Here is a 57,671-nt window from a genome sequence, read left to right as displayed (position 1 = left end):
TATAATGAATATATGGTTGAATATGTTAACAACGACAGGGCTCGGGGCAATTATTGGAGGATACACGAATCATTTAGCGATAAAAATGTTATTTCGTCCTCATCGTCCTATTTATATTGGGAAGTTTCAAGTTCCATTTACGCCGGGGTTAATTCCGAAGCGCCGTGATGAGCTTGCTGTTCAATTAGGGAAAATGGTTGTAGATCACTTGTTAACACCAGAAGGAATCGGAAAGAAACTAACGAATGAAGAGTTTCAAAAAAGTTTAATCCACTGGGCGCAGGTGGAAGTGGATAAAGTAATTACGAATGAACAGTCGTTACGAGATATGTTAGAAAAATGGAATATAGCACATGTAGAAGAAGAGGCGACTCAAAAAATCGAACATGTTATTACAGAAAAAACTCATGCATTTTTAGCAGAGTACTATACATATACATGGGAACAAGCCTTACCTCAGTCTGTTCATGAAAAAGTAGAGAATGCGATTCCAAATGTAGCGTCTTTTATTTTGAATAGAGGGATTAGCTTTTTTGAAAGTGAAGAAGGAAAGGCACGTCTTTCAAAAATGATTGATGACTTTTTTGCTTCTCGAGGAACGTTGCTTAACTTAGTTGGTATGTTTTTAGGGAATGTAAGTTTAGTGGATCGTGTGCAGCCGGAAGTTATTAAGTTTTTAGGACAAGATGGAACAGGGCAACTTTTAACTGATGTACTGCAAAAAGAGTGGGAAAAGTTAAAAGGAAGAGACGTAAAAGAATTAGAAACGTTCGTAGAGAAAGAAATGATTGTGAGCTCCATATTGTCAGCGGTTAAAGTAGAGGAAACAGTGAGTAGATTTTTAAATCAGTCTGTTCAGCAAGTATGTGAGCCGGTTCGAGAAACGATCGTTGAAAAAGTGGTCCCTAGCCTGATGCAGAAAGGCTTGAAGTGGGGGACAGAAAACGTCGGAGATATATTGAAAAATCTACACCTTGCGGAAATCGTCCAGCAAGAAGTATCTACATTTTCAACAGAGAGACTAGAAGATCTCGTATTATCCATTACAAAAAATGAGTTAAAAATGATTACATATTTAGGGGCGTTATTAGGAGGAACGATTGGATTTATTCAAGGCTTGTTGCTCTTATTCTTTAAGTAATAAAGGTGGGTACATAGAAAGAAAAGTGAAATTTCTTCACATCTCTTGCATAGTTTGATATGGTAAGAAGAGGTGCGGATAAAAAGCACTTAAAAGGCAGTGCGTACGAAAAGCGCTAGCCTTCTAAAGGAGGAAAAATAAAATGACAAAAAACATTCATGATGTTGCATATGAATTACAAAAAGCAATCGCTGAAAACGAAGATTTCCAAACATTAAAAGCAAGCTACGCAGCAGTACAAGGAGATGCAGCTTCAAAGAACTTATTTGAAGAGTTCCGTACAATGCAACTTGGTTTACAACAAAAAATGATGCAAGGCCAAGAAATCACTGAAGAAGATAACCAAAAAGCACAAGAAGTTGTAACTCGCATTCAACAAGATGCAAAAATCACAAAGTTAATGGAAACTGAGCAACGTTTAAACATCGTTATCACTGACGTTAACAAAATCATCATGAAGCCACTTGAAGAATTATATAGCGCGCAACAAGCGTAATGATAGAAGACGCTCCAGGGATGGGGCGTCTTTTTTTGTTTAGGGAAGTTGATAGTTATATCACAAAAAATCCCTTTCAAAATAGCCATTTTTTAGTGGTTATTTTGAAGGGGATATGTAATACATCTTTTAATTTTCTTTATTGCTGTTAATTGAAGTTTTAATATTTTTTTCGTTCAAAAACTTTTCAATCTCTTTTTGCTTTCGGCCATTAACTTCCTCAAAGCGTTTTGTAAAAGAAAAATCGGTCTTGAATAAGTTACCATCTTGGGCGAGTTTGTCTAATTCTTGATCTAGTTCTACGAAAATAGCCGTAGATGATGACATAAATTCATAGATTTTTTTTGAAGGTTTTTTATAATCATTAGGTAAATTATTATTACTAATAAACTCATGGAAATTCATATCGTTTTGTTTCGCTAAATCGATTAGTTTTTGTAATTTTTCTCGGTCAGATTCAGTAAAATTCTTATCAGAAGTTGTTGAAGCGAGAGGAATGATATTTTCAGATAACTCCCAACTATAATCTATATAATTTTTTATACTTTGTTTCATTTCATCTTCATTAATAGTTTCATTCTTTTTTGAGGAACTAAATATATTTTCTGGGATTTTAATAGTAACATCTTTAATAGATTGTACATCGTCTAATTTATCATCTTGTGCATCGTTTGCTTCATTAGATTGTGCATTGTGTGAACAAGCTGATATAAATAAAAGAGTAAGCAGCATGAGTAGATATAAAGTATATTTCTTCATTTTAATCTCCTTTTTCATTCATTAGTATCTTTGTAAAACGGCTAAATTCCATTTTAAATACTTTACTAAAAGTGAGTATACATGTTTTATCATTTGGTAAGATATTATAGAAATTAGTAAGCCGATGCAAAAAGCTAGGAACACACTATATACATCTGAATAACTGATTTGATGAAACCCTTTAAAAAATCCTAATCCTAGTAATAAGATAGGTGAAATGATTAATAATGGAGTGGCAATTATAAGTGCTAGAAGAATCGGTAATAGAAAGAGTAACAAGAAAAAGGCGATAATGATAAATATAAAGTTCAAAAAACTTAAGCTCATAACAGAAAATATTGCTGTTATAATATTTTTGAGGCTGCGTTTATGATCGGCGTTGCTTATAGCATATGTAACATTAAGTTCTTTAGCGATAGTTTTAGGGTTTCCTAGCTTTTTAGAAATTTCTTCTTCAGACTTCCCATCCTGTTTACCACTGATAAAATGAGTTTCGTACTCCGAGATCATATCTTGTCTTTCTGAATTAGGCATATTCCTTAGAAAAGAATTAAGTTGTTTTAAAAATTCACTTTTGTTCATTTCAATCACTTTCCTTTATAAAATGATTAATCACATCTGAGAATCTTATCTATTTTTTTATAAACAGCACAACCTTTCTGCACTTTTGAAATGGATACATACAGATTCCAATTAATGGTTATTCAATTATTTACAAATATACCATTTACTAGTGTTCTTTGCAAGGTACTGTAATATTGTTAATACCATGAATAGGTGAAAGTCTATTTATATATTTCTAGAGGGGGATATCTATAACAAGAAGCATAATATTGCCCAAGTGGCAAAGTTATGGTTTAAATCACAAAGATTCTAATGAATAAGCTAATCATTTCGAATATCCTACACTGATAAGTATTTTTATTTATTATTTTGTAAAATTCCTGGCAAATTTATGGGTAAAGTGACAATATCAGAATGGTATTTTAAGATAAATAATTGTAAGCGTATTCTTTAGTGGTTGTCAAAATACTGTCAAATTCATCTCATTGGAAAAATAATGTATTTGTAATATAATGATAAACAATACTTCACCACATTAATTAACTAGGTGAAATTAAAATCTTTATTACACACATTATGAAATAAAGGGATGATTAGTTTGAGTACAGGTGTAAAAGCAAACGACGTGAAAACAAAAACAAGAGGAGCAGATCTTGTTGTTGATTGTTTAATTAAACAAGGTGTTACACATGTTTTCGGTATTCCAGGAGCGAAGATTGACTCTGTATTTGATGTACTGCAAGAAAGAGGACCAGAGTTAATTGTTTGTCGTCATGAACAAAACGCAGCATTTATGGCAGCGGCTATTGGTAGATTAACAGGGAAACCGGGTGTATGTCTTGTAACTTCAGGACCAGGGACATCAAATTTAGCGACAGGTCTTGTTACTGCGAATGCGGAGAGTGATCCCGTTGTTGCTTTAGCTGGTGCGGTTCCGCGTACTGATCGATTAAAACGTACGCATCAATCTATGGATAATGCTGCACTATTCGAACCAATCACAAAATATAGCGTAGAAGTAGAGCATCCTGATAATGTGCCAGAAGCACTATCAAATGCATTTCGAAGTGCTACTTCTACAAATCCAGGAGCAACTCTAGTAAGTCTTCCGCAAGATGTTATGACTGCGGAAACGAATGTAGAGTCTATCGGTGCGCTTTCTAAGCCGCAGCTTGGAATCGCTCCCACACAAGATATTACATATGTAGTAGAAAAAATAAAATCAGCGAAATTACCAGTTATTTTACTTGGTATGAGAGCGAGCACAAATGAAGTAACGAAAGCGGTTCGTGAATTAATTGCTGGTACAGAACTTCCTGTTGTAGAAACGTATCAAGCAGCGGGTGCGATTTCACGTGAGTTAGAAGATCATTTCTTCGGCCGCGTTGGATTATTCCGCAATCAACCAGGTGATATTTTACTAGAAGAAGCCGATCTTGTTGTATCTATCGGTTATGATCCAATTGAGTATGATCCAAAGTTCTGGAATAAGCTTGGAGACAGAACAATTATTCATCTTGACGATCACCAAGCAGATATCGACCATGATTATCAACCAGAGCGTGAATTAATTGGTGATATCGCTTTAACTGTAAATAGTATTGCAGAGAAATTACCGAAGCTTGTATTAAAGACGGAATCAGAAGCAGTTTTAGAACGATTGCGTGCGAAATTATCAGAACAAGCGGAAGTTCCAAATCGTGCTTCAGAAGGTGTTACTCATCCATTACAAGTCATTCGTACATTGCGTTCTTTAATTAGTGACGATACAACTGTTACGTGTGACATCGGTTCACATTCTATTTGGATGGCGAGATGTTTCCGTTCTTATGAACCACGTAGACTATTATTTAGTAACGGTATGCAAACGTTAGGTGTTGCGCTACCTTGGGCAATCGCTGCAACGTTAGTAGAACCAGGTAAAAAAGTAGTTTCCGTGTCAGGTGATGGTGGTTTCTTATTCTCTTCGATGGAGTTAGAAACAGCTGTCCGTTTAAATGCGCCGGTTGTACATCTCGTTTGGAGAGACGGTACATATGATATGGTTGCGTTCCAACAAATGATGAAATACGGCAGAACATCAGCTACAGAATTTGGCGATGTTGATTTTGTGAAATATGCGGAAAGTTTCGGTGCAATAGGTCTTCGTGTCAATACACCAGACGAATTAGAAGATGTATTAAAAACGGCATTAGAAGCAGAGGGCCCTGTCATTATTGATATTCCAATCGATTACCGTGACAACATTAAATTAAGCGAAAAATTATTACCAAACCAATTAAATTAACGAGGGGCATGAGTGAGATGAGTGTTGCACAAGTAATTGACATTGATGCAAAAAGAACGAAAACGAACAATGAAGTATATCAAACATCTACAATGCTTGCGTTATTAGATGGTATATACGATGGCGTTATTAACTTTGAAGAATTAAAAGAGCACGGGGATTTCGGCATCGGTACATTTGATCAATTAGATGGTGAAATGATTGCATTTGATAATGATTTTTACCATTTACGCTCAGACGGTTCGGCGGAAAAAGTAGAATCGGAAGAAACAACACCATTTGCGACCGTAACGTTTTTTGAAAAAGAAATGAGTTATACGGTAGAGCGCCCAATGAATCGTGAAGAAGTGGAAGCATTATTACATGAATTAATGCCTAGTAAAAATTTATTTTATGCGATTCGAATGGATGGGACTTTCCGTGAAGTAAGAACGAGAACAGTTCCAAGACAAGAAAAACCGTATACGCCGCTCGTTGAGGTGACGAAATCACAACCGATCTTTTCATTTAAAAATACAGACGGTACGTTGGCTGGATTTTGGACGCCAGATTACGCACAAGGCATCGGTGTAGCGGGGTTCCACTTGCATTATATTGATGATAAAAGAAGCGGGGGCGGACATGTTTTCGACTATGTTGTAGAAAACTGTACGATCCAAATTTGTCAAAAAGCTCATATGCATTTAGCACTTCCGGAAACAGCCGATTTTATGACGGCTGAATTATCAAGAGAAAACTTAGAGAATGATATTGCGACTGCGGAAGGTGCGGAGTAAAAGGAATCTATTAAAATGTACCCTATGGAATAGACACTTAAAAAGGTCTATTCCATAGGGTATTTCTTGTATAATAAGAGGATTTGTCAGATCAAGGAGCCCACTATACAAGCGCTACTTATCAAAAATTAGTCAAAAAGTTAAAGCTCGGACAATCCATGTCAAGAGGAGGGAACTGTTGAGATAACGCCCCACATAAATCGTTTTTGGGTCACCTGAAAGAGGAAGCACATATAGAAACTCGCGAGTCTTTTAGTGAGTTGAAACAAGAGAGTAAGAAATATGTGACGTACTATAATCACTATAGATATCAATAGAATTTAAAAAAGATGACTTCTGTTGAATACAGAAATCGTCTTTTTGATGTTGCCTAACTTTTTTTAAATGTCCTTTACAAAGGGTACAGATTACATTTCATATCGGTAAAAAAGGATTTTTTTATCTCTCGCAATATAAATATCATTCTAAATTCTATTATCTTACATTATCAAGATAATTTTGGTATAATTTAGATAAAATAGGAAAGGAATTAATTAGAATGGTATTTAGTAATCTCTTCTTTTTATGCTTATTTTTACCTGCTGTACTCTTAATTTATTATGCTGTACGCAAAGAACTACAAAATATAGTGTTATTATTTTTTAGTTTAGTATTTTATGCTTGGGGCGAGCCCATTTATGTTTTCCTAATGCTGTTCTCTATCTTTGTTAACTATTGGTTTGGTATCTTGTTAGGGAATAGTCGCTTCACAAATGGTCAAAGGAAAATGTTGTTAACGTTTGCAATTGTAATGAATACCGCTATTTTAGGATATTTTAAATATGCAAACTTCTTAGTGGATAATATTAATTCTATCTTCCATACCAATATTATTCTTGAAAAAATACCTTTACCAATTGGTATTTCATTTTTCACGTTCCATGCAATGAGCTATATTATCGACATTTATAAGAAAAAAGTCGATGCTCAACGAAATATCTTTGATTTAGCTTTATACTTTACTGTGTTTCCACAATTAGTAGCAGGACCAATTGTTCGTTATAATACAATTTCTCACCAATTACACCAGCGAACTGTTGATGCCAAAAAATTCTCTGAAGGTATTCGCCGATTTATTATTGGTTTAGGTAAAAAGGTTTTAATTGCTAACCAATTAGGTGCTATAGCCGATGAGATTTTTGCAATGAATCCTTCTGATATGAGTGTATCATTAGCTTGGATGGGAGCCATTGCCTATACGTTACAAATTTACTTTGATTTTTCTGGATATAGTGACATGGCCATTGGATTAGGAAAGATGTTTGGATTTGATTTTCTAGAAAACTTTAATTATCCATATATTTCAAAATCTATTTCTGAATTTTGGCGTCGTTGGCATATTTCGCTCGGTTCTTGGTTCCGTGATTATGTCTATATTCCTCTTGGAGGAAATCGCGTTACAACTTGGAAAGTTTATCGTAACCTCTTCATCGTATGGGGATTAACCGGTTTTTGGCATGGGGCCAGTTGGACCTTTATGATTTGGGGTATTTATTATGGAATTCTGATTGCACTTGAAAAAGCAGGACTTGAAAACCTACTTCAAAAATTATGGAGTCCTCTCCAACATATTTACGTAATGTTTTTAGTTATTATTGGATGGGTATTTTTCCGTGCAGATAATTTCAGTTATTGCTTTGAGTTTTTAAAATCCATGTTCGGATTTAACGGTCCGTTAACAGATATTAATAGTTATTTCTATATAATGAATTATTGGGGCATTTTCTTATTAGCTATTATTACCGCAGCTCCCGTATTTCCATGGTTACAAAAAATGTTATCAACAAAAAGATTTGCTATTTTATCACCAGTATATTATTTAAGCATTTTGGTCATTGTTTTAGTATTCCTAACAAATGCAACTTATAATCCATTTATTTATTTCCGTTTTTAAAGGAGGTTCACTATGAAGAAAATTCAAAACCTCACTTTAATAATGGGGTTTCTTACAGTTATTTTTGGAATGGGTATTTGGACAGCAAAAGTTATCCTTATAGATAAAAAGACATTTTCTGAATTTGAGAACAGAAATTTAGCAATTAGACCTGCTGTAAATGCTTCCACTATAAAAACTGGAGAATTATTTAAAGGTATCGAAAAACAATTTACAGACCATATTGGTCCTAGAGATTTATTTCTTGAAAGTTATATAAAATTCCAACTGTCTATGAATCGGACATTCGTAAACAGCATTCACGTTACAAACGATCAATTTATTTTCAATAGACCTAATATGGAAAATCATTTAAACGATGTTGATGCTGGGGTTCATGAATTAAATACTTTGAAAAAAGATTTTCCACAAACAGAATTCTATTTTTCTTTAGTTCCTAGTAAACAAACAGCTTTACAATATAAGCTTCCCTCTTACCTAAACCTTGGGTACGAACAAATACTTAGGGATCACCTTGTTAAGAAAATGGCAGAAACGAAATTCCCTATTATTGATGTATTACCAATGTTTAAAGAAAGATTTACTAACAAAGAACTAGAACGAATGTATTTCACTACAGACCATCATTGGAATATGGAAGGTGCCTTTTATGCGTATGAGGATACGATGAATTTTATTAATTCTCATTCAAACAAATATAAAGGACAACCAATAAAGAAAGAGGATTACACCATTAACTGGGAAAAACCGAAAGGGAAGTTTGTTGGCAGCTGGAATAATCAATTGTACCGCTTAATTGATACTTCATCTGTACAAATCCCATATGTCCATTATAATTCGGATGAATCTTGGGACGACTATACAGTTTACTATGGTCCTATTAAAGATGATACTGCTAAGGAATCTATGGCTCAGTTTTACGGAAAAGAAAAAGATGTGCCTGCTCCTGGATATGCTAGTGTTTATCAAACGGATTTCCCTGAAATAAACATCATTAACGAAAAGGCAGAAAACGATTTACACATTGTTATCTTAAAAGATTCTTATGCCGATGCTACATATCCTTTATTTGCACGGAATTTTGCTAAAACAACTTTTATTGATCCTCGTTACACGCAAGGAAAAAGTGTGAAACAGCAACTAGAAGAACAAAAAGCAGACATTGTGTTGTTTATATACAACGATACCAACGTTTATGGTGATATGTATAAATTTCAAAATGTAAAATAAAAACTTATTTTCAACTTTAATCAGTGGGATTTCAATCCCACTGATTAAAGTCTCAATTTAAATCGAAGTGTCGCTAATAAAAGCTCATCTTTCGATTTAAAATACAAATAAAACGCCCCTTTTGATATACTACAAGCTGTGACGATTTCTTGTACTGACGTTGCATTTATACCCGTAGTCGCAAATAACTTCATGGCCATCTCTATAATCAAGCGCTCTTTTTCTTTCCTGTCTTCTCTCCTCTCCTAAACTTAATTTCGCATCTAATGTAAATATAAATTCAATTTAAATTTACATTAGCAAGTAGCAAAACTACTACCTACATAGAAACTCGCGAGTCTGTTACTAAGTTGAAACAAGAGATTAAGAAATATATGACGTACTATAATCACTATAGATATCAATGGAACTTAAAAAAGATGACTTCTGTTGAATACAGAAATCATCTTTTTGATGTTGCCTAACTTTTTTAAAATGTCCTTTACAAAGGGTACAGATTAATGTAAGCTTCCTTTTTTTATTTTGAAACAAATGGATGCCCCTCATAATAAAAACGCCACGGATAATGAACAGCTTCTTCTGCATAGTCGATGTTAACACGAGGTCCTGCTGTTATTTTATATTGTGATGATACGTGTTCTTCTTTGGGGACGAGTTCAATATGTAACGTATTACTTTGGAGTGATACGCCGCGTTCTTCTAAAGTGATTCCGAGTGCGCGGCATAGTTTTCCGGGGCCATTTGTTAAGCTTTTGTATTGTGCTTTCGTAATGTCGGTTTTGTTGTAGCGCGCTAGTTTCATTTCTTCTATTCCGTCTACAGGTTCAAGAGCTCGAATGAGAACGCCTTGCGGGGTACCAATTGGCGCTGTAATGACGTTGAAACAATGGTACATACCGTAAATTAAATATACGTAAGCGTGCCCCGGTGCACCAAACATGACTTCTGTTCGATCTGTCCGTCTGCCGCCATAACTATGTGCGGCCTTATCATCTGGACCTTTATACGCTTCTACTTCTACAATAATTCCGCTCCGCTTTATGCCATCTACAATATGTACAAGTTTATGTCCGAGTAACTTTTGGGCGACTTCTAACGTATCGCCTTCATAAAAAGAAGGTGGTGCTTGCATAGTACTATCTCCTTTGCCAGTTGTATATGTATATAGTAAACCAAATTTTCAGTAGTAATTCTAACTCGTTCTATTTACTGAAATTATTTCATAAATTATGGATAGAGTACAACAGCGAAGAGGGGGAGTGCGACATGATTTATCGCTTACTAGCTCTTAATATAGATGGGACACTACTATACAACAACGGAAAAATCGCAAAAGGGTTACGGGAAACAATTGACTTTGTGAAAAGAAAAGATGTATACGTTACATTGTTTACGAGTCGTAATTTTCAATCCGCTCATAAAATAGCGAAGGCGTTAAAATTAGATTCTATATTAGTTACACATAGTGGTGCTTTCGTTTCAGCATCGTTAGATAAGCCGTTCGCTCAAAGGAGGTTATCTGAAGAGAAAACCTTTAATATTGTGCAAGTATTAGAGCATTTTGATTGTAATATTCGCATTTCGCATGAACGATTTTCAATTGGGAATCGTGAGAGAAATACACCAAACTTAATTGCGCGTACTGTATTATCAAGTGCAGACCCGTTATTTTATCCGGTTCAATTTGTAGATTCTTTAGGAGATGCACTGCGTGATCATCCAGTAGCTGCGCCAAAAATTGACGTTGTCTTTCATAGTAAGGGTGAACAAGAAAGAGGGCTTAACACGCTAAAAAAAGCGTTTAAAGATATATCATATGTCGATTGTGATGAGAAGCGAATAGAAATTCTTCCAGAGAATGTATCGAAGTTACGTGGGTTACAATTGCTTGGTGAACATTTGAACATACCGCTAAATGAAATGGTTGCGATAGGGGATAGTTTAGAAGATCTAGATGTGATTGAAAATGTTGGGCTCGGGGTAGCGATGGGGAATGCTCCTGTAGAATTAAAGCAAGCGGCGGACTGGATTACACGCTCTAATACTGAGAACGGCGTAGAGTATATGATTAAAGAGCATTTCCGTAAACAATTCCCGCTTCCATTTTTAAAGAATCATAAACATACACCGAAACGATGAGAGAAAAACGTAGCTTTTTGGCTACGTTTTTTTTGTCGACCTTATTTGAAAAATTTAAATTCATATTCAAATGAAAAATGAAAGCGTTTTAGGTGGTGAATTGTGTCTGAAATCCAGACAATTCACTTGAATACTTTAGAAAACTGTTGTAGAGTGGATGATGTTGCCAAAACAGTTACACCACATGAAATATTCTTCAGATTAATTTCATAGAGCTCCCATAAGTAAAAGCACTTTCGCATGTTAGTTTAGTTCACGTATTATCTCAAAAATGAATTGTAGTAGTTTCACCAATTAGTTGTAGAGCTTCTTTGTTTTATTTAAATGGATTATTTGTAAATTAGTATGAATAGGTTTTAAGTACATATGAAATGTACTTCTTTTTATAAGTTTTTGAAATTTGAAAAGGGGGAATGAATTTCTTGAAGAAATCATTTAGTCAAAAGGTTAAAAAAATAAGTAGTAGTTTTATGGTCGTATTATTAGTATGTATGAATTTTTTAATCCATTTACCGAACAAAGCAGAGGCAGCTACAACAGAATTAAAAGGTTTAGGTGATGTATCTTATTACAACGCAATCATTTTTGGAGATCATAGTGCAACAAGTGCGGATATTGAGGGTGCGATGGCTGTTCAAAAGAATATGAACGCATCAAGTTATACAGTCGTAGCGGCTGCAACTGGAGCGAGTAACTTAGCTGGAGCAACATGGGTAGATGAAGGGAATCCATCATTATTACTAGGTGGTCAATTTACGAAAGCGGGAACAGGACAGGTAATTATCCAAGATGGAACAGTGGCGATGACAAAAGATGGTGACCCTGAAGGTGCAATGAAATCATCGTATGATCGTATCTCTTATAGAGAGCAAGCAGAGATTGATGCCAAATTTAAAGAGTTTAGAAAAGACGTTGATGGTGTAATTGGGGATGTGAGCCCACTACATACAGATACACCAAAACCTAATATGAGCTTTGGTATCGGAGAAGATGTAAAGAATCCTAATATTTATGTTTCTTCAGGCTTAACAGGAAAGAAAACATTTGATGTAAGAGATGTTTATCTTCCGAACGTAGATAACAAAGACTTTATTGTTATTTATTCAGATGCGGAAGAAGTGAATTTTGGTAGTGGTGCAATTTTGTATGATACAAGAAATACTGGAATGGCAACAGACTTAATTAATACATCTCAAGCATATGATCCTAATTCATCTTTTACTGAGTTAGCTAGTAAAGTAATTTGGGTGTTTCCCAATGCTACTAAAATATCAACTAAAGGTTATGGTGTAGTAGGAAGCGTGTTTGCGCCTAACGCAGTTGTGGAAACAAAAGGTGGTTCTATTAACGGACAAGCCTTTGTTGGTGGATTACACCAAAGAGATGGATTTGAGGTTCATAATTTCAAATTTAACTGGCCGAAATGGAAAAAGCCATCAGTTGAAAAAGGAAATTTACAAATTAAAAAAGTTGATGAAAACGATGAAAATATTGTTTTAAAAGATGCGAAATTTGATGTTATAGATAAAGATAATACTGTTGTGGCTACTGTTACAACAAACGACAAGGGTATTGCGGAAGTTAAAGACTTACCACTTGGTGACTATTTTGTAAAAGAAATAAGTGCACCAGAAGGATATATAAAAGTTGATACACCGGTAAAAGTAACAATTGATAGTACAAACGTAATTGAACTTGTTATGAAGAATACGAAAAAAGTAGAAAATGGCCAATTAAAATTATTGAAGAAGGATAGTGAATCTGGTCAATTGCTACCAGGTGCAAAATTTGATGTTATAGATAAAGATGGGAATGTTGTGGAAACAATTATTACAGACGATAAAGGTGAGGCTTTATCAAAACAACTTCCAGTTGGAACATATACATTAAAAGAAGTTGAAGCGCCAAAAGGTTATGAACTATCATCTAGCTCAGTTCGTGTTAATGTAGTATCTAATGAGGTTGTTACGGTAGAAGCATTAAATAAAAAAATCGATGAAAAAGTAACAGGTCAATTTGAAATCGTAAAAGTAGATGCGAATGATAAAACGAAAGTATTATCAGACGCAGAATTCGAAGTGTATAAAGATGGTAAAAAAATAGATACATTACGAACAGATAAAACAGGTAAAGTAATTTCTCAGAAATTAGAACCAGGAACATACACATTAAAAGAAACGAAAGCACCACAAGGATATACATTATTAAAAGAAGAAATTGAAGTCATTGTGGAAGCGAATAAAGTAGTAGAAGTACAAGTAGAAAATGCGAAAGAATTAGGAAGCTTACAAGTAATCAAAAAGGATGCGGAGAGCGGAAAAGTTCTAGAAGGCGCGGAATTTAGACTAAAAAAACGAAAGCGGTCAAGTAGTTGGAGAAGCGAAAACAACAAATAAAGATGGCGTTGTTACATTCGAAAACGTAGTGCCAGGTAAGTACACGCTAGAAGAAACGAAAGCACCAGAAGGTTATAAAGCAGTAGAAGTAACGGTGGAAGTAAATATCGTAGCGAATGAAGTAGTAAAACAAGAAGTTACGAACGAAAAAGTAACAGGTCAATTTGAAATTGTAAAAGTAGATGCAAACGATAAAACGAAGCGACTATCAGACACAGAATTCGAAGTGTATAAAGATGGTAAAAAAATAGATACATTACGAACAGATAAAACAGGTAAAGTGATCTCTCAGAAATTAGAACCAGGAAAATATACATTAAAAGAAACGAAAGCACCACAAGGATATAAGTTGTTAAAAGAAGAAATTGAAGTCGTTGTGGAAGCGAATAAAGTAGTACAAGTGCAAGTAGAAAATGCGAAAGAACTAGGAAGCTTACAAGTAATCAAAAAGGATGCGGAGAGCGGAAAAGTTCTAGAAGGCGCGGAATTTAGACTAAAAAACGAAAGCGGTCAAGTAGTTGGAGAAGCAAAAACAACAAATAAAGATGGCATTGTTACATTCGAAAACGTAGTGCCAGGTAAGTACACACTAGAAGAAACGAAAGCACCAGAAGGTTATAAAGCAGTAGAAGTAACAGTGGAAGTAAACGTTGTAGCGAACGAAGTAGTAAAACAAGAAGTTACGAACGAAAAAATAACAGGTCAATTTGAAATCGTAAAAGTAGATGCGAATGATAAAACGAAAGTATTATCAGGTGCAGAATTCACAGTATATAAAGATGGTAAAAAGGTAGCGGAACTGAAAACAGATGAGAGTGGAAAAGTGATGTCACCGAAATTACCATTAGGTGAATACACAGTGAAAGAGACGAAAGCACCAGCGGGTTATAAACTTTCTAATAAAGAATGGACAGTAACAATTCAAAACGAGAAAGAAGTAGTAAAAGTAGAGGCAGAAAACGAAAAAATCTTAGGTTCTCTACAAATTATTAAAACGGATGATAAAGATCTAGCGAAACGTTTAGCTGGCGCAGAATTTACATTGAAAGATGCTGAAGGAAATGTTGTAAAAGAAGGAATTACAACAGATGAGTCTGGAACTGTTAAAGTAGACAGACTAGTGCCAGGTGAGTATACGTTAGAAGAAACAAAAGCACCAGAAGGTTATGAGTTAACAAAACAAGTAATTCAAGTAACAGTTGATGGTGAAAAAGTTGTTGATGTAAAAGTAACGAATAGTAAGAGTCTTGGTCAATTTGAAATCGTGAAAATAGATGCAAACGATAAAACGAAGCTACTACCGGACGCAGAGTTTGAAGTGTATAAAGATGGTAAGAAAATAGATACGTTACGAACAGATAAAACAGGTAAAGTAACCTCTAAAAAATTAGAACCAGGAAAATACACATTAAAAGAAACGAAAGCGCCACAAGGATATACATTATTAAAAGAAGAAATTGAAGTCATTGTGGAAGCAAACAAAGTAGTAGAAGTACAAGTAGAAAATGCAAAAGAACTAGGAATCTTACAAGTAATCAAAAAGGATGCAGAGAGTGGAAAAGTTCTAGAAGGCGCGGAATTCAGACTAAAAAACGAAAATGGTCAAGTGGTTGGGAAAGCGAAAACAACGAATAAAGACGGTGTAGTTCAATTCGAAAACGTAGTGCCAGGAAAATACACGCTAGAAGAAACGAAAGCACCAGAAGGCTACAAAGCGGTAGAAGTAACAGTGGAAGTAAACGTTGTAGCGAATGAAGTAGCAAAACAAGAAGTGATGAATGAAAAAGTAAAAGAAAAAATAACAGGTCAACTAGAAATTACAAAGGTAGACGCTAATAATACAGATAAAACATTAGCGGGCGCAGTGTTTGAAATTTGGAAAGATGGAACAAAAATAGACACATTAACAACAAATAAAAATGGTAAAGCGACTTCGAAAAAACTGGAGCCAGGAGATTATATTTTAAAAGAAATTCAAGCACCAGAAGGATACAATTTATCCGATAAAGAAATCAAGTTCACGATTTCTAATCAAAACATCGAAGTTGTAAAACTTCAAATTACAAATGAAAAAGATACAGGTAAAGATCCAGAAAAACCAGGTGAAGGAACAGAAAAACCAGGTGAAGGAACAGAAAAGCCAGGTGAAGGAACAGAAAAGCCAGGTGAAGGAACAGAAAAGCCAGGTGAAGGAACAGAAAAGCCAGGTGAAGGAACAGAAAAACCGGGTGAAGGAACAGAAAAGCCAGGTGAAGAAGTAGGAAAGCCTAACTTACCAGAGAAAGAACAAGGCGGCTCTAATGATCAAGAGCTTCCAGCTACAGGGCATAATACGAATTATCTTCCGTTTATAGGAGTAATTCTTGTACTATTAGGGCTACGTTTAAGATTTATGATTAAAAATAGTTAATAGGATTTATAAAAGGCATAAGAGAAAATGTTTTCTCTTATGCCTTTTGCTTTTATATAGAAAAAATAAGGTAAAAGCTTCTGTATTGACCTGCAAACGCCCTTCAAGTAAACTAAAGAGAGTTTGCAAATGAAAAGGTGATAATGTTGTTAATTTCAATTAAAACGTTACAAGATGATCGTTTTTTACGTCCGCTACAAAATATTGGCGGTTTATTTTTTGAAGAGAGCACGATAGGGTTTGAGCAAGAAGAAGCAAATCTGATCGTTGATATACAGATAGAAGGTAATGTGACAGCATCGGCTCGTTTAACGGATGTTGCAACCGGAAATGTGTATGAAGAAACATTCTCGAAAGATTTATCTGCTTTCACAGAAGAAAAAGAACGTATGAAGCAAGTGAAACATGTTGTTTCTTACGTATATCTTTCTGTGCTTCAACAGCTAACTGGACTTGAACAGAGTTGGGGAATTTTAACTGGGGTACGCCCAACGAAACTTCTTCACAAAATGCTTCAAAATGGTATGTCAAAAGAAGAAGCGCATAAAGAACTTCGTGAAAGTTATTTAATTCATGAAGAGAAAATTGAGCTTCTGCAACGTATCGTAGATTGCCAATTAGCGGTCGTTCCGGATTTATACCGTTTGAAAGAAGAAGTAAGTATTTACATTGGTATTCCGTTTTGTCCTACAAAATGTGCGTACTGTACGTTCCCGGCTTATGCAATTAACGGACGCCAAGGATCTGTTGATTCATTCTTAGGTGGCTTACACTATGAAGTTCGTGAAATTGGTAAGTTTTTAAAAGAAAAAGGTGTTAAAGTTACGACGATTTATTACGGTGGTGGTACACCGACAAGTATTACAGCAGAAGAGATGGATATGCTGTATGAAGAAATGTACGAAGCGTTCCCAGATGTGAAAGATGTGCGTGAAGTAACAGTTGAGGCAGGTCGCCCAGATACGATTACACCAGAAAAGCTAGAAGTGTTAAATAAATGGAATATTGACCGTATTAGTATTAATCCGCAGTCATACCATCAAGAAACATTGAAAGCAATTGGACGTCATCATACTGTAGAAGAAACAATTGAGAAATATCATTTAGCACGTGAAATGGGAATGAACAATATTAATATGGACTTAATTATTGGTCTTCCTGGTGAAGGATTAGAAATCTTTAAGCACACGTTAGATGAAACAGAAAAGTTAATGCCAGAATCGTTAACAGTTCATACGTTATCATTTAAACGTGCTTCTGAAATGACACAAAACAAACGTAAATATAAAGTAGCAGGTCGTGAAGAAATTACTGCGATGATGCATGAGGCAGAAGAGTGGACGAAGAACCACAATTACGTGCCATACTATTTATATCGTCAAAAGAATATTTTAGGTAACTTAGAAAACGTTGGTTATGCAATGCCATCGCAAGAAAGTATCTACAATATTGTTATTATGGAAGAAGTGCAATCTATTATCGGACTTGGTTGCGGGGCATCAAGTAAATTTGTTCACCCACAAACAGGAGCAATTACACACTTTGCGAATCCGAAAGATCCAAAATCATATAACGATGGCTTTGTGAAATATACAGAAGATAAACTGAAAATTTTAGAAGAGCTATTCGCGTAAGGAGAAGAAGGCTGTCCCAATTTTGGGATAGCTTCTTTTTAATATAGGGGGATGTTGCTATCAGCTTTTGTCGATAAATCGATATATTTGAAAAACCGCCTATATAATTGCATTTACTGAGATGTGGATTAAAAACTAATTGCATTTGTAAAACTATGTCGATAATAATCAGAAAAATTAGTCAAATTATTAGAGGACAATGTCTACTTATAGACGAAATGATAGATTTATGAAAGAGAAAAGGGGGAAATTGTTGGCATGTACATGACGATAGGGAGAATTTTTGATTTAGCAGTGGGCAAGTATCCGAATAAAGAGGCGTTAGTAGAACCAGAAAAAAATATTCGCTGGACATATAAACAGTGGGATGAGCAAATAAATAAAACAGCGCAGGCTCTATTGAAAGAAGGAGTAAGAAAGGGAGATTGTGTATCTGTTTATTTATATAACCGTCGTGAATTTGTAAACGTTTACTTAGCTTGTGCGAAAATTGGCGCGATATTTAACCCAATTAATTTCCGCCTAAAAGCAAAAGAATTATCGTATATCCTCCAAGATGCAGCCTCGAAAGTAGTTGTTTTTGAAAAAGAAGTCGAATCAACTGTTGCTATGATTGAACGAGATTTTCCAAATACGTCTTTTTGGTATGTAGAAGACGATACACCTTCCTATGCTAGTTCCTACCATGAAAAAGTAAATGAAGCATCAGCTGAAAAAGTAGATATTGTAGTTGATGAAATGGATTTTTGTTCTATGCTTTATACGAGCGGTACGACTGGTCGTCCGAAAGGCGTACTACATCGTCATCGTGATATGGCTGAGCATAGTATGATTTGTACGTATTTCATAAAATATAACAGGGATAGTGTTGGGCTTGTAGTAGCGCCTTTATATCATTGCGGCGAGTTAAACGCTGGAATAATACCGCGCATTCAAGTTGGTGGCAAGAATGTTATTTTGCATCACTTTGATACGAAAACAGTATTACATACGATTCAAGAAGAGAAGGTTACGACGTTTTTTGCAGCACCGACGATGTGGAATATGTTACTGCAAAAAAATCTAGCCGAGTATGATTTAACTTCGATGAAGATTGGCGTATATGGCGGGGCTGCAATGGCTCCAGCGTTAGTGAAGGAATGTAAAGAACGTCTTTATATTGATCTTGTTCAAATTTACGGAATGACAGAAATGGGACCAGTTGTTGCGTTTCTCGTAGAAGAGGATCAGATTACGAAAGCTGGTTCAGCAGGAACACCATGCTTTAGCCATGAAATTCGAATTGTCAAACCGAACGAAGATGCACCGGCAGAGCCAGATGATACGTTGCCTCCTTATGAAGTAGGGGAAATTATTTTGCGTGGTCCAACTATGATGGCTGGCTATCATAATCGAGAAGAAGCAAATGCAAAATCAATGTATAAAGGATGGTATCATTCTGGTGATTTAGGCTACTTCGATAAAGACGGCTATTTATTCGTTGCAGACCGCGTTGATGATATGGTAATTAGCGGTGGTGTAAATATTTACCCTCGTGAAATTGAAGATTTCCTTCATAGCCATCCTGGCGTATTAGATGTTGCAGTACTTGGTGAGCCAGATGAACTATGGGGAGAACGTGTTGTTGCGGTCGTTGTAAAGAAAGATGAAAATATTACAGAGGCTGATTTAGAAACGTATTGTAAAGAAAGTGATGAATTAGCAGATTATAAACGTCCACGTCATTACTTATTTGTAGATGAACTTCCTCGTAATGCGAGCGGAAAACTGCAAAAGTTTGTGCTGAGAGAGTCGTTACAAGGATCAAATAAATAGGGAGCAGAACAGTCGTTTATACAGATAAGGCTACCTTTCTTAATAAGGAAAGGTAGCCTTATTTTTTGGGAATTATTAGATATGGTAAATAGAGTGATCAAAAAAATAGTATGTACCTTCTATTTATAATTCCTTCCTACAAGGCCATTTAATTGAATAAAGTCGTATTTTTTTGAATTGGACCATTTTGTTGAAAAAGGATATCTCCAATTTTTAACGAATACAGGGTTATAAATAAGCAAAAGTGGTGAGATAAATAGGAAAAAAATTAAATTTCTTTTTGGACAATAAAACGGAAAAATGTATAATTAACAGGCTTCAGAGCGCGGGTTGTGTTTTCGCAGAAGATGAGACCCGGTTACTTATTTCAGAGGCACGAACTCCAGAGGACCTCAAGAAAATGGTAGAAATGCGAGCCGATGGTTTACCACTTGAATATGTTGTTGGATACGCAGAATTCTGTGGGTTGCGGATAGAAGTGGACCAAGGCGTTTTCGTGCCTCGTCAACGTACCGAGTTTCTTGTTCACCAGGCAGAAGCTCTGTCATGTTTTGGTGATATCGTCGTTGATCTGTGTTGCGGGTCAGGTGCTGTGGGTGTAGCACTGGCAGCAGCTTTAGGACAAGTTGAATTGTACTCTGCTGATATTGACCCTGTCGCAGTACGATGTGCAAGCCGCAACGTAACAGATTTCGGTGGCCATGTTTTTGAAGGTGACTTGTATACAGCTCTGCCTCACTCAATTAAAGGCCATGTGAACACCCTAGTTGCGAACGTACCTTATGTTCCTACCAAGGCAATAAAGCTGCTCCCACAAGAGGCTCGCCTACATGAACCGAAGGGGGCGCTTGACGGAGGAGAGGATGGACTTGACATTCAGCGAAGAGTAGCAAAAGAAGCAATTCTCTGGCTAGCACCGGGAGGACATCTTTTAATAGAGACGAGCGAAATGCAGGCAACTCAGACCTTTGAAATCTTTGCTGATGCTGGGCTTACCACGAAAGTGGCTAGAGACGAGGAACTAGACGCCACTGTCGTTATAGGATCGAATTCTGTTTTTTAGCATAAATCAGTATGTAGTCTTATTCACAAATGAAATGATAATTTCCTAGCAATATACAAATAAACAAAAAATCCTTATTCAATTAAAGGGGGCTATTGTTCAATAAACCCTAGATTTTCAAACGACTTTATTGTTATATTTTTGAGTACAGTGAAGTATCTTATATCGAAAATGAAACAACTATATTTTAACCCCGTCCTAAATTTAGAACGGGGTTATGCTTGTTTTAGGTTTTAAAATTTTCGTAGTCTTTTTAGAATAAATTAGTTAAAAACAAAAGACTACATACTATACGTGAAAGAATATAAAACAGAGGGATTATATAAGGGGTTAATTGGCTTTGGAGGAGGACATAGCCCATAGCGGGAGGCGTATCCGCAGATGTGAAGCATCGAGGAACTTAAAAATAAGAATAATCAACTAAACTAAGGATTATAAATTGAATAAAATAATCAGCTGTCTAGAAAACTATTAGACGATACTTAAGTTTTCCCAAAAATAAGGTACTTGAAAAAATAGTAGTCTTCGGTAATAATTTTAAAATGTTAAGGACCTAATTAAAATTTAATATAGTAGCAATTTTTTCGTTTTAATTTGCTGCTAGCGTAGTTGAATCTATTCCATATACTGTAAAAATTATTAGAGGCTTATTAAGTATATCCAAAAATAGCCTACCGGCTTTTTTATGAGGTTATTAAATTGAAATTAAAGTAAAAAAGGCAAGTGTGTTAGAATTTTTCCAACAACTTGCCGAATCCAAGTTTATATTTTCAGGAGAGTGAATTGATAAAATGGAAAAAATATTAATCGTAGAAGACGATGCAACTATTTCAGATCTAATAAAGTTAAATTTAAAAATGGTCGGTTATGAGACTCGGCAAGCTTACGATGGGACACAAGCTTTGGAAATAATTGAAAAAGAGGAATTTGATTTAATACTTTTAGACGTTATGCTTCCCAAATTAGACGGGTTTAGCATAATAGGAAAAATAAAACATAAAGATACGCCTGTAATTTTTTTAACTGCTAAAGCATCTATTGTAGATAAAGTTCAAGGTCTTAAAATGGGAGCCGACGATTATATTGTTAAACCTTTTGAATCCGTAGAGCTTTTAGCAAGGATTGAAGCGGTCTTAAGGCGTTATGGTAAAAAGAAGGATATTTTAAATTTTAAAGATCTAGAAATATATTTAGAACAAATGATTGTAAAAAAACAAGGTAATACTATAGATTTAACCTTAAAAGAATTTGAACTTTTAAATCTTTTTATACGGAATAAGGGGATAGCTTTATCTAGAGAAAAACTTTTAGAACAAGTTTGGGGATATGATTATCTAGGCGAGACTAGAACTGTTGATATGCATATTCAAAAGCTTAGAAAAAAACTTGATTTAGAGGGAGAAATTAAAACTGTATATAAGGTTGGTTACAGATTGGAGGATTAAATGAAGTTTTGGCAAAAGATATTCATATATTCATTATTGATATTTTTGATAACGTTTAATTTTGGTGCTGTTTTTTTAATACAAAATAGCTATAATTTAAACTTAAAAAGAGAGATAGATAGGTCATTAGGTGAGCAGAGTAATGTTTCAGCAGGAATTATTTATTATAGTATGATTTCAGTAAAGGGTAGTGAAACTAACTATAAAGAAATTATTAAAAATTATTTGAAAAAATTCAACTCTAAAGATACTTACTTAGAGGTTTTAGATAAAAATAATAATGAAGTTTTTAGCAACATGTACTTTACCATTTCAGGAGAAAGGGAAGAACTAAAAGAGGCCTCTTCTGATAAAAGGAAATATATTATAAGGGATGTAGGAAATAAAACCTTATTATTTGTAACTAGTTTGGTAAATATACAAGGAGAAGATTTAAAGGTTTCATACATTCATGATATAACATATATTTACCAAGATAAAAGAGAACAATATAGCTTTTTTATTCAATTATCCATGGTGGTATCTATAATTTTAGCTATTAGTATGTATATGTTAAGTAAGTATATTACAAGTCCTATAGATAAGCTAATAAACACTACAAAAATAATATCAAAGGGGAACTATTCAGAGAGAGTAGAAATTAATTCTAAGGACGAAATAGGGGTTTTAGCAGACAACTTTAATGAAATGGCAGATGCTGTTGAGGAAAAAATACATCAGTTAGAAAGTAATGCTGAGGAAAAACAAAGATTTATAGATAATTTAACCCATGAATTTAAAACACCTTTAACTTCTATAATTGGATATGCAGATTTTCTTCGTTCAACTTCATATAATGAAGAAATATTTATAGAAGGGTTAAACCATATATTTAAAGAGGGAAAAAGACTAGAAGAACTATCATGGAAAATGATGAGCTTAATATTGCTTAAAAGAGAAAATTTTAAAATGGAAAAAGAAAACATAAAAAATATATTGGTAGATTTAAGAGATACTTTAAAGCCTAAATTACAGAATAAAAATATAAATTTAATAATAAGTAGTGAAGAGTATCAAATTAGTGTAGAAAAAGATTTAATTAGAAATTTAATTAGTAATTTTATTGATAACTCTATTAAAGCATCAAAAGAGAATAGTAATATATATTTAAATGTTTATAAAAATAAAGAAAGTAAAGTTGTACTTGAAATAAAAGATGAAGGTATAGGGATTTCAGAAGAAGATCTACCTAAAGTTTTTGAAGCCTTTTATATGGTTGATAAATCTAGAACTAGAGCTAACAATGGTGCTGGACTTGGACTTACTATATGTGCTGAAATAGCTAAAATTCATGAAGCTGAATTAAAAATAGAAAGTGAAATAAATAAGGGGACAACTATAAAAATATTATTTAATTAGACTTTACAACTAATTTACAACTAGTAGATAGTTTATATAAATATCCACTATATACTTCAGTTATAGCAAGGAAGTAAAACAAATGAATTAAAACTTGCAATGACAGGAGGAAAAATAGTATGAAAAAATCAACAGGAATAATGGGATTAACGTTAATTGGGATATTAAGTATTGGAAGTGTTACAGCTTTTGCACAATCATCAAATAATACAGTGCCAAAGAATACAGTAATGACTGAGAAGGCTGTTGAACAAGACAGTTACAAAGCAAATGAACTTAAAGACGTAGCACTTAATGCTTTTCAAAAGAATTTTAATGAAACAATAGACACTAAAAACTTATATGAAAGAAACCATGAGTTTTTTGAGGTAGACGGACGCAAATTTTATACGGCAGGATGGTCTAATAAAGATAGTAAATTTGTAAATGGGAATACAGCCATTTACTATAATGCTATAATAGACGCTGAAACTAATAAGATAGTAAATCTAGACTATCGTCCAGGAGAACCTAAAGATCAAAATTATAAGAATTTTTCTTATGACGAAGCTAAAAATTTAGCAACTGACTTTGTTAAAACGAATAACATATTAGATGGTAAAAGCTATGAATTTTCAGAGGCACAAAGTAAAGAAGGAATTGCAGCTAAAGATTCAAAAGAGGCTTGGGAATATAATTTTTATTTTAAATATGATGGAGGAAAAACATGTCTAGTTAATGTAAATAAAGACCTTAAGAAAGTAACTCAATTTGCGTTAGATATTGATGCTGATAAAACGCATGGATAATGATGTATTACGTAAACCCTCGATATACATGATAAAATTCTTAAGTTGTGACGAGATATTCTTATAAGATACACAAAGGACTTACTTTTAACAGTAAGTCCTTTTTAAAAAACTCTACATCACTTACAGTACATTTCTCCCCAAAATATTGAATCTAATTTTGAGAAAAACCTCCATTACTTGTGGTACGGTTCGCCACCCTTGATACTCAACAGTTCCTTAATCCGCCTTTCAGTTCAGTTCAGTTCAGTTCTTCTTTTCACTATAAAAACACCCCTTTAGATAAACAGATCCAAAGGGGCAAAACATCGGAAAGCCATATGAGGGAAAACCTCACGTACGGTTTGATGAGGGGAAGCTGAAACGGAAAAGAGATGGCAGAGCCATCTCTAAAGAAAATATAATCTGTTTCAGTTTTCTGCTCTACTATGTTTTTTACAAATACGTGCTTTAATTTTTTACAAACACAAGCTTTAATTTTTTGCGAAATCGGGTGATTAGCATAATGGCAATCATACCAAAAATAATTTTCCCAATGTGCTGTCCAAGTACTGTGAATATATCTTGTAAGTTTTCGCCTAACCAGTAACCGCAAATTAAGAAGAAAGATACCCAAAATAGGGCGCCTGAATAAATTGTAATTGCAAAACGGCGAAACGGTAAGTTGATAATTCCTGCAAAGTACCCTGTAAAGTGGCGGACACCTGGAACGAAAAAAGCGATAAAGATTAGAAAATATCCGTATTTATCAAACCACATTTTCGTTAAGTCAATTTTTCGTTGTGTTAAAAATACATATTTCCCGTATTTCTGAATGAAAGGCATGCCAAGTTTATTTCCTAAAAAGTATTGGAATGTCATACCTACGCTTGTCCCAATAAAGGATAAAATAATTAAAATCGGTAAACTCAAATCACCTTGATGCGCTAAAAATCCTGCATAGGCTAATGTTGGCTCTCCTGGAAACGGAAAAGCGATATATTCTAACAGCAATCCAATAAGTACTACATAATACCCATATTGCTGAAATAATTCATAAATCCATTCCATGCTGTGCTCTCCTTTTTTATTGTATTACTCATGTGCAATACCCAATGTACACTGATGTTGTTACATATCTTCCTCTTTCCATGTTGAACAGTTCAAACTCTAAATTACACTGTAATAAATTGAAACTTTAATTAGTAGAGCATCATCTACTGGTTTATTAACCCACACCAAACGGTTCACCCGCAATTTGTATGATGGCAGTGAAAGAGTTTGGCTGGAGACCTTGTGCTGGCATTGTTTTTTGATAACCACATTCTCTTCATATTTCTAGATAGGATCGATCATACTTAATATAGCTCTTTACTAATTAGTAAAGAGCATCGAATCGTAAATGTTGCTATTAGAGAAAATCATAGCGGTATAAAAATATATTAAATTGATCTTTCTTTGGTCCAAAATGAATGGCTTTTTCTTGTACACGTTTGAAGTTTTGCTTGTCATAAAATCCATAGTTGCATGCATTATCTGTATATAAATATAAAGATGTTACATCTTCTTTTGTCATATATTGGAACAATGCATTCATTAAAGTTTTCCCAACTCCAAGACCTCTAGATTCTTCGGATACGATGAATAATTGTATACAGCCTTGAAAATGATCTTCTTTTCCTTTAATTAGTTCTTTATATGTTTTTTGAACTTTTATAAATGCTTTTAAAAATTCTCTATTCTCTTTACTAGTCATGAATAGTTTAAGCGTGTTATAGGCAAAGCTAAAAGTATTATGAAATTTCTTTAAACGGTTTTTATCTTTTTCAGAATCGCCTAAAATGACACCGATAATTTTATTATCTTTTTCAGCTACCTTACTAAAGGAACTTCCTAAAATACAACTTTGCAGATAGAAGTTTAATAATGAATTTAAAAATTTTTTATCTGTAATGAATTGATTAAATCCAAATGCCTCGCCAATTAAATGTTTTATAGGCTCATAGTCTTCCTTAACAAGACTTCTATATTTTACTGTGTTCATAATTGTATACTCCCTTTATCAATGTAAATAACTTATTATATAAATAGTAAGGTCTCCTCTAAGGGGAGAGTCAATGGTAGTGAGGGAAAAAATATAAAGGAAGAGATTAAAGTGAAAAAATTATTTTCTATTGGAGAAGTTGCAAAAATAAAGGATATAACGATAAAAGCATTAAGGTACTATCATAAAATGGGGATTCTTATTCCAAAACATATTGATGAATCAACTGGATATAGATATTATTCCATAGATCAATTCATTCACATTGATATTATAAAAAGCTGTAGAGAGTTAAACACCAGTATAGTAGAACTTCAAGAGATTTTTAAGGAATGTAATACGGATAAATTGCTACAATTTTTACAATTAAAGAAAGAAGAAGCGGAAGAAAATATAAAGAAAATGAAAGAAGTAATCGAAACGATTGATTGTTTAAATGCGAAAGTAGGAAGTTCACAGGATATATTAAAGAATGATGAAATATCTATTCAATTCTTTGAACAGCGTTATGTAATTGTAGCCCCTTGTAAAGAAGTGGGGAGTTTACAAGAGTTACTTTATTATTCCGATTTGGAGAAAATCATTCAAAATTATGAAGGGAAAATGTCAATGGAAATGGGGATTCTATACAATGTAAATGAAAAGTGGGATGTAGAACCAAAGTATGTTTTTAATAAGGTGCAAGATAATGTACATATGGAAGAGGAGCAAAATATAAAAATATTACCGGGCGGGAAATATTTAACATTAGCGTATAGTAAAGAGAATGAAGAGGAACGTAGAAATACCATGATTAAATATGTAAAAGAAAACAATATAGAAGTGGAGAGTTTTATTGAAGTGGAGTTAGTTAATGATGTTTTTAATACGGAGTCTTATAGTTGTCAACTTCAAAGTTTTATAGGGGATAGTGAGAATAAGAAGTTTTGATTTCATAATTTGATGTATGATACCCCGTAATTTACGGGGGTATCATACATGGTGGAGAGCTTATTATTTACGTGAAAAACCTTCTTCGTCAAGGTATTCCGCAGCTTCTGGATAAGAGTTGAATGTACCGTCTAAGTTTACGCCAGCGTAAACGTTCCACATGTCATCCTCAGATATAAGAGTAAGAATATGACCATCTTCGTTATGCCATTCTTCTTCTTTCGCAGGTTCTGCAGGAACTACTATTTCTTCTTGTGATAGTAGTTCAATGGATTGCTCAATTACTGAACGTAATTCCTCTGCTGAAAATTCACGGATGTTAATCATACCTTTGTCGTCCGTTTTGTAGCCTTTAATACCGCTTGCGTATACAAATCCGTTTCCGTTTGGATGTAAATGATATACAACGTTCTTTTTATCTAAACGACTTTCTTCAAAGTGAAAGTTTACGCGTTTTAATGATACGTTCTTTCTTTCTAATTCTGGGAAAGATTCAATAATCGATAATTTTTCTTCAAAAGTTAGCATAGTGCCTCCAAGTGTATAGTAAAAGATTTAATTTGTTCATTATAGCATAGTTGTAATTGTTTCCAAAGGTAAGGGAGAAACTTTTCATTGAATACGTTTACTTCACGAGACTGTAAAGAGTTTCTTATAAATACGCTAACGAATGAATCTTTTTGGGTGTACAATGGAACGTGGACTTTATATGAAGGTGGTTATTTATATGATTCAAAAAATAGCAAAGGAATGTTTAGCAGGATTTACTGTTGCGATTGTTGCTTTGCCGCTAGCAATTGCATTTGGTATTGCCGCGACGGGAACGTCTGAAGGGGCACTAGTTGGACTATATGGTGCGATTTTTGCAGGTTTGTTTGCGGCGTTATTTGGCGGCACACCAGGACAAGTAACGGGTCCGACTGGGCCGATTACAGTTATTGCAACAGGTGTTATTGCAACTTACGGATTAGAAGCAAGTTTTATTGCATTTATGATGGCAGGGGTATTTCAAATTTTATTTGGTGTATGTAAGCTTGGCTCTTACGTTCGCTATATTCCGTACTCCGTAGTTTCAGGGTTTATGAATGGGATTGCACTTATCATTATTTTAGGTGAAATGAAGCACGTACAAAATAGTTTTCTACTCGTGTTATTAACGATTATTGTAATGATTGTTTCTGGAAAATGGATTAAGGCGATTCCATCAAGTTTAGTGGCATTAGTAGGTGTTACAGCACTATTGCCGTTATTTTCTTCTATGCTACAAGGACTTACAGTACACTTACCGGTTGTAGGAACTATTTCTTTAAATAAGGTAATTGAAAAGATAGGTACAATTCCGGAGGCGATGCCAGCTCTTCACGTACCGGCTTTAAGCGGATCGGGAATGTTGGAACTTGTATTACCAGCTCTAAGTATTGCTTTACTAGGATCCATTGACTCATTATTAACGTCTGTCGTAATGGATAATGTGACAGGGACACGGCATAAAAGTAATAAAGAGCTAATCGGACAAGGTATTGGTAATATTGCGAGCGGTTTGTTCGGAGGATTAGCAGGAGCAGGGGCGACTGTTAGGTCTATTGTAAATATAAGAAGTGGCGGGAAAACGGCACTTTCAGCTTGTATGCATAGTGTCATATTATTTATTTTCATTATGGGACTCGGTTCGGTGGTACAATATATCCCACTTGCTGTATTATCAGGTATTTTAATTTTAACTGGTATAGGGATGTTTGATTGGGAAAGTATGAGGAAAGTGCACGTAGCCCCAAAGGGTGATGTTATTGTTATGTTCGTGACGATGTTTGTGACAGTGAAATTTGATTTAATGGTTGCTGTTGCGTTTGGTATTATTCTTTCTTTCATTATATATATGGTGAGATGTAAAGAACGGAAAGCTTCTATTATAAAAGAAAAAGAAGCGACGTACACGATTCAGGGATCACTTTCTTTCCTATCAGTAGATCGTATTTTTACTTCTTTACAAGATGTGAAGTCACCGGTTGTTTTACGTATGAAAGATGTACGTTATATGGATGTATCAGGCGCTATGGCGTTATTAAACTTTGTTGAGCAGTCAGATAAAGTAGGAGCGAGTGTGACGCTTGAAAATGTACATCCACATGTTGAAAAGACGATAGTTATGATGGCGAATGATGAGCAAAAAGAGAAACTACAGTTTTTAGAAGTTAAGGCAGTATAATAATAAGAACCTTCACACGAGTTGCGTTGTAGAGTGTGGGGGTTCTTATTATTTAGATATGTGTTACTTATGTGGAGAATCCTTATGTCTGGATTTTATAAATCTGTTGAGCATCAATTAGATCATCTAACTTCAAATTATATTTAGGATTTGAGAAATGGCTACCTTCACAAATTAATTGTGTACGGTTAACGAAATTATAAACTTAAGATGATTGAATAAGTCACATTTCGTCTGTTTTTTCAGACTTCTTAACTTCCTCTTGAAAAGGGGATTTTAAGAATTATTTTACTTAATTTAGCGTGTTGAAAACAATCCTCTTACTGACAAGAGCTACAGTATATTACAGGTTTATCTTGAATAAGTAAAAGTAGTAAATTTAAGGGAAAATAGGATGGAAATAATCTTGCTTTGTACATATTATATTTGGAACGAGAGTATTCAATATATAAGAAATTTGGTATGATAACTAAATGAAATAGAGTGAAGTTTCTCTAGATTAAGCAAGAATACTGACTTGATATTTATTTAAATCATATTTGAAAGAAAAGAGATAGAAGATGAATAAAAAGTTTGTAAAAGGCGCTGCAATTTTAACCATTACAACGTTCCTATCGAAAGTGGTGGGGAGTTTTTTTCAAATTCCATTGCAAAATATAGCGGGAGATGAAGTACTTGGGATTTTTCGCCTCGTTTTTCCTGTATATATGATAGCCTTAACTTTATCAGTAGCGGGGGTTCCGCTAGCAATATCCCAGCTAATTGCTGAACTTCATGAAAAAAATGATCGGGACGGAATTGCTAAATTGTTTACGTCCGCATCTATTATCGGTGTTATATGTGGGATATTCGGATTTTTAATTATTATCATTGGATCGAGCAGTATTGCAAATATGCTTGGTGGACAAGAGACGAGGCTACCATTAATTGTTACTTCATTTGCCTTGTTAATCGCACCATACATGGCAGTGTATCGTGGATATTTCCAAGGATTTGGAGATATGATACCTACGGGCGTATCACAAGTAATTGAGCAGTTGATTCGCGTGTTCTTTATGCTAACGATTGCTTATGTATTTGTATATTTGAATAAAAGTAGTGATATCATAACAGGTGGAGCGATGATTGGTTCTTGCTTTGGCGTTATTACGTCACTTATATATTTACGAGTAAAATATGTGAGAAGCACGTATCGTTATAAGAGTAAAACATATTCGTTACAAGACTTTAAGAAAAACGCGAAAAAAATACTCCGTGTTTCAATTCCCATTGCCATTGGAGCGTTATCTATGCCGGTTTTAAATTTAGTTGATTCCGTAACAATTCCACATGTACTACATGAATCTTCTGCAACTATTCAAGAGCAATTCGGTATATATAGCCGTGGTTTTGCATTTACGCAATTAATTGTTGTACTTGCAAGCGCAATGGTATTTCCATTAATTCCATTATTAACAGCTGCTTTAACAAAAAAAGATATAGCTTTAGCTAAATTGACAGTAAAGCGCACAAATGAGTTTGCGCATGTTTTAACAATGCCGCTAACGATATGGCTTATGGCGCTCGCAGTACCGCTTAATGTTGGATTATTTACAGACACAAAAGGAAGTGGTATGCTAGCCATTTTAATTGGTAGTTCGTATTTCACATCACTTACGGTATTATCAATAGGAATTTTGCAAGGGATTAAGCGTTCAATGCAAGCGGCATGGATTATCATTGGTGCGAGTTTCGTAAAAATTATTTTAAATATAACGCTAGTAAAACAAGTTGGTATAAATGGAGCAGCGTATAGTACTCTAATCATATATATACTGATTTGTATTGCGAATTACATTTATATTAGAAAAGACCTTTCCTATCCAATACATATAGGGAAATTTATAGCGGTGATTGTAGTATCTAGTATTTTAGGGGCAGCATTATACTTTGTGTCTACACTTATCAATGTGACAGATTCTAGACTTTTTGCAATGATATATAGTGCTGTAGCGCTAGGAATAGCTTCCTTGTTATATGGCGTATGTGCGTTGAAATTAAACTGGATATCGAAAGAACAAATTCCGTTTTTACGTAAATAAATTCGATTATTATAGAAAATGAACAGCATTATAAATAAGTATGGTTTGTTATATGTTTTTAAAAGAATTCAATTTGAAGTTATCAAACCTTTCTCGGTAAGGAATTAATAGCAATTTGTTTAATTACAAAAGAGCTGATTGTGAAACGTTGGAGGAGGCTAAGAGTGCGGTTAGTTTTATCAGGATATTATGGTTTTTATAATGTTGGGGACGAAGCAATTTTACAATCAATTATTCAAGCGCTGCAGGAAGAGGATCCTACTCTTGAGCTTGTTGTACTTTCTAATGACCCCGACTATACAAGGGAAATGTACGGTGTAGAGGCGGTAAATCGTTGGGATATAGGAGCGGTTTACCGAGAAATAAAGAAAAGTAATGGTTTAATTAGTGGAGGCGGTAGCCTCTTGCAGGATAAGACGAGTATAAGAAGTATTCTATATTATACAGGTATTATGCGGTTGGCTCTTTTGTTGAAAAAGCCGTATTATATTTATGCCCAAGGAATCGGGCCTATTACGAAGAAGCAAAATCGTTTATTGGTGAAATGGCATATATCAAAGGCTGAGTATATATCAGTGCGTGATGAAGACTCTTTTTTGTACTTAAAAGAAATTGGTATTAAGAAAGACATCGAACTTGTTCCAGATCCAGTATTAGCTTGTATGCCAGAAAAAAAGAAGACCAATTGGCTGCAAAAACATTCTTTACAAGGGAAAATTATTGCGGTTAGTGTACGGTACTGGGATGCAAAAGAAAATTATATGAAGAAGTTAGCAGGCACGCTAAAAAGACTTAAGCAAGAGGGATATCATATTTTATTTGTACCGATGCATGGTCCATTTGATCAAAATGCATCAAGGGAAATCATTAATTTGATGGGAGAAGAAGCACACATGCTCCCTTATAAAATGGATATTCATGAAAAAATCTCTATTTTATCAGAATGCTCCTTGCTAATCGGAATGAGGCTCCATGCTCTTATATTAGCGGCAGTTGCTAATACTCCTATGATTGGTATTTCATATGATCCAAAGATCGATTCGTTTGTACAACAAGTAAACCAACCAAGTATTGGGAGTGTAGATGGAGGCTGGACGCCAGGGACACTATATAGCATGGCAATCAACCAAATAGAACAAAAAGAATATATGCAAGAAACTTTAGGGAAAAGGGTAGAGGAATTACGAGAACAAATTTCAAGAGCATCCAAACATATTATTAGTGACTTACATGCAAAAGAGTCTATAAAAAGAGGGATGTAATCTTAGTTTTAGAGAGGTAGAGGGAAATTTTCTAGTTCTTTCTCCTTTTTGTAGTTGAAGGTACAAGTGAAATAATAACAATGTCGAAACCCATAATAGTTTAATTTATCCCGCATTAACGGGCAGTAAGACTCCCACCTCAAAATTCGGCTGTAAAGCAAAGGAGTTAGGTGGGAGATCAACTGCCCGTAAAAGCCCGATTGGTGAAGGTTAATAATCAGTGGGGGATGAACAAAACCCCCACTGATTAAAGTTTCACTTTATTATTTCCCACAAATAGCGGAATAAATAAGAAGAAGCCTCTTGTAAATTGGTTACAAGAGGCTTCTTTTATTTCTTAAACTTAAACATTTCACCGCTCAAATTCGAATCACTATACACAAACAATACCATGTTAATATTGTTGTCTTTAATGTATTGATATACATCCTTTTCGTGATAGTGACGGAGGTCGAGGATGGATGTGTGTTTAAAGCTTTGTGCTAAGTGAGGCACAATTGCGTTTGCGAATGAATCTTTTAGGACTAAAGCTCGTACATCATTTGGCGCATTGTTATTTTCGATGACGATTTCTGGATAGTCGTTCGTGTAATAACCTGCGTATGATGTTGTATCGTTTTGTTTTTCTACGCCATATAGTTCATCCAATGTGCGATATACAGTGCCGTTTACATCTTTTGCGGTTACGCTTGTAAAGTTGAAACCGTCTTTCGGTGTGTAGTAGCATAGTTTTTCACCAGTCGCATCGATCAGTTGGTATAGCTGGTTGTTAAAGCTTCCGACTAGATGTGTATTTGGAGCGCACGTACGAGTGTAATCTTCTTTTTTTATTTCTTTTCCTTTATATATAGAAGATTGTTGCCCGATTGTGTTCATTATATATTGATAGCCTAAGAAGGCACCATCCATATTCCAGTGATGGTCTGTTTTGAAATACATACTTTGTATTTCTTCATTTGTATAGTTTTGCTTAAAATAATCCATGAGTTTAATTGGCTTTACGTCCGCTGGAAGTTTATTTAGAAAATAATTTAAATTTTCCTGTGCATATGTGTGAATATAAGAAGGTAATTTAAATGATAATGCATTCGTTTTGGACGGTGGTAAAGCAAAGTAAAACTCAATATTTTGTTCTTTTAAAAACTGAGATAAGTCTTTTATAGCTGGCATAGCTTGGTCAATCTCATTATATTTTGTAGTCCAAGCTGGGTTTTTTAGAAGCCATTTATCATCAGTTAGAATAATATCGTTAATGAGAGACTTGCCCATTTTAATTTGGGTAAGTGTATAGTTTTTAATGAGATCATCTCTTCCGATTAATTGATCGTTTGTATATGTCTCAAAGTCTTTAAAGAAGCTGCCTTTTGCGAGGGCTTCTTTTGTAAGAGCTGGTTTTTGAGCGAGCGGACGATTTTCAACGGGCGAAATTGCTCGGTCAGTTTTGAGAAGCGATAATATGCCAAATGAAAAGATAATGGTGAGAAAACCGATAAATAGGACGATGTTCCCCAATTTTTTCATAATAACTTTTCCTTCCTACATAAAGTGAAACTTTAATCAGTGGGGGTTTTGTTCATCCCCCACTGATTATTAGTTGAACCAATCGGGCTTTTACGGGCAGTTGATCCCCACCTAACTTCTTTGTTTTCGCTGAATTTTGAGGTGGGGGTCTTACTGCCCGTTAATGCGGGATAAGTTAAAACCTGAAGTAAATAAATGGATTATACGTCGAATTAATTAAATACATAATCGAAATCATAAATAATGTGAGTAATAATATAGGACGTACAACTTGCATCGTGAACATATACGTTTTGGGCGCAAGTTCTAATATGTTTTTAACACGTTTCAAAATTGGTGTCGCTGCGATAAAGGCAATGATAAATACGATAATGTATTCATGTATATATAGCATTGTGTTGTCATCAATGAAAGATTGTCGCTGCATGCCAAACATCGCTTTTAAATATTGGAACGAGTAAGCGAAATTATCAGCTCGGAAGAAGACCCAACCGATCATAACGATGATTAGTACATATGCGTGTTGCAGCGGTTTCCATAGCTTATTTAATATTTTCTCAAATCCAGCTTTTTCAATCGAGATAATAAAGCCATAATATAAGCCCCAAGCGATAAATGTCCAGCTTGCTCCGTGCCATAAACCGGTTAATCCCCATACGATGAAGAGGTTACGGTAATTTGCTAGTTTTGAAACACGGTTTCCGCCGAGCGGAATGTATATATAGTCGCGGAACCAAGAACCTAGTGTAATGTGCCATCTTCTCCAAAATTCTGAAATGGATTTCGAGATGTACGGATAATTGAAGTTTTTCGGGAAATCAAATCCGAACATTTTTCCAAGTCCAATTGCCATATCAGAGTACCCTGAGAAATCGAAATAGATTTGAAGAGTATAGGCGATAATACCAATCCAAGCCGTTCCAACGCTTATTTCAGACGGTGGTAAGGCGAAGATTTTATCTGCGACAAATCCAACTTGGTTGGCAATTAATATTTTTTTCGCTAATCCTAAAACGAAAATTTGGATACCTTCTGTAAATCGTTCAAAAGAATGAATGCGCGTTTTAATTTGTTCAGCAACGATATTGTAACGAACGATTGGTCCGGCAATGAGCTGCGGGAAAATTGATATATATAACGCTAAGTTAAGTGGATTTTTTTGAACATCTCCATCTTTACGGTATATGTCAATAACATAGGACATCGCTTGGAACGTATAGAATGAAATTCCAATCGGTAGTGGAATAGGTTCCACATGAATAGATAAATGCAAAGTTTGATTCAAAATGTCTGTGAAAAAGGAAATATATTTAAAATAAGAAAGTAATAAAATATTTCCGACCACAGCCATAATTAAAAATGTGACTTTCATATTTTTTCGTTTATCATAATGATGCACGAGTAGGCCGAAGCAGTAGTTTAATAAAATAGAAAAGAGCATTAAGAGGACGAATCGTGGTTCTCCCCATGCATAGAAAATTAAACTAAATGCAAGTAATACGAAATTACGTAGCTCGGCACGCACTATAAAATAGAAAAATAATACGAGGGGTAAAAAGATAAATAAGAAAATAGAACTACTAAATACCAAAGGACTCTCCTCACTTTTTTCAAAAATACATTTCGTGCAAAAAACCGACATTCCTATTATATATTTTTTTATATAAAAGCGCCTTTATTATTTTGGCATATTAATAATTCGATTAAAATGATTACTATATATAATAGAAGAAAAGAGGGACGGAATCCTTTTGACACTCATTATTTGGATAAGATAAGATGAATAAGGTGTGATTTGTTTAGAAGGGAAGAGATGGTGTGTTATTTAACTCGTTTGAGTTTATTTTTTTATTTTTACCGATAGCATTTCTTTTATATTTTCTATTAAATAAATTTGGACATGCTACATTAGCGAAAGCTTGGCTCGTTGCGGCCTCTTTATTTTTCTATAGTTATTGGAATGTGAAATATTTACCGCTTATGTTAGTGTCGCTCATTGTGAACTACTTTATCGGAATGAGACTCGTGAAGCGTAAGAGTAAATTTCTTTTAATAGTAGGGTTAATATTTAATATTGGGATGCTTAGTTATTTCAAGTATTATGATTTCTTCTTACAAAATGTTAATGCATTAATTGGAACTCATTTTACATTATTATCATTAACGTTACCGCTTGCGATTAGTTTCTATACGTTTCAAAAGATAGCATTTTTAGTAGACACGTATCGCGGGGAAACGAAGGCATGTCATTTTCTTGATTACGCATTGTTTGTAACGTTTTTCCCGCAGCTTATTGCAGGGCCTATTGTACATCATGTGCAAATTATGCCACAGTTTGCTGATGATAGTAAAAAGCGTTGGCAATCGAAGTATATCGTTCTTGGGATTTTCGTATTTGCAATTGGTATTTTCAAAAAAGTAGGTATTGCAGATGTATTATCACCCCTTGTACGTGAAGGGTTTGATGTGCAGCAATCATTAACATTCGTCGAAGCGTGGCTTTCGTCGTTAGCGTTTACGTTCCAATTATATTTTGATTTTAGTGGATATAGTGATATGGCAATTGGAATCGCCTTAATGTTCAATATTAAATTACCTCAAAACTTTAATTCACCATATAAAGCAGTGAATATACAAGATTTTTGGCATCGTTGGCATATGACGCTTAGCCAGTTTTTAACGAAGTATGTATATATTTCTCTAGGAGGAAATCGAAAAGGGATTACACGTACATACGTGAATATTATGATTGTATTTTTAATAAGTGGACTTTGGCATGGAGCTGGCTGGACATTTATTTTTTGGGGATTCCTGCACGGCGCGGCTTCTGTTATTCATCGCTTATGGAGTAAAGCGGGAGGGCGCATGCCGGCCTTTGCTGGTTGGCTCGTTACGTTTTTCTTTATTAATATAACGTGGGTATTCTTTAGGGCAACATCTATGCATGATGCGGTGAAAGTGTTAAAAGGAATGTTTGGATTAAATGGATTCGAATTAGCAAATAGCGTATTCCCAGCATTTATAATAGAGAAGTTGCAATTTTTAAAAGAGTACGGTGTTTCATTTACAGAAGGGTACCATGTATCTTTATTAGATCCGAAAATGGTAGCGTACATTTTTGGGGCGTTATGTATTAGTTTCTTCTTGAAAAATTCGATTCAGTTAAAAGATTCATTCCGTCCGAATGTATGGACCGCTTTATTTACTGCAATATTACTCGTATATAGCGTGTTACATTTAACGAGTATTAGTGAGTTTTTATACTTTAATTTCTAGGTGGAGAATATGAAAAACAAACAGTGGCTTATTTTCGTCTTTGTATGTGTTTTTGTTCCTCTTGTAGGTGTTGGGATATTTAATAGCTATATAGATTCACTTTGGTTATTCCCGCATAAAAATAAGTGGAATGATGTTCAGTTTGGGTTTAACGAGAGACAGCAGAAAACGAATTATATAACATACCGTCCGTTTACATATGATGGAGTTATACTTGGAAGTAGTAGAACGACTTTTATTAACGAGAATGACTTCACCGGGTTAAACGCATTTAATTATGCGGTGAGTAGTACAGATCCGCGTGAATATGATGCGTATATTGAATATGCGAAAAAACAAAAAGGCAGTGAATTATCGTCAATTGTACTCGGTTTAGATTTTCTTGGAACGAACAAAAATAGAGAAATCGGCTTTGATAAACCAGAAGTGTATATTAATCAGGCGCAAAGTTTATTGTACCCGATTAAATCGTATGTGAGTATGGACGGGATTACCTATTCAAAGAATACAATTGAAAACTCTATCCATCATAATACGGCTATTGACCGGTACAATCGAGAGAATGTAAAGTCAATGCGTGATTATACGAAAGAAGAACGCGATGCACAAATAGCAGCGCAAGTAGATAAGTTTAGTAGAGAGATTTACGGCGGGAATTATGAGTATCAAAATATGAAAGAAATATTAGGAACAGTAAAGGCTCATAATCCGAATACGAAGTTTTATATTTTTACAACGCCTGTTTCAGAGCCTCTGTTCCGTACGATGATTCAGTCAGGGCGATGGGAAGATTATAAAAGATGGCTTCATGACGCTGTAGCTGTATTTGGAGAAGTTCATCATTTCATGTATCTCAATTCCGTTACAAAGAATTTAGACAATTATATGGATGGGCATCATTTCAGACCGGAAGTCGGGCAGATGATCGCGCATAAAGTTGTGAATGAAGAGGATAGCAATGTCCCGAAAGACTTTGGTATTGTGATTACGAAGGATAATATAGATGAGGTGTTAGAGCAGATTCATGCATCTTTTCAATAGAAAGAATTAGTACTTTGAATACTAGAGGCGGTAAGGGAATGTTAGGACAAAAAAACGCTTAGAGAATTATTTCTCTAAGCGTTTTTTATTCAATTATTCCGCCTTTAAATCAACAATTACGTAAGCGAGTATAACAACGAAGAAAATACTAACGGATGGCGCGGTTAATACGTGCCCGGACATAAAGCCGATTCCAAGTGATAGTATAATGGTGCTAGCTGATAGCATATATTTCACAGTTAATATTTTCTTAAAGTTTGCGATGATGCGCAGTAACAATTTAATACCGAAGTAAAGGAATGGTAGGAAGTAAATAAGAGAACCGATGATTCCGAATGCAAAGAATAGATCATGGAAGTCCATTTCGATTAATTTAATTTTATCCGTATAGTTACCAGCGTAGCCCATTCCGAATAATTTTTGTGATAGTGGTGCGTCTTTATAGTATTGTTTGTATACGTTTAAAAACTTATCACGATCACTGTAAATTAAACTTTTCACTTCAGAGTCTGTTAGCTCACCTTGTGCATGTTTTTTTGCTTCGTCTGGATCTTCTTTAATTACTTTTCCTTCTTTTTTTTCTTTTTCTTCTTGAACTGATTTTTTGTATTCATACATTTGTAAATGGATGCCCATATTTTTTGCGATAGGAGTATACGGTGTAAGTGCAAGTAAGCCTCCTAGTACAATAGCAGCAACAACTGTGTTTACAAGATATGTGAATCCTTTTCCTTCTTTTTTGCGATGAATCATATATTCAATGAATGAGAATAAAAGTGCAATACCAAGTGTAAGAACAATTGCACCGTATCCTACTTTCGTTCCGACCATAATACTTGCATACATCGCGAGTAAAGTTGGAATCCAGTAATAGGCTTTCGAGAAAGAAGTTGTTTTGTGAATCGAATATAAGACAACGATTGGGAACATAATTGCAAAAATAGCACTTAAATCATTTCCAGCAAAGAACCATCCTCTTGAACCGATCTTTGAGTGAGGATAGCTTGGGAAATCTGTACCAGTTTGCATTGCAACAATCAGTGTGATACTTAAAATTAAAGTTGCATATAAGAAATATGTAATGATTTTATGAAACGCGTATTCATTATTTTTTAACTCTTTAAAGACGATGATATATCCGAACAGTAACACAATTGGATATATGCTCTTTAAAATAAATTTCACTTCTTCGCCAAATGAAACTGGAGATTTGACCATCATATTATTTACAAGGCCAATTGCTAGTACGACCCCAAGTAGACATAAATAGAGAATGTACTTTTTCGCTCCATGTTGTTTTCTATGAAGAAGTAGATACCCTAATGCGAGAAGCATAAAGGCGAAACGGACTACGATTCCAATTGTTGCACTCATGTGTAATACATAGATTGAAAAAGATGTTAATAAATCTAAAATTGGTTGAAACACAATGAATAGCAATAGGAAATGCGGGAAGTAGTTATCCGTTTGTTTCAACTTAGTAACCATATGTTCCTCCATTTCTTCATTCCTTTATTTCAATACCCAAGAGATGGGGATAAAAGCCTTATTTACATAGTAAGGCGAATGAATTTCAATATTTGTTTTTGTAACAAACTTAAGAATACACCATTTCATTACAATGGTAAATAGATGAAAAGCATCGATAAACCGACTTTAATTTCTATATTTTTTAACGAAATTGTATGTTTTATACGGAGTTATATACAAATTACGAGAATATTAGACAGAAAATTAAGAAAAAAGAAGGGTTTTTGACATACTTTCTATAATTATAGAAGTATAATCTTTATGTGGAAAAGAGGGGTATATATAATGGAAGTAACAAGTAAAACAGAATCTGTTGTTGTGAAATATGAAGGGCGCGTAGCAACGGTTATGGTCAATCGTCCAGAGGTTTTAAATGCATTAGATGAACCAACGTTAAAAGAGTTGTTACAAAAGTTGAAAGAAGTAGCGGCAAGTTCTGCTCATGTTGTTGTGTTATGCGGAAATGGCCGTGGTTTTTCTGCGGGTGGAGATATTAAATCCATGCTTTCAAGTAATGATGAAAGCAAGTTTGAAGGCATTATGAATACAATTTCTGAAATTGTTGTGACGTTGTATACGATGCCAAAGCTTGTTATTAGTGCGATTCATGGGCCGACTGCAGGACTGGGGCTAAGCATTGCGTTAACAGCTGATTATGTAATGGCCGATAGTTCGTCAGTTATTGCGATGAACTTTATTGGAATCGCTTTAGTTCCAGATGGTGGTGGCCATTTCTTCCTTCAAAAGCGCGTCGGTGAAAATATGACGAAGCAAATTATTTGGGAAGGGAAGAAGTTATCGGCAACAGAAGCATTAGATATCGGTTTAATTGATGAAGTAATCGGTGAGGATTTCCAAACGGCTGTAAAGCAAAAAATTAATGAATGGTTACAAAAACCTATCAAGGCGATGATTCAAACAAAACAAATTTTATGTGAAGTAAATCGCTCTAATTTAGAACAAACGCTGCAACTTGAAAAGCGTGGTCAATATGCGATGAGACAAACAGCGGACCATAAGGAAGGTATTGCTGCTTTTCTAGAAAAACGTTTGCCGGCGTTTAAAGGGGAATAAAGTGAAGAAAGTGCTAACACATTTTAGTATAATTGTGTTAGCACTTTTTTTAGGAGTAATAAATGAAGAAAATTATCGGTGTTATCGCTATTATTTTACTTACATATTATGCTTTGCATAGTACACCATCTCTTGCAGTACGGACTGCATTATTCTTTGAGGGACATCCAATTGTTGCTTTCTCTAGTGAAGTGACGAAAGAACGGGATGTGAAAAAAGAGGCGATTCCTGCTGAGTATGCGACTTTATATAGTGATAAGGAAGAGGAGCCAGAGCATTACTTCTTTCCGACAGTAAGAGCACATGGACCAGGAATTGATATGTTAAGTGCTTGTGTGAAAAAAGATTGGTTTTTCTATAAAGCAGAGCTCGGGTGTTATTAAATAGAGGAGGGTAAGTGATGTCAACTTATAACAAGTTAGTAAGAGATCGTGTCCCAGAGAAAATTTTAATGTCTGGAAAAACATATACAGCGCAAAAATTAACAGGACAAGCTTACATACAAGCGTTAGCGAAAATTGGTACGGAAGAAATTCGTGAATTTGCTTCAATGAAAGAGCGTGAGCATGCGTTAGATTCTCTTGCGGATGCACTTGAAGTTATTATTTCATTAGCGCGTGCAGAAGGTGCAACAATTGAAGATATAGAACGTCTTCGTAAGCAAAAAGAAGAAGAACGAGGCGGCTTTACAAGAGGGATTTATTTGATGGACGTTTCGGAAGAGTAGTTTCATAGAAAAAGCACAGCTTACTTAGTGGGGCTGTGCTTTTTTGCTGCAAGTAGGCTAATGATTAAGAAGATAACTGTTAATGTCCAGCCGATTGTAATAGAAGTAGTAGTGTGGACGACATAAGAAACTTGTAAACAAATTAATGAGGATAAAAACCAAATGAGTGCAATATGTACATGTTTTTTCGTTACGGTCATTTTTGCTAGCTCCTTTTTACGTACTAAACTTAATTTTACTATAATTTAGAAAATTAAACTATATTAGTAGAGGTTTCATAGCAAATTTTGTATACTGAATAGTAGAGAAAATGAGGAGGAAAACGACAATGGCACATCATGCAAAAGAAACGATGGAATTAATTAAAGAGCTTGTCTCTATTCCGAGTCCATCTGGAAACACGACGAAAATTATTAATTTCATTGAAAACTATGTGAATGAGTGGAATGTAGAGACGAAGCGTAATAATAAAGGCGCTCTTATTTTAACGGTAAAAGGGAAGAATGATGAGCAGCATCGTTTATTAACTGCTCATGTTGATACGTTAGGTGCGATGGTGAAAGAAATTAAGCCTGACGGTCGTCTTCGTTTATCTATGATTGGCGGATTTCGCTGGAACTCTGTAGAAGGGGAATATTGCGAAATTGAAACGTCAAGCGGTAAGACGTATACAGGAACAATCTTAATGCATCAAACTTCTGTCCATGTATATAAAGATGCAGGCGAAGCGAAGCGCGATGAGAAAAATATTGAAGTTCGTATTGATGAGCGTGTATTTTCAGCAGATGAAGTACGTGAGTTAGGAATTGAAGTAGGAGACTTCGTTTCATTTGATCCGCGCGTTCAAATTACAGAGAGTGGATACATAAAATCACGTCATTTAGACGATAAAGTAAGTGTAGCAATTTTATTAAAATTAATTAAAAGATTGCAAGATGAGAATGTAACATTGCCATATACAACACATTTCTTAATTTCTAATAATGAAGAAATCGGATACGGTGGAAACTCTAACATTCCAGAGGAAACTGTAGAATATTTAGCAGTTGATATGGGGGCGTTAGGTGATGGACAAGCATCTGATGAATATACAGTATCTATTTGTGCGAAAGATTCTAGTGGTCCATATCATTACGCTTTACGTAAACATTTAGTGGAACTGGCGAAAGCGAATGCTATTGAGTATAAAGTGGATATTTATCCATACTATGGATCAGATGCATCAGCTGCGATTCGCGCTGGATTTGATGTGAAGCATGCGTTAATTGGAGCTGGTATTGACTCTTCTCATGCATTTGAGCGTACGCATGAAAGCTCGATTGCACATACAGAAGCGCTTGTTTATGCATATGTATTATCAGAGATGATAGTAGAATAGTGAGAGGGTGGTTGGTTCTATGAATCAACCACTTTTTTGTGCATAAAAAATAATTTAATTGCATTTTATTGTACAATATTAAGAAAGTAGGTTTACTACAGAATTCTAGTATTATAAAATGATAGAGGTGCGCTAATTTTTTTTGTTTTATTTATCCATAATTTGTATATTAAGATTACGCGTTTTAAACGTTGATTTTCGAGAGGAGTATTATTATTTATGAAGTATCGTGCAGTCGCGGCTGGTATTTTAGCCGCAAGTTTATTATCGTCTCCATTAAGTAGTTTCGCAGCAGAGAAAAAATTTACAGATGTTCCAGATTGGGCGCAAAGTTCAGTAGACTATTTAGTTAGTAAAAATGCGCTTGATGGAAAACCAGATGGAACATTTGCTCCATTTGAAGCGGTAGATAAAGGATCAGCTGCAAAGTTATTGGCGATCGTTCTTGGTTTACCAATTGATCCAAAAGCGAAACCATCTTTTAAAGATTCACAAAATCATTGGGCAGCACCATATATTGCTGCAGTAGAAAAAGCAGGTGTAGTTAGTGGGGATGGTACTGGGAATTTCAATCCATCAAGCCCAATTAACCGTGCATCTATGGCAGCTATGCTTGTACAAGCATATTCATTAGATAAGAAAATTATTGGAGAACTTCCAACACAATTTAAAGATTTGGAAAATCATTGGGGTAAGGAAAAAGCTAATATTTTAGTAGCTTTAGAGATTTCAAAGGGTACAGGAAATGGCTGGAATCCTGACGGTACTGTAAGTCGTGCCGAAGCAGCTCAGTTTATCGCAATGGCAGATAAAAATAAAACAAATACATCGAAAAGAATGTATATGAATAGAAACTTTATTACATATCATCAAGCATCATTATCATCTGGTATTACTGACGTTCAACATCAACCGCAAATGATTGAAGTGAAAGAGCAAAGAGCGGATGGATGGATGAAGATTGCAACAAGTAAAGGTGACAAGTGGACACCTTTAACAGAGAAAACAGATGTTATTAATGAAGAGTTTACTGCGTATGCAGAAGCTTCACATCAGTCTAAAGTGCTAGGTACATATGGTGCACAAAAAGTAACTGTTATTGAAGAGAATGGTAGCTGGATTCGTATCCGTGTGGGCGCTGGTTTCCAATGGGTTGATAAAAATCAATTAAACCCAGCGAAACAAGGTAACTTCTTAGAAGGAAAAGCGATTATTATTGATCCAGGTCATGGTGGAGTTGACTCGGGGAATCCTGGTTATTATGAGAAAGAAAGTCAAACCGTATTAGATGTATCATTACGATTACAGAAAATATTTGAGAAAAAGACACCATTTACTGTGTTATTAACTCGCACAGATGATACACGTCCAGGAACAGATTCAACAGATTCATTGAAAAAGCGAGTAGAGTTTGCTCAACAAAATAACGGTGATATCTTTGTAAGTATCCATGGTAACGGTTCGCAAGGAAAAGATGGACATGGTACAGAAACATTCTATTATGGCGCAGCAACAAGAGCGACGAATCCAAATGTAGACGAAAGTCGTTTATTAGCAGAGAAGATTCAAAAACGTCTTGTGAACGCGTTGGATACAACTGATCGTGGTGTGAAAAACGGTGATTTATACGTAATTAGAGAAAACACAATGCCAGCTGTATTAGCAGAACTAGCATTTGTAGATAATAAAGGTGATGCAGATAAAATAGCTACGCCAGAACAGCGACAACGTGCAGCGGAAGCGGTTTATCAAGGTATTCTAGATTACTACGAAGCAATGGGTAACAATGTATCTTCTTTCCGCTAAGAAATCAAAAGAGATTGCCAATAGGCAGTCTCTTTTATTTATGAAATGAATGATAAAGGTTTCTCTTTATTTCGAGCATATGATATCATTTAATTTTATCCCGCTATTTACGAGCAGTAAGATTCCCACCCAGAAATTAGACGAACACGAGGAAGCTAGGTGGGAGTCGGGCTGCCCGTAAAAGCCCGATTGGTGCGGGCTAATTATCAGTGGGGGATAAGGCTTCCCACTGATAAAAGTTTCACTTTACGTGAAAAAGCATTTGAGTAATTGTGATAATAACAATTTTAAACGATAAAGGATGATAATAGATTGAGTAATCATAGTAAAACACCTGCATGTATATATACGTATGCATTCCGTGAGGATGAGCGTTCTTTATGCTACTTGGAAATGCGCTCATTGTTTGGAATGGAGTCTCACGTTAACATTTTGAAAAGTGATGTCAAAATTGATCCGAGTAGAAGCCCGTTTATTAAAGAACGGATTGAAGTTATGTATGAAGGAGACGACTTGGAGAGCATTTTGAAACAAGTGGAACAAATCGACTTGGCAGGAGCAACGTTCAAAGTTATCTTTGTTAAAATTAATGACCTTGTTGGAGAGAATAAAATTGAATATGGAGAAAGACGTCTCATTGAGCGAGACCTTGGTATGCATATTGAGGGAGAAGCAGACGTTCGTAATCCAGAGCGTGTATTCGGAATTGTTCCCCTTGGAGGACGCTGGTACTTCGGACACTATGTAGAAAGTGATCCGGTTTGGTACCATCACATAAAAAAACCGCATAGTTATTCGACATCACTGAGCACACGTGTTGCTAGAGCTGTTGCAAATATCGCTGTACCAAATCCAGAGGGAGTACGAGCAATTGACCCGTGCTGCGGCATTGGAACGGTAGTAGTAGAAGCACTTTCTATGGGGATTAACATCGTCGGTAGAGATATAAATCCACTTGTGGTTCTTGGAACGAGAAAAAACATCGCACATTTCGGGTTTGAAGGAACAGTAACAAAAGGCCCAATTGAAGAAATTACTGAGAGCTACGACGTTGCAATTATCGACATGCCGTACGACCTATTTACGCACGCAACACCAGAAGATCAACTCTCAATTCTCTCAAGTGCGCGCCGTATCGCAAAAAAAGTAGTCGTTGTAACGATGGAAACAATGGACGACATGATTCATGAAGCCGGATTCGAAATCACAGATCGTGGCGTCGCAAAAAAAGGAACATTCTCGAGACAAATTCTTATTTGTGAATAGGAAAGGTCACCCGATCGTTATATTTAGGGCATAGATGTTAAACTCAATAAAATCAAAGGTAGGAACATATTTGATATGTACAAAATGTTCCTGCCTTTTTATTATGGGGTACCGCCACATATCCATCAACTATTCGGAATGGCTGCATAAGAATAGATTCCATTAGGAATCTATATACCTCTTTCAAATAGATGCAATCATTGCATCAGAACCATGGAGATGTGTGATAACCCACACTAATTAACAACCAGCATCATTTTGCGGGAAATGTCGAAAATATAAGAATTATGTAATTTTTTATTGATTCATGTAATTTTTAATGTTATACTCATAACAACAAAGAAAGAGTACACAAAAACCCTTAGCGATTAAATTTTCTGAATCTTTAGTCTTATTTGTTAGTTTACTCCATTAGATTCATAAGTTTGAGTATTGCTTTTCCACTCTTTCTTTGTTTTACCCTAAAAAAGAAAACAACCTGTTTTTATACAAGTTGTTTTCTTTTTTGTTTTAGGGGTCGCCTTACATGCTCCTCATCGCCAAAATGTTTGTTTAAATTTTTATACAATTTATTTCTCCATTGTATAAGTCAAGAAGAGATAAAAACATTTTTATGGCTAGTATTTAAGCGTTCAAAAAAAAACAAACATAACCAATGAATTACATTAATAAGCCAATTTCCTTAACGTACAGGAAATTGGCTTTATTGGTGGAGGGGATTCTTACCTAAAAGCTAATTATGAAAGTACAGCGTATTTCAGCTGATCTCTAATAATTAAGGATCAGTATTATTTTTTGTGAAAAAAATGTCGAATTTATGAGAATTTTGCATTTTTTTGTCTTGTTATACTTTATATTTAGTGCTAAACTCAAAATACAAAGAAAGAGTAGCTGAAAATATCCTCCTTCAAACAAAAAAGACTGAAAATTCAGTTTAATTTTTGTCTGATTCATATTTACGCTTACTACTCTTTCTTTGTTTTATTTTATATATTATAGCGAGCATTATAAATAGATAGCGAGGTGACTGAGATGTGATTATTTGGTAAAAGTAGAGTGTAAGCATTCTGTTATTCTTATGAAACCTTAATCAATTAATTGCATACTTATTACAAATATTTGTAAAGGAAATTGAGATCGTTGTTTCAACCTAGCAACGAAAAATGTAGTTTCATACAAATAAAGAAGTAAGCAACTACAAGTAATTATGAATCTAGTCATCAAGCTGAGGATTTAATTGAAGACTTGGAATAGCGAGATGTAACCATGAAGTTTACAAGTCATGTAGATTGTGATTAAGATTCTAAATGCATAAGCTGACCCAAATTGGTGAACGTTGCTATTCATTCTTTTACAAAGTATAAGACTATCTAATTACAAATCTGAGAAATGATTTCCAAGAGGTATATGGATAAACAAAATTGTTTGTGATTTTATATTTTTACTGAATGAATCAAGAATTAGGTAGAGATTTAGAACAAGCATTTAGGGATGATGTTTCGGTGTATGTAGAAGGAAGTATAAAATAAGAAGTTTATCTCAAAAGAGGTATTAATTTATGTTTGGTTTCTTTAATTACAAAATCAATTACAAAAGTTACAAAAACTATCTTTGGTATCCAAAAGGTCCTATATTACGGATGAGAGCATGAAAAAAATGCCTATAGGAGGGGGAAAAAGATTCTGGTAAATAAAGTTGTGAATCATTAAAAAGGTGCTATCAAATTTGGACATATTGATGTTATGAATCTGAAAACAATGGAAAATAATATGAATAGACTAATAGCATTGAAATGAAAACATTATTAATCAGAAATTTATGCTCAACATAAGATGGTAGATATGATATAAAATCCCAATATTTTATAGGGGTGATGAAAAAAACGTAACTTCGCCAGTTACAATAATATCAATAATTGTTAAACTTGTAAACATTAAACTTGGTGAATTTAATGTTACATTAGAAAAAATGAAGTTTAATAGAGAACAGAGGGATCGTTTATAGAAATCTGTTTTCAAGTTTTTAAGTGTATAACAATTAAAAGAGAAAAATGCCATCAACCTATTAAGTCATTGTCATTGCATATTCATATTAGGAGCCATCTAATTATAATTGATAGGAGAATGACATGATAAAGAGAGTAACCTCGATTTTTTCGATTTTAATGATTTTTATATTTACTATAGGTCAGAGTTTCACATCCATAATAGCAAGTGCACAAGAATTAAATAAAACAGGACTAGTTGATAGTTTTATATTCGATAAAACGGAACTAGGTGTCGGTGAACAGACGAAAATACGCGTTAATTTTAGTGAAAAACCTGGATTGAAAATAAAAACGGGAGACACATTAGCATTAACGTTGCCCCCGGAATTAAAAGGATTCAAAGGAACGATTCCATTGAATAATGAGCAAGGGCAAAATTTTGGTACTTGTCAAATAAATACAACTAATGTGGTATGTACATTTAGTGATGTAGCTGAGAAACTCCTAAATGTTAGAGGGGATTTCTATTTTCAAGTTGAAGCGACTCAGGATGTAGCGGCGGGAGAAAAGAAAACAATCAATACGGATCTAGGTACAAATTTAGAGGCTCAAAAAGTAACGATTACCGGTCCAAATAATAATGGGGGGAGTAGCCCTGGAACATTTCACTCTAAAGGGGGCAGTATTAAACCTGAAGATACCAATATAGTAAATTGGTGGTTAAATATAAATGGTGCAAAGCAAAATGTAGATACAGATATTGTTTTGACAGATACTTTGGGGCCGGGACAAACACTTAATCAAGATAGTTTCCGTATTGGAGGATTTGCCGCTCCAATGCCACCTCAAGAATTTGAAGCCCAAGGTTATGGAACGGTTACTTTTATCGGTGATAACGCGTTTAAAGTTGTGATTAATAAGGATAAGGCAAGTGGTATTACTTTTGCTTTCTCCTATACATCTACTATAACTGCAAGTGGAAAGAGTCAACCATATTTTGATAATCAATATAAGGTTGATTACAAGATTACGAATGAAAATCCTGTATCAACGTCGGGTAGTGCCAGTGTTAAAAATATAGATCAGGGCGGCGGTGCACAAGGCGATTTACCTCCTAAAGGAACGTTAAGAATCGTGAAGCACATTGCCGGAGATGAGACGAAATTTATACCGAATGTTTCATTTAACTTATATACAGGGTCAGGTCAGCAAATAGGCGGTACGTATATAACGGATGGACAAGGTATGGTGGAGGTCCCGGATTTAGACCCAGGTAATTACTATGTACAGGAGATTGCAGGTCCAAACTATTTGGATTTCGATCCTCAAGTAAAAGTGCCTTTTACAATTGATGCAAATGCTGAAAAAGGCGTAAAGCTTACTATTCCGAATAAAGTGAAAACGACATCTGTTTCAGGAACGAAAACTTGGAATGACAACAATGCAACAGATCGCCCAAGCTCAATCCAAGTAGAGTTACTGCAAAATGGAAATTCAATCAAAACACACGACGTAACAGCAGCGAATAACTGGAACTATACGTTTGCAGATCTACCTGCATATGATAATGATGGCAATGCTTATACGTATACAGTAAAAGAAAAACCAGTAGCAGGATACAAATCGGAAGTAAATGGATACAACATTACGAATACAAAAGATGCAAAAACATCTGTTTCAGGAACGAAAACTTGGAATGACAACAATGCAACAGATCGTCCAAGCTCGATTCAAGTAGACTTATTGCAAAATGGAAACGTAATCCAAACACAAGATGTAACAGCGGCAAACAGTTGGAATTATACATTTGCAGACTTAGCACAATATGATGCGAACGGTGTTGCTTACACGTATACAGTGAAAGAAAAACCGGTAGCGGGATACAAGTCGGAAGTAAATGGCTACAATATTACAAATACAAAAGTAGCGAAAATGACAGTAGAAGGAACGAAGACGTGGAAAGATGGAAATGCAACAGACCGTCCGGAAATGATCAAAGTAGACTTACTACAAAATGGTAATGTAATCGAGACACAGGACGTAACAGCGGCAAATGGTTGGAAATATACATTTACAAATTTAGAATCATATGATGCGAATGGTGTTGCCTATACGTATACAGTGAAGGAACAGCCGATAGCGGGATACAAATCGGAAGTAAACGGTTATGACATCACAAATACAAAAGTAGGCAAAACAACAGTAGAAGGAACAAAAACTTGGAAGGATAACGCATCACTGGATCGTCCAAGCTCAATCAAAGTAGATTTATTACAAAACGGAAACGTAATCCAAACACAAGACGTAACAGAGGCAACCGGTTGGAAATATACATTTGCAGATCTAGCACAATACGATGCAAATGGTGTTGCTTATACGTATACAGTAAAAGAGCAACCGGTAGCGGGATACAAATCGGAAGTGAATGGTTACAACATTACGAATACAAAAGATGCAAAAACATCTGTTTCAGGAACGAAAACTTGGAATGACAACAATGCAACAGATCGTCCAAGCTCAATCCAAGTGGACTTATTGCAAAATGGAAATGTAATCCAAACACAAGATGTAACAGCTGGGACCGGTTGGAATTATACATTTGCAGACTTAGCACAATATGATGCAAATGGTGTTGCCTATACGTACACAGTAAAAGAGCATCCAGTAGCAGGATATAAATCGGAAGTAAATGGCTACAATATTACAAATACAAAAGTGGCGAAATTGACAGTAGAAGGAACAAAGACATGGAAAGACGGAAATGCAACAGACCGTCCAGCAATGATCAAAGTAAACTTACTACAAAACGGTAACGTATTTAAAACACAAGACGTACTAGTAATAATGGGTTGGAAATATATATTTGCAGATTTAGAAGCATACGATGCGAATGGAGTAGCTTATCAGTATGAAGTGAAAGAACAATCAGTAGTGGGATATCAATCTAGCGTAAGCGGTTATGACATTACGAATACAAAAGTAGGCGAAACGAAAGTAGAAGGAACAAAGACTTGGAACGATAACAACGCAACAGATCGCCCAAGCTCAGTTAAAGTAGATTTACTACAAAACGGTAAAGTAATAGATACAAAAGAAGTGACAGCGGCAACAAACTGGAAGTATACTTTTGAAAAAATCCAAACATACGATACAAACGGAGTAGTTTACATCTATACAGTGAAAGAACAACCGGTAGATGGATATAAATCCGAAGTAAAAGGTTATGACATTACAAATACAAAAGTGGGCCAAACAACAGTAGAAGGAACAAAGACGTGGAAGGATAGAAACGCAACAAATCGTCCGGAAATGATCAAGGTTGATTTACTACAAAATGGCAAGGTGATCGCAACAAAAGAAGTGAGCGCAGCTGGTGAATGGAAATATGCGTTTACAGACTTAGCGGCATATGATGCCGAAGGTAATGCGTACAAGTATGAAGTAAAAGAACAACCAGTAGATGGATATAAATCTGAGGTTCATGGTTATGACATTACAAATACAAAAGTAGCACAAACAACAGTAGAAGGAACAAAAGCGTGGAAGGACGGAAATGCAATAGACCGTCCAGCGATGATCAAAGTAGACTTACTACAAAACGGAAACGTGATCAAAACACAAGACGTACTAGCAATGATGGGTTGGAAATATATATTCGCAGATTTAGAAGCATACGATGCGAATGGAGTAGCTTATCAGTATGAAGTGAAAGAACAACCAGTAGTGGGATATCAATCTAGCGTAAGCGGTTATGACATTACGAATACAAAAGTAGGCGAAACGAAAGTAGAAGGAACAAAGACTTGGAACGATAACAACGCAACAGATCGCCCAAGCTCAGTTAAAGTAGATTTACTACAAAACGGTAAAGTAGTAGACACAAAAGAAGTAACAGCGACAACGAACTGGAAGTATACATTTGAAAAACTTCAAGCATACGATGCAAACGGAGTAGCATACAAGTATGAAGTGAAAGAACAACCAGTAGCCGGATATGAATCCAAAGTAAACGGTACTGACATCACAAATACAAAAGTAGGCGAAACAAAAGTAGAAGGAACGAAAACATGGAACGACGATAACGCGAAAGATCGTCCGGAAATGATCAAAGTAGATCTTTTACAAAACGGTAAAGTAGTAGACACAAAAGAAGTAACAACGGCAACAGAATGGAAGTACACATTTGAAAAGCTACAAGCATACGATGAAAATGGAGTAGCGTACAAGTATGAAGTGAAAGAACAGCCAGTAGCAGGATATGAATCCAAAGTAAGTGGTACTGACATCACGAATACAAAAGTAGGCAAAACAACAGTAGAAGGAACGAAGACATGGAACGACGATAACGCGAAAGATCGTCCAGAAATGGTTAAAGTAGACCTTTTACAAAATGGTACAGTGATTGCGACGCAAGAAGTAAGCAAAGTAACAGACTGGAAATACGAATTCAAAGATTTAGCAGCATACGATACAAACGGAGTAGCTTACATCTATACAGTGAAAGAACAACCGGTAGATGGATATAAGTCTGAGGTTCATGGTTATGACATTACAAATACAAAAGTAGGCGAAACAAAAGTAGAAGGAACGAAAACATGGAACGACGATAACGCGAAAGATCGTCCGGAAATAATTAAAGTAGATCTTTTACAAAACGGTAAAGTAGTAGATACAAAAGAAGTAACAGCAGAAACAAACTGGAAGTATACGTTTGAAAAGCTACAAGCATACGATGAAAATGGAGTAGCGTACAAGTATGAAGTGAAAGAACAGCCAGTAGCAGGATATGAATCCAAAGTAAGTGGTACTGACATCACGAATACAAAAGTAGCGAAATTGACAGTAGAAGGAACAAAAACATGGAACGATAACAACGCAACAGATCGTCCAAGCACAATCAAAGTAGATTTACTACAAAACGGTCAAGTAATTGACACGAAAGAAGTAAGTAAAGCAACAAATTGGAAGTACACGTTTGAAAAACTACAAGCTTACGATGCAGAAGGTAAGGCATACAAGTATGAAGTAAAAGAACAACCGGTAGCTGGATATAAATCTGAAGTAAAAGGTTATGACATCACGAATACAAAAGTAGGCCAAACAAAGGTAGAAGGAACGAAGACATGGAAAGATGATAACGCAACGGATCGTCCAGAAATGATCAAAGTAGATCTACTACAAAATGGCAAAGTAATCGCAACACAAGAAGTAAGTAAAGTAAGTGATTGGAAATACGCGTTTACAGATTTAGCAGCATACGATGCAGATGGAAAAGCATACAAGTATGAAGTGAAAGAACAACCGGTGGCTGGATATCAATCTGAGGTTCAAGGTTATGACATCACGAATATAAAAGTCAAGGAAAGTCCAAAAGAACCAAGTGCAGATCCGAAAGATCCAAGTACAGATCCAAAAAAACCAAGCACAGATCCAAACACAAATACAGACAAAAATAGCGAGTCAAAAGTTCTACCTACTAAAGAAAATGCTGAGAAATCAGTATGGCTTCCTAAAACAGGTGGAACATCAATGGATATGATTTCATATATTGCTGGAATGTTGTTGGTGGCTTTAGGTGGATTCGTATTTGCTCGTCAACGAAAGAGATAACAAGACTGGTTATGTTGGTTTGAATTATAGTTTGATCAAACTCTTGCTGCAAATATTGATTTTATAAATAGAGGAAACCCACACATTTTGAAAAAAGTTTGATCAAAATGTGTGGGTTTTAATTTTAGATTCCTTAAGTTTTTATAAAAAAGATTAATCATCTTATTAAGATGATTAATCTTCGGTTTACTTCAAAATCAATTGTTTTTTTATGTTTACTTTCATTCAATACACCATCAGCTAGAAATTTAATACTTGCTCCTATACTTAAATCTAAAGGGGGAAATTTTATAAACTGTATAACTGTACTTCATGATTCTAGGATATATCTAAGAAGTTGAATAAGAGTTTTCTTTTTCGAGAGTAGATATAGGAAGATTTATATTAACTGTTGTTCCTTTACCTACTTCACTTTCAATCAATATCTTTCCTTGGTGCTTCTCAATAATTTTATAACAGATCATTAATCCTAAACCGATACCATTTTCTTTGATACTATAAAATGGTTCTCCTAGGTAAGGTATACGTTCCTGTTCAATTCCACATCCATAATCAGTAAATCGAATGTTTACTTGGTTTTGATCAGGCACATATTCGATTTGAATCAAGATATCCCCTCCCATTGAAGTTGCCTCAATTGCATTTTTTAAGATATTTATAAAAGCTTGCTTTAATTGATTACATTCACAAAGTATGAATGAAGTATCAGATGTAAACTCAGTTTTAATTTGTATGCAATTCATTGTCGCTTGAGGTTCAAGCAACATTACAATTTGCTTCATTAATACATTCAGGTCATTAGTTTTGATTTCTAATGCCTCGGGTTTTGCTAATGTCATAAATTCATTAGTAATACTATCTATACGTTCAATCTCTGATAACACTATATCTATATAGTGCTCAGTGTTCTTATTTTCCATTGATTTTAATAATTGCATGAATCCTTTCATTGCTGTTAAAGGATTTTTAATTTCATGAGCAATTGCAGTGGACAATTGACCTACTACAGCAAGTTTCTCCGATTTTCGTAATAATTCCTCTGTTTTTAGCCGTTCGGTGATGTCTCGAGAGATACTCAAGAAAACTTTTTTGCCATTCAAGTTAAACACACGAACAGAAAATTCAATTGTCAGGGTCTTTCCTTTAGGAAAAACAAATTCATCTTGTAATGTGAAAGCAGTTTGCCCTTCTCTAATTTTTTCTATGATTCTTTGGACCATTGGAGAATCTGGCGGAACGTTACTAGGAAATACCATCGAAAGAAGCTCTTCTCTACTATATCCAAATCTTTCACACGCAACAGGATTTACTTCGATAAAGCGAGTTGGAGATTGATCCTCATTCAGCTCCACTACATATACTGCATCAGTTGCTTGTTCGATGAGTGCACGGTATTTCATTTCATTGTCACTTAATTGCTGGTGTAATTGATGCAGTTCTCTTTCTGCTTGTTTCCTTTCAGAAATGTCTCTACAAATTCCTGATAAAGCAATTACATTACCCCTAAAATCTAGAATAGGTGAAATCGTCAGGCTTACATCAATAAGAGTTTTATCTTTTTTTTGTCTAACAGTTTCTAAACAGGTGATAATTGGGTCTTTCATATTGGTATTTTTAATGTGGTTTATATATTCAAAAGTTTGATCTATTAAAAATTCAGGTACGCAAGGTAATTTTTTTCCTATGGATTCTTTTTCTGACCAACCAAATATCCTCTCATAGGCTTTATTCGCTTGCAACATATGACCATCTAAATCAAATATAGTGATAGCATCTACGTTATGATCAATAAATGATTCTAATCGTTCCTTAGTTACCTTTAACTCATTTTCCGCATTTATTCTCTGCGTTATATCAACAGTAGAACCAACTACTTCAATCACTTTTCCCTCTCTTTTAACAGGCCTAAGAGAGAAAAGTATAATAGTCTCATCATTTGGCCATGGTAGTTCGAAAGTTACTTCCTCGCCATCCCATGCCTGTTGATAATATTTTAATAGTCGAGGAACTAAATGGAGTGAAACAATAGAAGAATCTATAGTAGGTAAACTTTTCCCCACCACTTGCTGAGAGTGAAACCCATGTTGATAAAATAATTGTCCATCACACAGAGTATGAATAAAATTCCCATTCACTTTTTTAAATTTGAAAATACCTCCTTGCAGTTGATGTACGGTATCCTTTAATTCTCGCTTTGATTCTAGTAATGTTTCATTCGTTTTAGCTAAATTTTGTGTTAAGCTATATAAATTTTGATAGGATTCTATAAGAAAAACACCAATCAAGAGTCCGCACGATATAAATAACGTACCTTGGATGTCAAGAAGTATAAGTGGTATAGAAGGAAAAAAGAATCCAAATACCAAATGGATTATAGCTATATAAACAGCTAGATAAAGAAAGATACTTTTAAAAGCATGGATATTTTTGAGATATGTTTGAAATATGGTATATATAGTAGCTATTCCTAAGGCAGCTATCAAGGCAGGTACCCAATCACCGTCAAGGTAAAAGATACGCATAAATAAAATAAACATTAATGTAATCCAGCCGGCTCTACGACCAAAATAAATAAACGACATTATAAGAGGAACCGCTCGAAGGTCATAAAACAATCCCATGTGCTTAAAATTAAAAATCATCAAAATAGCAGCTATGATACCTGCAAATATGCCTCCAAATAACTTGATTGATTTGGAATCCATTTTTCTTATAAATACTTGGATAAAAATAGCTGAACTAACTAAGAAAGCAAAAATAGATAGATTAATGAAGAATCCTGTGAAAAGCATGTCACATTCCCCCTTATTAAATGTATTAGAAAAAAGTACGAGAATTCTACAAATTATACGGTGATTAGACTTTTTATTCGGAAATGGGAGATGAGCAGTGATGAAAATTTAGCTCCTTTTTATCTCTTTTCAACAGAAGCTCCTTTCCTCGGAAATTTGAATATATGAAACACTAATTTCAGGTGGGAAATGAATGTTGGTAGGCGTATATAATGAAGGCATCATGCAAGAAAGCGAGGTACATCCCATGTTGGTAAATAAAGTATAGAAGTTTCGTATCTATCTAAATAAGCGATAAGAAATATTAATTGCTAAAACCATTGGGTGCAGTCGTCTCTTAACCGTAGGAACTACGGGAATAGCTTAATGGATTAGAAACCGATAGTTTTCTGTACTTAGGAATCTCCCACTTCAAACAGCCTATTAGGCCGTTAGGTGGTGAGTAATTCAAAATATTTTCTTCATTAATATAAAAATAACAAATTTGCTATTTTTATATTAATGAAGAAAACAACTTGGATAGGAACAAATTGTTTTCTTCTGAAGGGTACAACAAAGAAAGAGTAGAGAAGCAATACACAAACATGCCAATCAAACGGAGTGGAGGAAAAACGACAAAGACAGAAAAATCAGAAAATTAATTCGGTAAAGGTTTCTCTTTAATCTCTTTCTTTGTGAGTATAAGTTTAACATTAACAACAAGATAAAACAACAAGAAAATACAAGATTCCGATAAATTCGACATTTCCCTAGCTGCTAATTAAATCTGTTTATTTTCATATAGATTATTGGGTTTTGGTACGAATATATGAAGAAGAACATGGATGGTAGTAGCTTCTTGTATTTTTTGCTATGAGGGGGCTCACCACACATCCATCAACTTAAGG

The 57,671-nt window shown here is 34.8% G+C and carries 40 protein-coding genes and 2 pseudogenes (1 of these 42 running past the window's edge); 30 read left to right on the top strand and 12 right to left on the bottom strand.

Features of this window, described 5'->3' with window-relative positions:
• Both VK90_RS13725 and VK90_RS13720 read left to right on the top strand, forming a co-directional pair.
• Nucleotides 1-1,141: the 3' portion of a DUF445 domain-containing protein gene (locus tag VK90_RS13725; RefSeq protein WP_048373529.1), read on the top strand. It extends 5 nt beyond the left edge of the window; the window shows 1,141 of its 1,146 coding nt (coding positions 6-1,146); its start codon lies beyond the left edge, outside the window; the stop codon is at nt 1,139-1,141.
• 142 nt (nt 1,142-1,283) lie between these two features.
• Nucleotides 1,284-1,637, top strand: coding sequence for a YlbF/YmcA family competence regulator (locus tag VK90_RS13720; RefSeq protein WP_002170555.1), 354 nt, complete (start codon nt 1,284-1,286; stop codon nt 1,635-1,637).
• Nucleotides 1,638-1,766: 129 nt separating this feature from the next.
• On the opposite strand, the gene VK90_RS13715 is transcribed toward VK90_RS13720, so the two are convergent.
• Entirely contained in the window at nt 1,767-2,396 is a 630-nt protein-coding gene (locus tag VK90_RS13715; RefSeq protein ID WP_048373527.1) for an NDxxF motif lipoprotein, read from the bottom strand.
• A 21-nt stretch (nt 2,397-2,417) separates the two neighbouring features.
• Nucleotides 2,418-2,978 (bottom strand): HAAS signaling domain-containing protein, encoded by a 561-nt coding sequence (locus VK90_RS13710; protein ID WP_048373526.1) that lies wholly within the window; start codon nt 2,976-2,978, stop codon nt 2,418-2,420.
• 580 nt (nt 2,979-3,558) lie between these two features.
• Between VK90_RS13710 and alsS the strand changes: the two genes are divergently transcribed.
• From alsS to VK90_RS13690, 5 genes and pseudogenes are all read left to right on the top strand, one after another.
• Nucleotides 3,559-5,247, top strand: coding sequence for an acetolactate synthase AlsS (gene alsS / locus VK90_RS13705; protein WP_048373524.1), 1,689 nt, complete (start codon nt 3,559-3,561; stop codon nt 5,245-5,247).
• 17 nt (nt 5,248-5,264) lie between these two features.
• Entirely contained in the window at nt 5,265-6,023 is a 759-nt protein-coding gene (gene alsD / locus VK90_RS13700) for an alpha-acetolactate decarboxylase (RefSeq protein WP_048373522.1), read from the top strand.
• Nucleotides 6,024-6,109: 86 nt separating this feature from the next.
• A pseudogene (locus VK90_RS30715) lies at nt 6,110-6,340 on the top strand (integrase core domain-containing protein); the annotation flags it as partial.
• 221 nt (nt 6,341-6,561) lie between these two features.
• Nucleotides 6,562-7,956 carry an MBOAT family O-acyltransferase gene (locus VK90_RS13695; RefSeq protein WP_048373520.1) on the top strand — a complete coding sequence of 465 codons (1,395 nt, stop codon included), beginning with the start codon at nt 6,562-6,564 and terminating at the stop codon, nt 7,954-7,956.
• 12 nt (nt 7,957-7,968) lie between these two features.
• Nucleotides 7,969-9,186: an alginate O-acetyltransferase AlgX-related protein gene (locus VK90_RS13690; protein ID WP_048373518.1), complete on the top strand. Its 1,218-nt coding sequence runs from the start codon at nt 7,969-7,971 to the stop codon at nt 9,184-9,186.
• A gap of 59 nt (nt 9,187-9,245) precedes the next feature.
• Here VK90_RS13690 and VK90_RS28645 read toward each other — a convergent pair.
• Nucleotides 9,246-9,386 (bottom strand): annotated as a pseudogene (locus VK90_RS28645) (helix-turn-helix domain-containing protein); the annotation flags it as partial.
• Nucleotides 9,387-9,464: 78 nt separating this feature from the next.
• On the opposite strand from VK90_RS28645, the gene VK90_RS28640 reads away from it, so the two are divergent.
• Entirely contained in the window at nt 9,465-9,650 is a 186-nt protein-coding gene (locus tag VK90_RS28640; protein ID WP_427311543.1) for an IS3 family transposase, read from the top strand.
• Nucleotides 9,651-9,703: 53 nt separating this feature from the next.
• On the opposite strand, the gene VK90_RS13685 is transcribed toward VK90_RS28640, so the two are convergent.
• Nucleotides 9,704-10,318, bottom strand: a complete 615-nt coding sequence (locus VK90_RS13685) for a DNA-3-methyladenine glycosylase (protein ID WP_048373517.1) — start codon at nt 10,316-10,318, stop codon at nt 9,704-9,706.
• Between the two features lie 134 nt (nt 10,319-10,452).
• On the opposite strand from VK90_RS13685, the gene VK90_RS13680 reads away from it, so the two are divergent.
• From VK90_RS13680 to VK90_RS13645, 9 genes are all read left to right on the top strand, one after another.
• Nucleotides 10,453-11,325 carry a Cof-type HAD-IIB family hydrolase gene (locus VK90_RS13680; RefSeq protein WP_048373515.1) on the top strand — a complete coding sequence of 291 codons (873 nt, stop codon included), beginning with the start codon at nt 10,453-10,455 and terminating at the stop codon, nt 11,323-11,325.
• Nucleotides 11,326-11,747: 422 nt separating this feature from the next.
• Entirely contained in the window at nt 11,748-13,721 is a 1,974-nt protein-coding gene (locus VK90_RS29880; protein WP_442853652.1) for an MSCRAMM family protein, read from the top strand.
• Between the two features lie 28 nt (nt 13,722-13,749).
• A complete protein-coding gene (locus tag VK90_RS29875; protein ID WP_442853651.1) occupies nt 13,750-16,131 on the top strand; it encodes a SpaA isopeptide-forming pilin-related protein in 2,382 nt (793 codons plus the stop codon).
• Nucleotides 16,132-16,274: 143 nt separating this feature from the next.
• Nucleotides 16,275-17,765, top strand: a complete 1,491-nt coding sequence (locus VK90_RS13670; protein WP_048373513.1) for a coproporphyrinogen III oxidase — start codon at nt 16,275-16,277, stop codon at nt 17,763-17,765.
• A 258-nt stretch (nt 17,766-18,023) separates the two neighbouring features.
• Nucleotides 18,024-19,580 carry a fatty acid--CoA ligase gene (locus VK90_RS13665; RefSeq protein ID WP_048373511.1) on the top strand — a complete coding sequence of 519 codons (1,557 nt, stop codon included), beginning with the start codon at nt 18,024-18,026 and terminating at the stop codon, nt 19,578-19,580.
• A 280-nt stretch (nt 19,581-19,860) separates the two neighbouring features.
• Nucleotides 19,861-20,643, top strand: a complete 783-nt coding sequence (locus VK90_RS13660; RefSeq protein ID WP_048373510.1) for a putative protein N(5)-glutamine methyltransferase — start codon at nt 19,861-19,863, stop codon at nt 20,641-20,643.
• Nucleotides 20,644-21,434: 791 nt separating this feature from the next.
• Nucleotides 21,435-22,088 (top strand): response regulator transcription factor, encoded by a 654-nt coding sequence (locus VK90_RS13655; protein WP_048373508.1) that lies wholly within the window; start codon nt 21,435-21,437, stop codon nt 22,086-22,088.
• Entirely contained in the window at nt 22,089-23,486 is a 1,398-nt protein-coding gene (locus tag VK90_RS13650; RefSeq protein WP_048373506.1) for a sensor histidine kinase, read from the top strand. It abuts the gene before it with no gap.
• Nucleotides 23,487-23,605: 119 nt separating this feature from the next.
• On the top strand, nt 23,606-24,274 hold the full coding sequence (locus VK90_RS13645) for a hypothetical protein (protein WP_048373505.1): 669 nt from the start codon (nt 23,606-23,608) through the stop codon (nt 24,272-24,274).
• 450 nt (nt 24,275-24,724) lie between these two features.
• On the opposite strand, the gene VK90_RS13640 is transcribed toward VK90_RS13645, so the two are convergent.
• Both VK90_RS13640 and VK90_RS13635 read right to left on the bottom strand, forming a co-directional pair.
• The gene (locus VK90_RS13640) at nt 24,725-25,324 is read right to left on the bottom strand and encodes a DedA family protein (protein WP_048373503.1); all 600 of its coding nucleotides are present in this window, start codon (nt 25,322-25,324) and stop codon (nt 24,725-24,727) included.
• A gap of 340 nt (nt 25,325-25,664) precedes the next feature.
• The gene (locus tag VK90_RS13635) at nt 25,665-26,297 is read right to left on the bottom strand and encodes a GNAT family N-acetyltransferase (RefSeq protein ID WP_048373501.1); all 633 of its coding nucleotides are present in this window, start codon (nt 26,295-26,297) and stop codon (nt 25,665-25,667) included.
• A gap of 111 nt (nt 26,298-26,408) precedes the next feature.
• On the opposite strand from VK90_RS13635, the gene VK90_RS13630 reads away from it, so the two are divergent.
• Complete coding sequence (locus VK90_RS13630) at nt 26,409-27,227, top strand: MerR family transcriptional regulator (protein ID WP_048373499.1); 819 nt, start codon at nt 26,409-26,411, stop codon at nt 27,225-27,227.
• 63 nt (nt 27,228-27,290) lie between these two features.
• On the opposite strand, the gene VK90_RS13625 is transcribed toward VK90_RS13630, so the two are convergent.
• On the bottom strand, nt 27,291-27,755 hold the full coding sequence (locus VK90_RS13625; RefSeq protein ID WP_002170575.1) for a hypothetical protein: 465 nt from the start codon (nt 27,753-27,755) through the stop codon (nt 27,291-27,293).
• 199 nt (nt 27,756-27,954) lie between these two features.
• On the opposite strand from VK90_RS13625, the gene VK90_RS13620 reads away from it, so the two are divergent.
• The 3 genes from VK90_RS13620 (at nt 27,955) to csaB (ending at nt 32,776) form a co-directional block, all read left to right on the top strand.
• Nucleotides 27,955-29,433, top strand: a complete 1,479-nt coding sequence (locus VK90_RS13620) for a SulP family inorganic anion transporter (RefSeq protein ID WP_033795474.1) — start codon at nt 27,955-27,957, stop codon at nt 29,431-29,433.
• A gap of 560 nt (nt 29,434-29,993) precedes the next feature.
• Nucleotides 29,994-31,514 (top strand): putative polysaccharide biosynthesis protein, encoded by a 1,521-nt coding sequence (locus VK90_RS13615; RefSeq protein ID WP_048373497.1) that lies wholly within the window; start codon nt 29,994-29,996, stop codon nt 31,512-31,514.
• A 164-nt stretch (nt 31,515-31,678) separates the two neighbouring features.
• Nucleotides 31,679-32,776: a polysaccharide pyruvyl transferase CsaB gene (gene csaB, locus VK90_RS13610; protein WP_048373494.1), complete on the top strand. Its 1,098-nt coding sequence runs from the start codon at nt 31,679-31,681 to the stop codon at nt 32,774-32,776.
• A 330-nt stretch (nt 32,777-33,106) separates the two neighbouring features.
• On the opposite strand, the gene patB1 is transcribed toward csaB, so the two are convergent.
• Nucleotides 33,107-34,297: a secondary cell wall polysaccharide O-acetyltransferase PatB1 gene (patB1, locus tag VK90_RS13605; RefSeq protein ID WP_048373492.1), complete on the bottom strand. Its 1,191-nt coding sequence runs from the start codon at nt 34,295-34,297 to the stop codon at nt 33,107-33,109.
• 175 nt (nt 34,298-34,472) lie between these two features.
• Nucleotides 34,473-35,888: an MBOAT family O-acyltransferase gene (locus tag VK90_RS13600; RefSeq protein WP_048373491.1), complete on the bottom strand. Its 1,416-nt coding sequence runs from the start codon at nt 35,886-35,888 to the stop codon at nt 34,473-34,475.
• A gap of 227 nt (nt 35,889-36,115) precedes the next feature.
• On the opposite strand from VK90_RS13600, the gene VK90_RS13595 reads away from it, so the two are divergent.
• Both VK90_RS13595 and VK90_RS13590 read left to right on the top strand, forming a co-directional pair.
• On the top strand, nt 36,116-37,573 hold the full coding sequence (locus VK90_RS13595) for an MBOAT family O-acyltransferase (protein WP_048373490.1): 1,458 nt from the start codon (nt 36,116-36,118) through the stop codon (nt 37,571-37,573).
• Between the two features lie 9 nt (nt 37,574-37,582).
• Entirely contained in the window at nt 37,583-38,614 is a 1,032-nt protein-coding gene (locus VK90_RS13590) for a hypothetical protein (protein WP_048373488.1), read from the top strand.
• 93 nt (nt 38,615-38,707) lie between these two features.
• Here VK90_RS13590 and VK90_RS13585 read toward each other — a convergent pair whose 3' ends face one another.
• A complete protein-coding gene (locus VK90_RS13585; RefSeq protein ID WP_048373487.1) occupies nt 38,708-40,102 on the bottom strand; it encodes an O-antigen ligase family protein in 1,395 nt (464 codons plus the stop codon).
• 327 nt (nt 40,103-40,429) lie between these two features.
• On the opposite strand from VK90_RS13585, the gene VK90_RS13580 reads away from it, so the two are divergent.
• The 3 genes from VK90_RS13580 (at nt 40,430) to VK90_RS13570 (ending at nt 41,945) form a co-directional block, all read left to right on the top strand.
• Complete coding sequence (locus VK90_RS13580) at nt 40,430-41,218, top strand: enoyl-CoA hydratase (RefSeq protein WP_048373485.1); 789 nt, start codon at nt 40,430-40,432, stop codon at nt 41,216-41,218.
• 62 nt (nt 41,219-41,280) lie between these two features.
• The gene (locus VK90_RS13575; RefSeq protein ID WP_048373483.1) at nt 41,281-41,601 is read left to right on the top strand and encodes a hypothetical protein; all 321 of its coding nucleotides are present in this window, start codon (nt 41,281-41,283) and stop codon (nt 41,599-41,601) included.
• 17 nt (nt 41,602-41,618) lie between these two features.
• Nucleotides 41,619-41,945 (top strand): nucleoside triphosphate pyrophosphohydrolase, encoded by a 327-nt coding sequence (locus VK90_RS13570; RefSeq protein ID WP_016119674.1) that lies wholly within the window; start codon nt 41,619-41,621, stop codon nt 41,943-41,945.
• Nucleotides 41,946-41,965: 20 nt separating this feature from the next.
• Here the strand turns inward: VK90_RS13570 and VK90_RS27675 are convergent, their stop codons facing one another.
• The gene (locus tag VK90_RS27675) at nt 41,966-42,145 is read right to left on the bottom strand and encodes a hypothetical protein (protein ID WP_053081418.1); all 180 of its coding nucleotides are present in this window, start codon (nt 42,143-42,145) and stop codon (nt 41,966-41,968) included.
• Nucleotides 42,146-42,273: 128 nt separating this feature from the next.
• Here VK90_RS27675 and VK90_RS13565 point away from each other — a divergent pair, with 128 nt between their 5' ends.
• The 4 genes from VK90_RS13565 (at nt 42,274) to VK90_RS13550 (ending at nt 53,992) form a co-directional block, all read left to right on the top strand.
• Nucleotides 42,274-43,323 (top strand): M42 family metallopeptidase, encoded by a 1,050-nt coding sequence (locus VK90_RS13565; protein ID WP_002170589.1) that lies wholly within the window; start codon nt 42,274-42,276, stop codon nt 43,321-43,323.
• A 219-nt stretch (nt 43,324-43,542) separates the two neighbouring features.
• On the top strand, nt 43,543-45,129 hold the full coding sequence (locus tag VK90_RS13560) for an N-acetylmuramoyl-L-alanine amidase (RefSeq protein WP_048373478.1): 1,587 nt from the start codon (nt 43,543-43,545) through the stop codon (nt 45,127-45,129).
• Nucleotides 45,130-45,441: 312 nt separating this feature from the next.
• Nucleotides 45,442-46,395: a TRM11 family SAM-dependent methyltransferase gene (locus VK90_RS13555; RefSeq protein ID WP_048373476.1), complete on the top strand. Its 954-nt coding sequence runs from the start codon at nt 45,442-45,444 to the stop codon at nt 46,393-46,395.
• Between the two features lie 2,128 nt (nt 46,396-48,523).
• Nucleotides 48,524-53,992, top strand: a complete 5,469-nt coding sequence (locus tag VK90_RS13550) for a Cna B-type domain-containing protein (protein ID WP_048373474.1) — start codon at nt 48,524-48,526, stop codon at nt 53,990-53,992.
• A 329-nt stretch (nt 53,993-54,321) separates the two neighbouring features.
• On the opposite strand, the gene VK90_RS13545 is transcribed toward VK90_RS13550, so the two are convergent.
• Nucleotides 54,322-56,784 (bottom strand): PAS domain S-box protein, encoded by a 2,463-nt coding sequence (locus VK90_RS13545; protein ID WP_048373472.1) that lies wholly within the window; start codon nt 56,782-56,784, stop codon nt 54,322-54,324.
• Nucleotides 56,785-57,671 lie beyond the last annotated feature (887 nt).

Origin of the sequence: Bacillus sp. LK2 (genome assembly GCF_001043575.1) — a bacterium.
GTDB lineage: Bacteria > Bacillota > Bacilli > Bacillales > Bacillaceae_G > Bacillus_A > Bacillus_A paramycoides.
This window is presented reverse-complemented; position numbering and strand designations above follow the sequence as displayed.

Excerpts from the sequence above, each read along its gene's own strand:
- VK90_RS13720 (WP_002170555.1), top strand. The coding sequence starts at position 1,284 with ATGACAAAAAACATTCATGATGTTGCATATGAATTACAAAAAGCAATC.
- VK90_RS13715 (WP_048373527.1), bottom strand. The coding sequence starts at position 2,396 with ATGAAGAAATATACTTTATATCTACTCATGCTGCTTACTCTTTTATTT.
- VK90_RS13710 (WP_048373526.1), bottom strand. The coding sequence starts at position 2,978 with ATGAACAAAAGTGAATTTTTAAAACAACTTAATTCTTTTCTAAGGAAT.
- alsD (WP_048373522.1), top strand. The coding sequence starts at position 5,265 with ATGAGTGTTGCACAAGTAATTGACATTGATGCAAAAAGAACGAAAACG.
- VK90_RS13695 (WP_048373520.1), top strand. The coding sequence starts at position 6,562 with ATGGTATTTAGTAATCTCTTCTTTTTATGCTTATTTTTACCTGCTGTA.
- VK90_RS13690 (WP_048373518.1), top strand. The coding sequence starts at position 7,969 with ATGAAGAAAATTCAAAACCTCACTTTAATAATGGGGTTTCTTACAGTT.
- VK90_RS13685 (WP_048373517.1), bottom strand. The coding sequence starts at position 10,318 with ATGCAAGCACCACCTTCTTTTTATGAAGGCGATACGTTAGAAGTCGCC.
- VK90_RS13680 (WP_048373515.1), top strand. The coding sequence starts at position 10,453 with ATGATTTATCGCTTACTAGCTCTTAATATAGATGGGACACTACTATAC.
- VK90_RS13670 (WP_048373513.1), top strand. The coding sequence starts at position 16,275 with ATGTTGTTAATTTCAATTAAAACGTTACAAGATGATCGTTTTTTACGT.
- VK90_RS13665 (WP_048373511.1), top strand. The coding sequence starts at position 18,024 with ATGTACATGACGATAGGGAGAATTTTTGATTTAGCAGTGGGCAAGTAT.
- VK90_RS13655 (WP_048373508.1), top strand. The coding sequence starts at position 21,435 with ATGGAAAAAATATTAATCGTAGAAGACGATGCAACTATTTCAGATCTA.
- VK90_RS13650 (WP_048373506.1), top strand. The coding sequence starts at position 22,089 with ATGAAGTTTTGGCAAAAGATATTCATATATTCATTATTGATATTTTTG.
- VK90_RS13645 (WP_048373505.1), top strand. The coding sequence starts at position 23,606 with ATGAAAAAATCAACAGGAATAATGGGATTAACGTTAATTGGGATATTA.
- VK90_RS13640 (WP_048373503.1), bottom strand. The coding sequence starts at position 25,324 with ATGGAATGGATTTATGAATTATTTCAGCAATATGGGTATTATGTAGTA.
- VK90_RS13635 (WP_048373501.1), bottom strand. The coding sequence starts at position 26,297 with ATGAACACAGTAAAATATAGAAGTCTTGTTAAGGAAGACTATGAGCCT.
- VK90_RS13625 (WP_002170575.1), bottom strand. The coding sequence starts at position 27,755 with ATGCTAACTTTTGAAGAAAAATTATCGATTATTGAATCTTTCCCAGAA.
- VK90_RS13620 (WP_033795474.1), top strand. The coding sequence starts at position 27,955 with ATGATTCAAAAAATAGCAAAGGAATGTTTAGCAGGATTTACTGTTGCG.
- VK90_RS13615 (WP_048373497.1), top strand. The coding sequence starts at position 29,994 with ATGAATAAAAAGTTTGTAAAAGGCGCTGCAATTTTAACCATTACAACG.
- patB1 (WP_048373492.1), bottom strand. The coding sequence starts at position 34,297 with ATGAAAAAATTGGGGAACATCGTCCTATTTATCGGTTTTCTCACCATT.
- VK90_RS13590 (WP_048373488.1), top strand. The coding sequence starts at position 37,583 with ATGAAAAACAAACAGTGGCTTATTTTCGTCTTTGTATGTGTTTTTGTT.
- VK90_RS13585 (WP_048373487.1), bottom strand. The coding sequence starts at position 40,102 with ATGGTTACTAAGTTGAAACAAACGGATAACTACTTCCCGCATTTCCTA.
- VK90_RS13580 (WP_048373485.1), top strand. The coding sequence starts at position 40,430 with ATGGAAGTAACAAGTAAAACAGAATCTGTTGTTGTGAAATATGAAGGG.
- VK90_RS13575 (WP_048373483.1), top strand. The coding sequence starts at position 41,281 with ATGAAGAAAATTATCGGTGTTATCGCTATTATTTTACTTACATATTAT.
- VK90_RS13570 (WP_016119674.1), top strand. The coding sequence starts at position 41,619 with ATGTCAACTTATAACAAGTTAGTAAGAGATCGTGTCCCAGAGAAAATT.
- VK90_RS27675 (WP_053081418.1), bottom strand. The coding sequence starts at position 42,145 with ATGACCGTAACGAAAAAACATGTACATATTGCACTCATTTGGTTTTTA.
- VK90_RS13565 (WP_002170589.1), top strand. The coding sequence starts at position 42,274 with ATGGCACATCATGCAAAAGAAACGATGGAATTAATTAAAGAGCTTGTC.
- VK90_RS13560 (WP_048373478.1), top strand. The coding sequence starts at position 43,543 with ATGAAGTATCGTGCAGTCGCGGCTGGTATTTTAGCCGCAAGTTTATTA.
- VK90_RS13550 (WP_048373474.1), top strand. The coding sequence starts at position 48,524 with ATGATAAAGAGAGTAACCTCGATTTTTTCGATTTTAATGATTTTTATA.
- VK90_RS13545 (WP_048373472.1), bottom strand. The coding sequence starts at position 56,784 with ATGCTTTTCACAGGATTCTTCATTAATCTATCTATTTTTGCTTTCTTA.